General features: G+C 39.0%; 51 protein-coding genes (2 of these 51 running past the window's edge). 32 read left to right on the top strand and 19 right to left on the bottom strand.

All coding sequences use genetic code 11. From position 1 onward, the window contains the following. From ftsZ to AC07YT_RS08525, 5 genes are all read left to right on the top strand, one after another. Positions 1–1,049 carry the 3' portion of a cell division protein FtsZ gene (gene ftsZ / locus AC07YT_RS08545; RefSeq protein WP_086549237.1) on the top strand. The gene continues 583 nt to the left of window position 1, outside the view, so 1,049 of the gene's 1,632 nt are visible here — the last part of the coding sequence; its start codon lies off the left edge, out of view; its stop codon occupies positions 1,047–1,049. A 166-nt stretch (positions 1,050–1,215) separates the two neighbouring features. Next, complete coding sequence (locus tag AC07YT_RS08540) at positions 1,216–2,457, top strand: aminotransferase class I/II-fold pyridoxal phosphate-dependent enzyme (RefSeq protein WP_086545008.1); 1,242 nt, start codon at positions 1,216–1,218, stop codon at positions 2,455–2,457. A gap of 262 nt (positions 2,458–2,719) precedes the next feature. Further along, positions 2,720–2,896: a BF3379 family histone-like protein gene (locus tag AC07YT_RS08535; protein ID WP_029278061.1), complete on the top strand. Its 177-nt coding sequence runs from the start codon at positions 2,720–2,722 to the stop codon at positions 2,894–2,896. Positions 2,897–3,205: 309 nt separating this feature from the next. Next, positions 3,206–4,189 (top strand): helix-turn-helix domain-containing protein, encoded by a 984-nt coding sequence (locus AC07YT_RS08530; RefSeq protein ID WP_086545009.1) that lies wholly within the window; start codon positions 3,206–3,208, stop codon positions 4,187–4,189. 185 nt (positions 4,190–4,374) lie between these two features. Then, positions 4,375–4,857, top strand: a complete 483-nt coding sequence (locus AC07YT_RS08525; protein WP_086545010.1) for a GNAT family N-acetyltransferase — start codon at positions 4,375–4,377, stop codon at positions 4,855–4,857. A 122-nt stretch (positions 4,858–4,979) separates the two neighbouring features. On the opposite strand, the gene AC07YT_RS08520 is transcribed toward AC07YT_RS08525, so the two are convergent. The 5 genes from AC07YT_RS08520 to AC07YT_RS08500 all read right to left on the bottom strand — a co-directional run bounded on the left by AC07YT_RS08520 (position 4,980) and on the right by AC07YT_RS08500 (position 10,777). Continuing rightward, on the bottom strand, positions 4,980–5,270 hold the full coding sequence (locus AC07YT_RS08520) for a hypothetical protein (protein ID WP_086545011.1): 291 nt from the start codon (positions 5,268–5,270) through the stop codon (positions 4,980–4,982). Positions 5,271–5,490: 220 nt separating this feature from the next. Beyond that, positions 5,491–6,378, bottom strand: coding sequence for a 4-hydroxy-tetrahydrodipicolinate synthase (dapA, locus tag AC07YT_RS08515; protein WP_086545012.1), 888 nt, complete (start codon positions 6,376–6,378; stop codon positions 5,491–5,493). Positions 6,379–6,516: 138 nt separating this feature from the next. After that, on the bottom strand, positions 6,517–8,532 hold the full coding sequence (gene ligA / locus AC07YT_RS08510) for an NAD-dependent DNA ligase LigA (RefSeq protein WP_086545013.1): 2,016 nt from the start codon (positions 8,530–8,532) through the stop codon (positions 6,517–6,519). Positions 8,533–8,562: 30 nt separating this feature from the next. After that, the gene (locus AC07YT_RS08505; RefSeq protein WP_086545014.1) at positions 8,563–10,065 is read right to left on the bottom strand and encodes a hypothetical protein; all 1,503 of its coding nucleotides are present in this window, start codon (positions 10,063–10,065) and stop codon (positions 8,563–8,565) included. A gap of 37 nt (positions 10,066–10,102) precedes the next feature. Then, the gene (locus tag AC07YT_RS08500) at positions 10,103–10,777 is read right to left on the bottom strand and encodes an ACP phosphodiesterase (RefSeq protein WP_086545015.1); all 675 of its coding nucleotides are present in this window, start codon (positions 10,775–10,777) and stop codon (positions 10,103–10,105) included. A 170-nt stretch (positions 10,778–10,947) separates the two neighbouring features. Between AC07YT_RS08500 and tyrS the strand changes: the two genes are divergently transcribed. Further along, positions 10,948–12,234 (top strand): tyrosine--tRNA ligase, encoded by a 1,287-nt coding sequence (tyrS, locus tag AC07YT_RS08495; RefSeq protein ID WP_086545016.1) that lies wholly within the window; start codon positions 10,948–10,950, stop codon positions 12,232–12,234. Positions 12,235–12,708: 474 nt separating this feature from the next. On the opposite strand, the gene AC07YT_RS08490 is transcribed toward tyrS, so the two are convergent. After that, positions 12,709–13,506: a Fic family protein gene (locus AC07YT_RS08490; protein WP_086545017.1), complete on the bottom strand. Its 798-nt coding sequence runs from the start codon at positions 13,504–13,506 to the stop codon at positions 12,709–12,711. A 1,183-nt stretch (positions 13,507–14,689) separates the two neighbouring features. Here AC07YT_RS08490 and AC07YT_RS08485 point away from each other — a divergent pair. Genes AC07YT_RS08485 through AC07YT_RS08450 form a run of 8 tightly spaced genes read left to right on the top strand, consistent with a single transcriptional unit; the run spans position 14,690 to position 18,890 of the window. After that, on the top strand, positions 14,690–15,079 hold the full coding sequence (locus AC07YT_RS08485) for a MerC domain-containing protein (protein ID WP_086545019.1): 390 nt from the start codon (positions 14,690–14,692) through the stop codon (positions 15,077–15,079). A gap of 12 nt (positions 15,080–15,091) precedes the next feature. Further along, positions 15,092–15,250 carry a hypothetical protein gene (locus AC07YT_RS08480; RefSeq protein WP_494945274.1) on the top strand — a complete coding sequence of 53 codons (159 nt, stop codon included), beginning with the start codon at positions 15,092–15,094 and terminating at the stop codon, positions 15,248–15,250. After that, the gene (locus AC07YT_RS08475) at positions 15,243–15,869 is read left to right on the top strand and encodes an ABC transporter ATP-binding protein (protein ID WP_086545020.1); all 627 of its coding nucleotides are present in this window, start codon (positions 15,243–15,245) and stop codon (positions 15,867–15,869) included. Before AC07YT_RS08480 ends, AC07YT_RS08475 begins: the two co-directional genes overlap by 8 nt. Further along, the gene (locus tag AC07YT_RS08470) at positions 15,869–17,083 is read left to right on the top strand and encodes an ABC transporter permease (protein WP_086545021.1); all 1,215 of its coding nucleotides are present in this window, start codon (positions 15,869–15,871) and stop codon (positions 17,081–17,083) included. The genes AC07YT_RS08475 and AC07YT_RS08470 overlap by 1 nt, the downstream gene beginning before the upstream one ends. An 18-nt stretch (positions 17,084–17,101) precedes the next feature. Further along, the gene (locus tag AC07YT_RS08465) at positions 17,102–17,539 is read left to right on the top strand and encodes a hypothetical protein (protein WP_086545022.1); all 438 of its coding nucleotides are present in this window, start codon (positions 17,102–17,104) and stop codon (positions 17,537–17,539) included. Positions 17,540–17,551: 12 nt separating this feature from the next. Beyond that, positions 17,552–17,986: a hypothetical protein gene (locus AC07YT_RS08460; RefSeq protein WP_086545023.1), complete on the top strand. Its 435-nt coding sequence runs from the start codon at positions 17,552–17,554 to the stop codon at positions 17,984–17,986. Next, positions 17,983–18,432 carry a hypothetical protein gene (locus AC07YT_RS08455; RefSeq protein WP_086545024.1) on the top strand — a complete coding sequence of 150 codons (450 nt, stop codon included), beginning with the start codon at positions 17,983–17,985 and terminating at the stop codon, positions 18,430–18,432. Before AC07YT_RS08460 ends, AC07YT_RS08455 begins: the two co-directional genes overlap by 4 nt. A 20-nt stretch (positions 18,433–18,452) precedes the next feature. Beyond that, positions 18,453–18,890, top strand: coding sequence for a Fur family transcriptional regulator (locus AC07YT_RS08450; RefSeq protein ID WP_086549238.1), 438 nt, complete (start codon positions 18,453–18,455; stop codon positions 18,888–18,890). 3 nt (positions 18,891–18,893) lie between these two features. Here the strand turns inward: AC07YT_RS08450 and AC07YT_RS08445 are convergent, their stop codons facing one another. Genes AC07YT_RS08445 through AC07YT_RS08435 form a run of 3 tightly spaced genes read right to left on the bottom strand, consistent with a single transcriptional unit; the run spans position 18,894 to position 22,692 of the window. After that, complete coding sequence (locus tag AC07YT_RS08445; RefSeq protein ID WP_494945273.1) at positions 18,894–19,877, bottom strand: LuxE/PaaK family acyltransferase; 984 nt, start codon at positions 19,875–19,877, stop codon at positions 18,894–18,896. A 19-nt stretch (positions 19,878–19,896) separates the two neighbouring features. Then, on the bottom strand, positions 19,897–20,256 hold the full coding sequence (locus AC07YT_RS08440) for a hypothetical protein (RefSeq protein ID WP_086545026.1): 360 nt from the start codon (positions 20,254–20,256) through the stop codon (positions 19,897–19,899). A 6-nt stretch (positions 20,257–20,262) separates the two neighbouring features. Then, entirely contained in the window at positions 20,263–22,692 is a 2,430-nt protein-coding gene (locus AC07YT_RS08435) for a penicillin acylase family protein (RefSeq protein WP_086545027.1), read from the bottom strand. Positions 22,693–22,888: 196 nt separating this feature from the next. On the opposite strand from AC07YT_RS08435, the gene AC07YT_RS08430 reads away from it, so the two are divergent. From AC07YT_RS08430 to AC07YT_RS08385, 10 genes are all read left to right on the top strand, one after another. Further along, positions 22,889–25,780 carry a TonB-dependent receptor gene (locus AC07YT_RS08430; protein ID WP_086545028.1) on the top strand — a complete coding sequence of 964 codons (2,892 nt, stop codon included), beginning with the start codon at positions 22,889–22,891 and terminating at the stop codon, positions 25,778–25,780. 442 nt (positions 25,781–26,222) lie between these two features. Further along, on the top strand, positions 26,223–28,685 hold the full coding sequence (locus AC07YT_RS08425) for a glycoside hydrolase family 31 protein (RefSeq protein WP_086545029.1): 2,463 nt from the start codon (positions 26,223–26,225) through the stop codon (positions 28,683–28,685). Positions 28,686–28,744: 59 nt separating this feature from the next. After that, on the top strand, positions 28,745–30,709 hold the full coding sequence (glgB, locus tag AC07YT_RS08420) for a 1,4-alpha-glucan branching protein GlgB (RefSeq protein WP_086545030.1): 1,965 nt from the start codon (positions 28,745–28,747) through the stop codon (positions 30,707–30,709). 757 nt (positions 30,710–31,466) lie between these two features. Beyond that, complete coding sequence (locus tag AC07YT_RS08415; protein WP_086545031.1) at positions 31,467–33,626, top strand: Ig-like domain-containing protein; 2,160 nt, start codon at positions 31,467–31,469, stop codon at positions 33,624–33,626. A 38-nt stretch (positions 33,627–33,664) separates the two neighbouring features. Further along, a complete protein-coding gene (locus tag AC07YT_RS08410) occupies positions 33,665–34,384 on the top strand; it encodes a hypothetical protein (protein WP_145954197.1) in 720 nt (239 codons plus the stop codon). Positions 34,385–34,445: 61 nt separating this feature from the next. After that, entirely contained in the window at positions 34,446–35,348 is a 903-nt protein-coding gene (locus AC07YT_RS08405; RefSeq protein ID WP_494945272.1) for a T9SS type B sorting domain-containing protein, read from the top strand. Positions 35,349–35,388: 40 nt separating this feature from the next. After that, positions 35,389–36,360 carry a PorP/SprF family type IX secretion system membrane protein gene (locus AC07YT_RS08400; RefSeq protein WP_086545034.1) on the top strand — a complete coding sequence of 324 codons (972 nt, stop codon included), beginning with the start codon at positions 35,389–35,391 and terminating at the stop codon, positions 36,358–36,360. 265 nt (positions 36,361–36,625) lie between these two features. Beyond that, complete coding sequence (locus AC07YT_RS08395; RefSeq protein WP_086545035.1) at positions 36,626–36,946, top strand: hypothetical protein; 321 nt, start codon at positions 36,626–36,628, stop codon at positions 36,944–36,946. 100 nt (positions 36,947–37,046) lie between these two features. Then, positions 37,047–37,655 (top strand): Crp/Fnr family transcriptional regulator, encoded by a 609-nt coding sequence (locus tag AC07YT_RS08390; protein WP_086545036.1) that lies wholly within the window; start codon positions 37,047–37,049, stop codon positions 37,653–37,655. A gap of 778 nt (positions 37,656–38,433) precedes the next feature. Further along, positions 38,434–39,354 carry a YEATS-associated helix-containing protein gene (locus tag AC07YT_RS08385; RefSeq protein WP_145954198.1) on the top strand — a complete coding sequence of 307 codons (921 nt, stop codon included), beginning with the start codon at positions 38,434–38,436 and terminating at the stop codon, positions 39,352–39,354. Positions 39,355–40,588: 1,234 nt separating this feature from the next. On the opposite strand, the gene gap is transcribed toward AC07YT_RS08385, so the two are convergent. From gap to pfkA, 3 genes are read right to left on the bottom strand one after another with little or no spacing between them, the layout of a single operon-like run. After that, positions 40,589–41,587: a type I glyceraldehyde-3-phosphate dehydrogenase gene (gap, locus tag AC07YT_RS08380; RefSeq protein ID WP_029280245.1), complete on the bottom strand. Its 999-nt coding sequence runs from the start codon at positions 41,585–41,587 to the stop codon at positions 40,589–40,591. An 8-nt stretch (positions 41,588–41,595) separates the two neighbouring features. After that, positions 41,596–42,438, bottom strand: coding sequence for a hypothetical protein (locus AC07YT_RS08375; RefSeq protein WP_086545038.1), 843 nt, complete (start codon positions 42,436–42,438; stop codon positions 41,596–41,598). Between the two features lies 1 nt (position 42,439). Then, on the bottom strand, positions 42,440–43,426 hold the full coding sequence (pfkA, locus tag AC07YT_RS08370) for a 6-phosphofructokinase (RefSeq protein WP_086545039.1): 987 nt from the start codon (positions 43,424–43,426) through the stop codon (positions 42,440–42,442). A gap of 111 nt (positions 43,427–43,537) precedes the next feature. On the opposite strand from pfkA, the gene AC07YT_RS08365 reads away from it, so the two are divergent. After that, entirely contained in the window at positions 43,538–44,227 is a 690-nt protein-coding gene (locus AC07YT_RS08365; protein WP_086545040.1) for an NUDIX hydrolase, read from the top strand. Between the two features lie 218 nt (positions 44,228–44,445). On the opposite strand, the gene AC07YT_RS08360 is transcribed toward AC07YT_RS08365, so the two are convergent. Continuing rightward, positions 44,446–45,306 (bottom strand): N-acetylglucosamine kinase, encoded by an 861-nt coding sequence (locus AC07YT_RS08360; protein ID WP_086545041.1) that lies wholly within the window; start codon positions 45,304–45,306, stop codon positions 44,446–44,448. A gap of 219 nt (positions 45,307–45,525) precedes the next feature. Between AC07YT_RS08360 and AC07YT_RS08355 the strand changes: the two genes are divergently transcribed. The 5 genes from AC07YT_RS08355 to AC07YT_RS08335 all read left to right on the top strand — a co-directional run bounded on the left by AC07YT_RS08355 (position 45,526) and on the right by AC07YT_RS08335 (position 52,298). Beyond that, the gene (locus tag AC07YT_RS08355) at positions 45,526–46,551 is read left to right on the top strand and encodes a threonine aldolase family protein (RefSeq protein ID WP_086545042.1); all 1,026 of its coding nucleotides are present in this window, start codon (positions 45,526–45,528) and stop codon (positions 46,549–46,551) included. Between the two features lie 63 nt (positions 46,552–46,614). Next, positions 46,615–48,126, top strand: coding sequence for an acetyl-CoA carboxylase biotin carboxylase subunit (accC, locus tag AC07YT_RS08350; RefSeq protein ID WP_086549239.1), 1,512 nt, complete (start codon positions 46,615–46,617; stop codon positions 48,124–48,126). Positions 48,127–48,259: 133 nt separating this feature from the next. Next, positions 48,260–48,844 (top strand): riboflavin synthase, encoded by a 585-nt coding sequence (locus tag AC07YT_RS08345; protein WP_086545043.1) that lies wholly within the window; start codon positions 48,260–48,262, stop codon positions 48,842–48,844. 168 nt (positions 48,845–49,012) lie between these two features. Further along, complete coding sequence (locus AC07YT_RS08340) at positions 49,013–51,661, top strand: glycoside hydrolase family 78 protein (RefSeq protein ID WP_086549240.1); 2,649 nt, start codon at positions 49,013–49,015, stop codon at positions 51,659–51,661. A 175-nt stretch (positions 51,662–51,836) separates the two neighbouring features. Continuing rightward, complete coding sequence (locus AC07YT_RS08335) at positions 51,837–52,298, top strand: DUF4268 domain-containing protein (RefSeq protein WP_086545044.1); 462 nt, start codon at positions 51,837–51,839, stop codon at positions 52,296–52,298. Here the strand turns inward: AC07YT_RS08335 and AC07YT_RS08330 are convergent. After that, positions 52,295–53,446, bottom strand: coding sequence for a tetratricopeptide repeat protein (locus AC07YT_RS08330; protein WP_086545045.1), 1,152 nt, complete (start codon positions 53,444–53,446; stop codon positions 52,295–52,297). The two genes, AC07YT_RS08335 and AC07YT_RS08330, sit on opposite strands and share 4 nt — an antisense overlap. A 132-nt stretch (positions 53,447–53,578) precedes the next feature. Between AC07YT_RS08330 and AC07YT_RS08325 the strand changes: the two genes are divergently transcribed. Further along, entirely contained in the window at positions 53,579–53,875 is a 297-nt protein-coding gene (locus tag AC07YT_RS08325) for a hypothetical protein (RefSeq protein WP_086545046.1), read from the top strand. A gap of 12 nt (positions 53,876–53,887) precedes the next feature. Continuing rightward, positions 53,888–54,478 (top strand): porin family protein, encoded by a 591-nt coding sequence (locus AC07YT_RS08320; RefSeq protein WP_086545047.1) that lies wholly within the window; start codon positions 53,888–53,890, stop codon positions 54,476–54,478. A gap of 151 nt (positions 54,479–54,629) precedes the next feature. On the opposite strand, the gene AC07YT_RS08315 is transcribed toward AC07YT_RS08320, so the two are convergent. The 5 genes from AC07YT_RS08315 to AC07YT_RS08295 all read right to left on the bottom strand — a co-directional run. Beyond that, a complete protein-coding gene (locus tag AC07YT_RS08315; RefSeq protein ID WP_086545048.1) occupies positions 54,630–55,553 on the bottom strand; it encodes a YihY/virulence factor BrkB family protein in 924 nt (307 codons plus the stop codon). A gap of 75 nt (positions 55,554–55,628) precedes the next feature. Continuing rightward, complete coding sequence (locus AC07YT_RS08310) at positions 55,629–56,027, bottom strand: META domain-containing protein (protein ID WP_494945271.1); 399 nt, start codon at positions 56,025–56,027, stop codon at positions 55,629–55,631. Positions 56,028–56,098: 71 nt separating this feature from the next. Beyond that, a complete protein-coding gene (locus AC07YT_RS08305) occupies positions 56,099–56,629 on the bottom strand; it encodes a GNAT family N-acetyltransferase (RefSeq protein ID WP_086545050.1) in 531 nt (176 codons plus the stop codon). Positions 56,630–56,675: 46 nt separating this feature from the next. Further along, positions 56,676–57,176 carry a DinB family protein gene (locus AC07YT_RS08300; RefSeq protein ID WP_086545051.1) on the bottom strand — a complete coding sequence of 167 codons (501 nt, stop codon included), beginning with the start codon at positions 57,174–57,176 and terminating at the stop codon, positions 56,676–56,678. Between the two features lie 102 nt (positions 57,177–57,278). Then, positions 57,279–57,671 carry the 3' portion of a DUF4199 domain-containing protein gene (locus AC07YT_RS08295; RefSeq protein ID WP_086545052.1) on the bottom strand. It continues 156 nt past the right edge of the window, so 393 of the gene's 549 nt are visible here — the last part of the coding sequence; its start codon lies off the right edge, out of view; its stop codon occupies positions 57,279–57,281.

Raw genomic sequence — 57,671 nt, 5'->3', positions numbered from 1 at the left:
GTATTGCAGAGATTATTACGGTGCCAGGTTATATCAACGTGGATTTTAAAGATGTGCGTACGGTAATGAAAGATAGTGGCGTAGCCATTATGGGTAGTTTTGCCGCTGAGGGCGAAGACCGTGCATTACAGGCTGTAGAGGGCGCTTTGGCTTCTCCATTATTAAAAGATAACGAAATCGAAGGTGCCCGTTACATTTTATTGAACATCAGCTCTGGTTTACGTGAAGTAACCATGGATGAGGTTTCGATCATTACGGATTACATTCAGGAGAAAGCCGGTTTGTCGGCTGATTTAATCTGGGGTAACTGTACCGACGAATCTTTAAGCGATAAACTTTCGGTAACCATTATTGCTACAGGTTTCCAAACATCAGAAGAACGCGTAAACGAAGAAAAAAATAAAAAGAAAATATCACTTTTAACACCTGAAGAAGCGCCGTTGGTTCGTCCCGTTGAACCAGTAAATTCTTTCATTCAGCCTAAAACAACGCCATCTTACGAGCCTGTTTTAAAAACGAAGGAAGAAGTTTCGCAGGCAGATCTTTTTGGTGGTATGTTCAATAAATCTGAGCCTCAAAAGGTTCAGGAGCCAGAAAATAACGTGGTTCGCCATACTTTGATGGAGGAAGAATCTCAGGTAGAAGAAGTACAGGAAACTGGTTTTGAGTTTGAAGTAAAATTAGCTGAAACTAATTTTGTATTCGAAACACCGGTTGCCCAAATGCCGCCAATGCCTGAGCCTGAACCAGAAATCGAAATGCCGGTTGTAGGTTTAGACGACGACAAAAGTGATGAATCGATGGAAGAGCAATTAAAAAAATCTAAAGAACGTATCTTACGTTTGAAAGATTTAAGTATGAAATTGCGTACCACCAATGGTTTACAGGAATTGGAAAACGAACCTGCTTACAAACGCAAACAAATGCAGTTGCAGCAAGTTCAGCATTCTTCAGAATCGCAGGTGAGCAGGTTTACTTTAAGCAACGATCAGGACGGTGGTACTGAGATCAGACCGAACAATTCTTTCTTGCACGATAACGTTGATTAAAACAAACCAAATATAATTTTAAAGCCCCGATGTAAAATCGGGGCTTTTTTGGCATAAAATTGGAGTGTTAAAAAATCTTAATTAACACCTAAAAGATCATTAGGTTGATTTTAAGACGAATAAAGCTTAAATTCGCAAAATTTTATTATAAAAAACACATAATACATTGGATATATTTGATAAGATAGCAAAGCACATGGGGCCACTTGGCCAACACCAGAAATGGTCTCATGGGTATTTCTCATTTCCAAAATTAGAGGGAGAAATTGCACCTCACATGCAGTTTCGTGGAAAAGAGCATTTGGTTTGGAGTTTAAATAACTACTTAGGCTTAGCCAATCACCCGGAAGTTAGAAAAGCAGATGAAGAAGCTGCTGCAAAATTTGGTATGGCTTACCCGATGGGTGCCCGTATGATGAGCGGTAACTCAAACTATCACGAACAGCTGGAGCAAGAACTTGCAGAATTTGTAGGCAAACCTGATGCATTTTTATTAAACTACGGATATCAGGGTATGGTATCTATCATCGATACCTTAGTTGATCGGAATGATGTGGTGGTATATGATGCAGAATCGCATGCCTGTATTGTAGATGGATTACGTTTACACATGGGTAAACGATTTGTTTACAAACATAATGATATTGAAAGTGCCCGTAAGCAATTAGAGCGTGCAACCAAACTGGTTGAAGAAACTGGTGGCGGTATTCTTTTAATTACGGAAGGTGTTTTCGGAATGAGCGGTGCCCAGGGTAAATTAAAGGAAATTGTTGACCTTAAAAAAGATTTCAACTTCCGTATCCTGGTTGATGATGCACATGGTTTTGGCACAATGGGTAAAACCGGTGCGGGTACACACGAAGCACAAGACTGTATTGAAGGAATTGATGTTTACTTTGGAACCTTCGCCAAATCAATGGCAGGTATTGGTGCTTTCGTTGCTTCAACAGAACAAATTACCAACTTCTTAAGGTATAACATGCGTTCTCAGACTTTTGCTAAGGCATTACCTATGCCAATGGTAATCGGTTTGTTAAAACGCTTAGAATTGCTAAAAAGCAAGCCTGAATTAAAAGATAAACTTTGGGAAATTGCAATGACCTTGCAAAAAGGATTACGCGAACGCGGATTCGATTTAGGGGTTACCGATTCAGTAGTTACGCCTGTTTTCTTAAAAGGTGAACTTTCTGATGCGACTGCAATTACTTACGACTTACGCGAGAACTACAGCATCTTTTGCTCAATCGTAGTTTATCCGGTAATTCCAAAAGGCATGATTGAACTGCGTTTAATTCCTACAGCTGTTCACACGCTGGAAGATGTACAACGTACTTTAGATGCTTTTAGCGAAGTTGCTGAAAAATTAGAAAACGGATATTATAAAGAGAATCTATTCGCTACCGTTTAAGATCAATGAAAATTTTACAAAGCCCTTTAAATGCGTTTAAAGGGCTTTTTTATGGAGTGGTTTTTTGTAAAAACCTGTATTACAGCTGTTTGAGCTGGTTATTTTTCAGGTAATATGTTTATAAATGCATAGAATGTGGAAAAAAACGGCGTAGAAGGCCGTTTTTTATTCTTCTAAAAATTTTTTTATTTCATCAAACCCTTTAAATTAGAGTAGATAATTAAAAACTAAAAACCTTAAAGAACCATAGGAGTAATTAAAAATGAAAAAATTCGAAGAAGTAAAAAGTTTAGTGGCAGCTTTAGAAGCTGATGCAGACAAATTTTATAACAAAGGTAACAGCGCTGCTGGAACCCGTATACGTAAAGGTATGCAGGATTTGAAAAACTTAGCTCAGGCCATTCGTTTAGAAGTTCAGGAAACCAAAAACAAAGCTTAAGCGACCAAAATATTATAATGAAGAGCCTCAGGATATTTCTGAGGCTTTTTTTGTACACTACATTTTCCTATTGCTATTTATCACTAAATATCATCTTTACTGTAAAATATATAAGACAAATTATCTTTCATTGCTTAACTTTCCTTAGCTTTCTATTTATTTGCTCCAGCCAGCCTTTTAGGTACAAACATTAAACGAAAATTTTGATTTTAGGGTATATGGAAAGCTTTGTGTTCAGTCAAAGTAGATAAAGCATACCAATTGCGTCATTCATTTGGTATGAAGTGCTAACATTATTAACGGTATAAGGTGTCAAAACATTTGCAATACAATAAAGCAGAAAGTAAGGATGTAGGGTATGTGTTGAATGTGCTGGGTAGCGTGCATCCTGTAGATACTAAATTGAAAGAAGAATTTGAGCAACACCTTTTAACGCTAAGTATTAAAAAAGACCAGATACTGTTCAATGAGAATGAAGTATGCGAGTACATCTATTTCATTGTTAAAGGCGCTGTAATGGGTTGCACCACCCATAATAAACAGAAAATAACAACCTATATCTCAGTCGAAAATGATTTTGTAAGTTCTATATCAGGTCTTCATGGATCGGGTTATTCGGAAGAATATGTGGTAGCTGTTGAAGATACAGATCTGTTGGCCATCCACAATAATGAACTCAATCGGCTTTTTGCACATCACTTCGAGCTCAATTATATCTTTAGGGTTGTTTTAGAAAAATATTACAAAGATGCCCAGCACAGAGCACATATTATACGTGTGGGGAATGCAAAAGAAAGGTATCTGTATTTTGCCAAAACTAATCCGGGTTATTTAGACCGTCTGCCTTTGGAACTGGTGGCTTCTTTGCTGAATGTTAAGGCCTCTACACTTTTATCCATCAAGAAAAATTTTTCAAAACCTAAAGAGCGTAGCAGAGACCTGGAAGAATGTGGGCGAAAATTGGAACTCTACGTGAACAAACATCAATTGTTCAGGCAAAAAGATATCAGGCTCCATTCTCTCGCTCAGAAAATAGGGATAAGCAGTCATCAACTTTCTGTTGTATTAAACAGCTATTTCAATAAAAGCTTTATTGATTATATTAACCAGTATCGGGTAACCTGGATCAAGGATAGCATCCGCAATCCGGAGATTATGCAAAATTTCACGCTGGAGGCATTGGCTTACAGTGCAGGTTTTTCTTCCAGGAGTGCTTTCTATAACGCTTTTAAAAAAGTAGTGGGAATGAGCCCTGTTGAGTATTCAAAGAACATCGGGAAAGAAAAACGTTAGCTTAACGTTTTTGTTACAGAAACGTCGCTTTAAGCTGCTTTTTGCCGGCTAGTTGTACTGATTTATAATATAGGACAAACTTGGTCCGGTTATCTTCGCCAGAAGTGGCCTGAATAGCTAATTTCGTTCAATAAACGTTAACGATATAGCTTTCACTGGCTTTTTAGCCACAATTGATTAAAACTATGATAAGAATAATGCGTGCTGCAGACTGGAGTGAGGTTAGTGCTATTTATCAGGAAGGAATCGATACAGGTACGGCGAGTTTTAGAACCCCTGATATTTCCTGGAAAGACTGGGATTCATCACACCTTAAAGCTTGCAGGTTTGTGGCCTGCAAAGGTAAAGAAATTATAGGCTGGAGCGCGCTTTTGCCGGTATCTGCAAATTACGATATTGGTAGGGTAGGCGAGATAGAAGTGTATGTTAAACATGGCTCCAAAGGCCAGGGGATAGGCTCCTTATTATTGGATGCCTTGGTTAAAGAAAGTGAAAATAAAGGCATTTGGATGCTTCAGGCAGGAATTTTTCTACAAAATTCAGCCATATTGAAAATCCACGAAAAAGCGGGCTTTAGGGTAGTAGGATACAGGGAAAAAATAGGCAAAGCCAAAGGCGTATGGCAGGATAACCTGCTGATGGAACGCCGGAATAAATTAATTGCTTAATATTTTTATAAGAGAGATTGTATTATAAATGCAATCTCTCTTCAAATGCTTTCATGTTGAGCTTGTCGAACATATTTCAACAGGCTCAGGATGACAAATCTTATAAAAATCTCCTTTTCTACTTAACGGATAAATTTATAATCGTCTAATCGGTCTGATTTTACAAAACGCGTAAGTTTTCCCTGATAAAAATAAAAGAATGTAAATGGTTCCGGTTTGGGAATAAACGATGTGGTGATAATGCGATAAATACTCGTTCCATCATCATTGGCCAGCATCAGTTCTGCAGAGCGGTTAGCACGTTTAAATTCATTTTCCGGCATACCGATCGTAATCGACGATTCCTGGTAGGATCTGCTCTTGCAGCCCATAGCCATTACCGCCACCAGGGCGATTAATACTAATTTTTTCATTGTGTGTTTAATTTGTGTGTATCGAAGCCAATTCAATAATGATGCCCTTAATATGCTTAAAACGCTTGTAGGATTGCAGTTTTTAGCGTTTGTTTTAAGGTGTTGATTGTCAGAATATTAATTTGCGTAATTTTTTATTTACACACAAAAAAACAGATTGTCTTCATTTACTTTTCAGCAAAATCAAACAATCTGTTCTAAAATATGATTATGGAGCAGTTTAAGCTACTTCACTCAGTTTTTCTATTTCTGCTATAATTGATTTTTCTAATGATGCAGAAGCTTTAACCAATGGTAATCTTACCGTATCGCCACAAACACCTAGATGTTTTAATGCCGCTTTTATTCCTGCCGGATTCCCCTCAGCAAAAGCCAAACGGGTGAATTCTATTAAGCCTAAATGAGCAGGCAAAGCAGCTTTATAATCGCCAGCTAAACATAGTTTTACCATATCAGAGAACTGTTTAGGTAAAGCGTTTCCGATTACTGAAATAATCCCTGCAGCACCTAACGCGATCATGGGCAAAGTAACCGGGTCATCACCAGAGATTAAAAGAAAATCTGCTGGTTTATCTCTCATTATCTGGTTAAACTGATCAAAACTACCTGAAGCTTCTTTGGTAGCAATAATGTTTTTAAAATCATGCGCCAGTCTGCAGGTCGTTTCCGGACTCATGTTGCTTCCTGTACGACCTGGTACATTATATAAAATCAAATCTAAAGGAGAAATTTCAGCTAAATATTTATAATGCTGATAAATTCCTTCCTGAGTAGGTTTATTGTAATAAGGACTAACCGATAAAATTGCGCTATAACCAGCAGCATCCAAAGATTTAATATCTTCAGCCACGGCTAATGTGTTATTGCCACCTATGCCGGCAACTAACGGTAATCTGTTGTTATTAATTTCAGCAGTATAGGCCCACACCTTCTTCTTCTCGTCCTTGGTCATTGTAGCGGTTTCGCCGGTTGTACCTAAAGAAACGAGGTAATCTATCCCTCCGTCTACCAAATGATTAATCAGGTTTTTTAAGCCGTTATAATCAACTGATCCATCTGTGTTGAAAGGTGTAACCAATGCCACACCAGTACCCTGAAATTTGTTCATTATATAATTTACTTTTTGTTTTTACCACGGAGCCACAAAGGGCACCAGGCTTTTATCTTTAGGTTATAAATAGCTATCTATAACTCTTTTTATTCCATCTTTTATTTTTGCCTCATTAAAATTAATGAGTAATGCATATTAACTTTTTAGCATTTCTAAAAGTTCTGCGTCGCTGATGATCGGAACGTTTAACTTATTGGCTTTTTCCAGCTTTGATGGGCCCATATTGTCGCCTGCAACCAGGTAGTTCAATTTGCCTGAAATACCGCTCAGCATCTTGCCTCCATTGGCTTCAATCATGTCTTTCAGTTCATCGCGGCTAAAGTTTTCAAAAACGCCCGAAATTACGAATGTTTTTCCAATAAGCCTATCACTATCAAGCGTAATTATCTTTTCTTCAATTTCAAACTGTAATCCTGCCGATTTTAATAATTCTACCTGCTGTAAATGCTCAGATTTTCCAAAATACTCAACAATACTCTCTGCAATCCGTTGCCCAATCTCATCAATTGCGATGAGTTCCTCTACTGTGGCATTAGCAAGTTTGTCGATATTCTTCACCCCAGCAGCAGTTTTTTTCGCAACCGTCTCACCAACATATCGGATGCCTAACCCAAAAAGTACTTTTTCAAAGGGCATTTCCTTCGATTTTTCAATCCCGGCAAGCATGTTTTCGATTGATCGTTCCCCGAAACGGTCTAAGGTTTTTAACTGATCAGATTTTTGATACAAGGTATATAAATCGCTGATATGGTTTACCAGGCCGTGTTTGTAAAATGTTTCGATGGTTTCATCACCGAGTCCATCGATATTCATCGCTTTGCGTGAAATGAAATGCTGAATTTTTCCCACAATCTGCGGCGGACAACCTTCATCATTGGGGCAGTAATGTACTGCTTCACCTTCTTTTCTGATCAGTTCGGTTCCGCACTCCGGGCAATGATGAAGGTAATGTACCTTGGTTGAGCCAGGTAAGCGTTTATCAAGATTTACCTTGATGATTTTTGGAATAATCTCACCCCCTTTTTCTACATAAACGGTATCACCTTCATGTAAATCTAAACGATCTATCTCATTGGCGTTGTGCAATGTGGCCCGTTTAACCGTAGTACCAGCCAATAACACAGGTTTTAAATTGGCAACCGGCGTAACGGCACCGGTTCTGCCGACCTGATAAGTTACTTTTTCTAAAACGGTTTCAACCTCGGCTGCTTTGTATTTATATGAGATGGCCCAACGTGGCGATTTGGAGGTAAAACCCAATTCTTGTTGTTGGGCATAACTGTTTACCTTGATTACAATGCCATCAATATCATAACTCAGTTTAAAACGTTCGTTTTCCCAATGGTGGATAAATTCCAGTACAGCATCAATGTTAGCAACCAGGCGATTGTGTTCGCAAACATGAAAACCCCAATCTTTTACAGCATTTAAACTTTCCCAATGGGTTTTGAATTCATTTTTATCGGTGTACAGGAAATAAATAAAACCATCTAAAGGTCGTTTAGCGACTTCTTTGCTATCCTGCATTTTTATGGTACCTGATGCAAAGTTGCGCGGATTGGCATAAGGGATTTCGCCCAGTTCTTCCCGCGCTGCATTTAAACGTAAAAATGCAGCTTTGTGCATAAAAATCTCCCCACGGATTTCGAAATGTTCAGGTGCAACGGTCGGCTTAATCTGATGCGGGATGGTGTGAATGGTTTTTACATTGTTGGTAACATCATCGCCTTTAGTGCCATCACCACGGGTAACCGCACGTAAAAGTTTACCATTTTCGTAGGTAAGGCTAATGGATAGGCCATCAAATTTTAATTCGCAAACGTATTCAAAATTATCACCAATTGCTTTACGGATCCGCTCGTCAAAATCGCGGAGATCCTGCTCGTTATAGGTATTCCCCAATGATAACATCGGGTATTTGTGATTTACCGTAATGAAGTTTTTAGTAATATCGCCACCCACACGCTGCGTAGGCGAATTGGGATCGGCAAAATCAGGATTCGCTTTTTCGAGCTCGGCGAGGTGCTTTAATTTTTTATCAAACTCATAATCGCCAATGGTGGGCATAGCCAGTACATAATAATTATAATTGTGCTGGTTTAATTCGGCCACCAGGGCATCCATTTCTTGTTTTATTGCAGTTTGCGACATAAGACAAATATAGAAAAAGGAGCAGAGTGATTAATATTTTAGTTGTAAAAGCTGTAAATCTACTTTCTTGCTAAAAATGCCCATACGCTCAATAAATGGAATAATAAAACTACCATTTAGCCAGCTGATGGACTCGGTATTGGCATAATAAGAATTTTTGATGTCGTCCTTAGATATCAGATTGATTTTGTTTATTGTACCCGATTCCAAGTTCATTTCAGCATATACGGTAGCAACTGAAGTAAGACCATCTTTTTGGTTAGCTAAGATTCGAAGGGTTTTCTCTGCCAGGTTGAACGAAACCTCTGATCCCTCTCCCGCGATACTACTTGTATAATCACGGGGCAAGAATTGATGATAAAGTGGTTTCATTTGAACATCATAGGCATTCATCAGAAGTGATCCCTCAGATGTAATAGAACCATGGCTGCTCGTAACAGAGAACCTTGGGGAAATAGTAACGAGAAGCGTATTGTTGTATTCTGCAATATGTCTGATATTCATGTATTTAATATCTGAGAAAGTCAGATCGTTGAATTTTTTGTTGACCGGTACAAAAGACTTTTGCAGTTCTTTAATATGGGTTTTATCAAAAACTTCCTTTGTAGAGGTATAGGTGCCGTTATTGAAATCGATTCTTGCAATTAACGTAGAGCGTTCCTTGTTCGTATTTTTGTAGAATATGCCAATGTAATTTACCAGGGGCTTTTTACTACTTGCAAAACTTATCGACGATATTTCATCCTGATTAAAAGCATCCAAAGGAATGCTAACGGTTTTAAGTGGGCTGGGGTTGCTGCTCAAATAAATTGCAACATTGCATTTTCCTTTCGAAGCATCTACCGTACTGATGATAAAACTGCCGTCATCTCCACAAGATGCTTTCCAGGTATCTCCATCTGGCATTTCAGGCTCCATTTTTTGAATCTGCTCCAGTTTATCATTAAAATCGATTACGGTGTAGCTTTGAGATTCATTAAAATCCTTATCCATTTTTAGTGCCGTGAAGAAGCCAACAACAGGTAATCCAATATGCACCTTGCGTTTTAGGCCGGTTAATCTGGTGGCCATCTTAAAATAAGAGCCATCTTTAGCCATAAAAAATTCTGGTGTTTCAACATAATCTTTGCTTCCTTCGTAAATTACTTTTTCGGAAAGTATTTTACCGGTTTTTTCTTCGAGAAGATAGGCTTTAAACTGGTTGGTGAAACTTTTGAAATAACTGCGGTCTGAAGCAGCAATAACCATGATATTGTTTTTGAACTTTCCAATGGCCATTGGAAAACCGACAAGTGTTGTCAGCCATTGCTGACTGAGCTTATCATCAACGGTAACCACTGCAAAGTCGGCTTTGGGAACGTCAACAATCATGGCGATGGCATTACCCGATAAATCTACCTTAGTGCCATAATTACTATCATAAGAAGCCCTGATGTTCCAAGTTGGTTTTTTAATGACATTAATCTGCTGTTGAGCGAAGGTATTGAACTGCAAAAAGATAAGCAATAGGGAGAGAATTAGTTTAATTTTCATTTAGTTATTTGGTTTTTGCCCAAATATATCAAAATAATCAAACCAGTTTTTTCTCAATTTCCTTAAAAATATCCATATAGTCTTTTTCTAAAACCACTTTGAAAAGGCCCAGCTGAAAAGTAAGCTCCTGCAACTGCTTTTCACTTAATGTTTCTGGCCATAAACGCATACAGATTCTGTTAAGGGCATAACTGATGTTTTCGAGTTTTTGATAGCTTAACAGGTATTTACTGCTGATGAATTTTGCTAAAAACCCAAAAAATACTTCAGGATCTTTTAGCTTGCAGTGCTCCAGAAAATCGCTTAATGATTCTTTTTTTACTGCTTCGAGTTTATCGTAAAAATGGTTTACCTGGATTAAGTTGTGTTCAACCAATAAATGATCCAATAAAAGTTCTAAGCCAATATGCGCGAGAAATGAGGGACGAACTGCTGTATTTTCAACTATAGGTTTAATGAGCTGCTTAAGTTCGGTGGTTTTTTCCAAAAAGAAATTAGAGGAATGAAAAAGCAGGTCGACAGCTAAATGTCTTTTCCAGCCAAAAAGCAGGTTTTCCTCATCAGGATTTCCTTTAAACAAGAATTCGTTTTTCTGTGGGTATAAATTTGCCTCTTTGGCAGCATTTTTAATCAGATCTGGCAAAACCGTTCCCATTACCACATTGGCATCATTATTTGTCCGGTCGAAATAATAATGGGATAAAAAGTTCATCTTGCAATGTAATGTTTTCTTGTATTGTTGTAAAGAACCAATAGTAAAATATTGGTAAGGATAGGAGGTGGAAAGATCAATTATGGTAACTCAATTACAATACCAACTAATTTGCTTTAAACTAAGCTAAAATTTTATCTTTGCACCCACATTATTAAAGTGTTTGTACAATGACGAATTTTGTTGAAGAGTTAAGATGGCGTGGCATGCTGCATGATATTATGCCGAATACGGAGGAAAAGTTAAACGAGGGTATGACTTCTGGTTATATCGGTTTCGACCCCACCGCAGATTCGTTGCACGTTGGTCACTTAACGCAGATCATGACACTGATTCATTTTCAAAATGCCGGGCACAAACCATTTGCTTTGGTTGGTGGTGCTACGGGTATGGTGGGCGATCCATCAGGCAAATCTGATGAACGTAATCTTCAGACCCCTGAAATGATTGAGCATAACCTGAAAGGGATGAAAAAGCAATTGGCTAAATTCTTAAAATTTGAAGAAGGTGGAAATGGCGCAGTAATGGTTAACAATGCCGATTGGTTTAAGGATATGAATCTTTTTACCTTTATCAGGGATGTAGGTAAACACATTACCGTAAATTACATGATGGCGAAAGACAGCGTTAAAAGACGTTTGGAGGGTGATTCTGGTCTGTCTTTTACCGAGTTCTGTTACCAGTTGATTCAGGGTTACGATTTCTATCATTTATGGAAAAACGAAAACTGCTTGGTACAGATGGGCGGATCTGATCAATGGGGTAATATTGTTACCGGTACAGAGCTGATCAGAAGAAAAGATGCCGGTACAGCTTATGCCATTACCACACAATTGATCAAAAAGGCAGATGGAACCAAATTCGGTAAAACCGAGAGTGGTGCAGTTTGGTTAGACCCAGAGAAAACTTCTCCATATAAATTTTACCAGTTCTGGTTGAATGCATCCGATGACGATGTGAAAAAATGGATCCGCATTTTTACCCTTAAAAATAAGGAAGAAATAGAAGCCTTAGAAAAAGAACATGATGCGGCACCACATTTGCGTATCCTGCAGAAAGCTTTAGCTGAAGATATCACCATCAAAACACACTCAGTGGAAGCGTTGGAAACGGCTATTAAAACTTCAGAATTCTTGTTCGGAAACGGATCTTTAGAATTTTTGAAAAGCTTGTCAGAAAATCAGGTGTTAGAAATGTTCGAAGGTATTCCGCAGTTTAATATTTCGAAATCTGAATTGGCTGATGGCATTGATGCGGCTACTTTATTTGCAGAAAAGGCTGCTGTTTTCTCCTCTAAAGGCGAAACCAAAAAACTGATCCAGGGTGGAGGTGTTTCTGTAAATAAAGAAAAAGTAGCAGATGCTACCCAGGTTTTCAATACCGCTCATTTGATCAACGATAAATTTATTGTGGTACAAAAAGGAAAGAAAAACTACTTCCTTTTAATCGCAGATTAATATTTTCGGGCCCAATGAAATTAAAGGTAAAAGATTTATTCATTGGGCTCGAATTTAAGATAGAACAGGAAGTTGATCTCCCAGCAGAAATTCTTTTAGCGCGTATCACTAAATAATTAAAAAAACAGGATTACCTGATTTTAGATCGATCAATTCAAAAAATCCTGTTTGAACAAAGATACCTTCATGAGAAGGTCACAATCTTTTATATTTGGGATAAAGTAAGAAATGGTAGTTTCGAAGTAGTTGAAAATGATAGCCATCAAATCTTAAAATTTCTGTTTTCGGTATCAATATCTGGGATAATTCTGTCCATCCTTACCCTAATTAGGATATGTTGGATGGTTGGCTATATGGTTCCCTCTTGCACTTATTTTTACAATACTCACGACTCAAAGAGTAATCGATATCAAAAACAAGACAAACGAAATTTTTAAAGAGATTACCCGACCAGAAGCAAATTAATCATCGTCGTTATAATAAATTGGCTTTTAAAAATTTTTCTTTGATCTTAAGACTTTCGATCAACCGGTCGGCCATAAAGGTGAGCATTGATCCAGGTGTGTGCTCTTCCGCTTCGAAAGTGTTCATGTAATCTGATTTGTTAATCAATTTAATGAATATAGGAGGATATTTAAACTTAAGGAGAATGATGTTCATGATGATTCTTGCAATTCTTCCATTTCCATCACCAAAAGGATGGATCGTATTTAAAAATTGAAAATGAAATTCTGTTACAATCTTCAAGATGTGGTCATCATTCGCATTTAATGTCAATGAGGATAAACGGTGGTTTGTCTTTTTTATTAAATCTGAGACAGCCACGGGTACATCATGAGGTTGTTTGTAGTAATGAATTTTACCAGATGAACGGGTAGTTACATTCTCAAGGATTTTGTACTTTCCAGGATCGTAGTGGATCGAATCAGACCATTGATCGGGGCTTTGCATCAGTACTTTATGAAGACGTTTAATATTTGCCTCAGTAATCTTGGTTGCCTGGTATTGCCCGAAAACCTCATCAAGTACCTGTTGGTGATTTAAGATATCCAGACAATCGCTGGTGGATGTATTTTTAGGAGCTACAAATTCTTTTAGTAATTGTATGGTCTGCCCGTAGGTCAGCGCATTACCTTCTATCTTGTTCGAGTTATACGTAAAGTCAATCTTGATCTTTTCAATAAAGTCATGGTCCCAATCTTTACCTACATTAAAGGCATCTATTTTTTTTTTTAGGCGATCAATCTTTTTTAACTTCGCTAAAATATCCATTAAAGAAACTTAATATCATAATCAAAACCCTTGGTTTTTATCTTAAAAAGCCAGTTTTTGTAAAGATTTCTTCCAATCACAGGTTTTCCATCTTTGAGGATTAGGGTTTCTCCAAAGATAAAATGCTGGAGATCCTGCCGGAATTCCTTCCGGATATCATCCAGAAAAATTGTTTCCTTTTTATTTGAGATCTCAGATAGCTGTTTTAACCGCTTTGATATTACATTCAGGCTTGGCATTTCTTTATTTTAAGATTATCCCCTGGATCAAAATTAACAAATATTTGCTGACTTTTTTCTATAAGGGATATGATTTACTTTCTTTCAGAAAAGATTTTTAAATATCCTAATGGCAGAATTCTTCATTAGATCTATGTAAGTAAATTTACTCATATTCTACTAGGCGGTCCTTTTCATCTTTTTTACGGTTAAAGCGGTAAACCAGTGTTGCGGTGGTTAATCTTCTAATGCCGCTAAACTCGATTCTAAATAATAAGTAGCTGAAAACCTCTTCGGAAACTTTATTCGCGAATTCACAGGGGTAACCAAATAGGGCGGGTTGCTTTTATACACTTGATCTTAAAAAGAAAAAAGCCACTAAAGTGGCTTAAATGAGATGCTAATTTCTAGATTTTTTAGTTAAATACGTAAAACTTATTAAAGCACTTATAACATTTGTATCTCTTAACTGAAATCCACGGCATAAGCGTTTTAAAGATAAAGCCCCTTGGTACCCTATAGGTTTCGAAGTTTTTGCACTTCGGGCAAGATAGGCGGGTTTTAACTAAAGTCAGTTCTTCTGAGGGTTCCATAATAAGCATAGTTTGGTTGGGTAAATCAAACTTACGCAAAATAAAACCTAAGAATATCATAGAAAAACTACCATTTTGTTCATTTCATCGACTATTATTCAGTCTCAACATAAAATATGCGCAAACAGGCGCTTAAAGCTGCTTTTTGTTTTGTAATTTTTTGTTTATGTATCAGTTAACAGACAATAATCGAGCGTTTTTTTTACTCATAAGTGGGGGCAACTGAGCTATTGTTTCACGTTCCAGTAAAAACTGCTTAATGCAGCAATGGGATTGTTTTTATCATTTTAATGCAATGATGTTGCAAATATATTTGGTAAACTTGTAAATGCAACTAAATTGCTTTTATATTTGTGAACTAAATTTATTTTGATGAAACTACGGAGTTACAGAATCAACCTCGACCGGATCGGGATTACCGCCTCAACACTTTGTGCCATACATTGCGCCGCACTGCCATTTTTAATTACGGTTTTACCCATGTGGGGAATGGGTTTCTTAGCGAATGAAGCGGTTGAAATTACCATGATCGCCGTTTCTTTAATCATTGGTATTTGGAGTTTAAGTACCGCTTACCGCAAACAACATCGCCGTATTATACCCATTATGGTACTTATTGCTGGATTTGCCTGTATAACATTGGGGCATTTTTCGGGTATTGAGCCATTGGAGCCAATCCTAATCCCGATTGGTGGATTTACCATTGCCGCGGCCCACTATATCAATTTACGAATGCTTAAGTCTTGCCCATTGGGTCATTAGTCAGTTATGTCAATGAATTCTAAAATCTTATTTATCCCTGCATTGTTGTTTATTGCGATGTTAAACCCTGCCTGTAAGCATGGCACAAATGATGGCGTAGAGCTTTACAGGCGTTATGCCATCAAAAATCTGGTCGTTAAAAAAGTGCAAAAGGTGATAGGTCATGATTAAGATCAGCGCATTAGCACATGTTTATGAGAAGGGAAGGAGGTTGAAATTTCCTTACTGGGAAATCGCCGATATGGAGCAATGGCTTTTACTAGGTGCATCTGGCAGTGGAAAGAGCACATTGCTTAATATTATTTCTGGGCTTTTGGAGCCAACTCAGGGCGAAGTTTTAGTTAACGGAACTGATTTATATACTTTACCTGCAAGAGGACGAGATCGGTTCAGGGGGCGGCATATCGGTATTATTTTTCAAAGGCCGCATCTTATTCGTTCTCTCGATGTGCTCGATAATCTGGAACTTGCGGCAGTAATGGCCGGGGTACCTGTAGACCATGAACGGAATCTTTCACTTTTACACGAGCTGGGGATTGCCGGGCTGGCTAAAAATTATCCTGACCAATTAAGTGAGGGGCAGTTGCAAAGGGTTTCGGTGGCGCGTGCATTGGTCAACAAACCCGATCTGTTAATTGCTGATGAGCCTACCTCTAGCTTGGATGATGAGAATGCCAGTTTGGTGATCCAGATGCTGACTACCCAGGCTAAAGATAATGGTGCTGCACTGATCATTGCTACACACGATAGGAGGGTGCAGGAATATATTACTAAAACCTATCTACTCTAATGAATATTTTTAAAATCAGCAGCAAAAACCTCGTTAGGAATAAGCTAACAACAATTTTGAATATTATTTTAGTTGCCTTTGGTATAGGCATTCTCTCTATTCTATTTTTGGCCGCCAACCAGATTGGAAATAAACTGGAAAAAAATGCCAGGGATATTGATTTAGTTGTTGGTGCAAAAGGAAGTCCTTTACAATTGATATTAAGCAGCATTTACCACATCGATTATCCTACTGGAAATATCCCTGCAAAAGATGCTTACAAATTAATGCAAAACTCTATGGTTAAGCGGGCTGTTCCCTTGGCATTGGGCGATAATTACAACGGTTACCGGATTGTCGGCACCGATAGTACTTTCTCTAATCTTTATGGTTTATCCCTAAAAAGTGGCAATTTTTGGCATAAAGATTTAGAAGTAACCCTGGGGAGCACGGTTGCTTTAACATCCAGGCTGAAGATTGGCGATTCTTTTTTTGGCGCACATGGTTTAACTGGCAACGGAGATATTCATAAACAACATGCTTACCTCGTAAAAGGAATCTTAAAACCACAGGGGAATATAACCGATAACCTGATCCTGACCAATATTGGCAGTGTGTATAAAATGCACGAAGAAAAGCATAATCAGGAGCATGGCCATGTTTCTGGAGCAGAAGCTAAAGAAATTAATGATAAACAAATCACCGCCTTACTGATCCAGTACAAATCGCCCATGTCGGTGATTGTTTTTCCACGGATGGTTAATCAAAGTACAAACATGCAGGCCGCCTCTCCGGCAATGGAAAGCGCGAGGCTATTTTCTTTGATCGGCGTTGGGATTGATACGCTGCAATGGTTTGCCGTATTTATTATGGCGATTGCCGCCTTAAGCATTTTTATCAGCCTCTATAACGCGATGAAAGAACGGAAATACGATCTGGCCATTATGCGCTGCCTCGGTGCATCAAAATCGAAACTGTTTTTCCTGGTCATGTTTGAAGGGGTTTTGGTTACGCTTATTGGTGCCTTATTAGGTTTATTGATCGGGCATGCTGCGCTTGAGGTAATCGGGGCCTATCAGGAATCTTCGCAGGCAAAATTAACGGGGTTTACTGCAGTTCCACAGGAAATATATTTAATCTGGATCGGGCTGTTTATTGGCACTTTAGCCTCGCTTATTCCTGCTATGCAGATTTACAAGGTTGATATTGCCGAAACTTTAACCAAAAACAGATAATCCGTTAAGGTTAATGCAATGAAGAAATTGGTTTTATTGGTTGTTTCATGTTTAGTTATCCACGTAGTAGCGGCGCAGGTTAAGGTACATACCGACTTGCGCACGCCTACCTGGAACCTGATCGGTTTGAGATACGATGCCGAAATTGCACCAAAGAAATGGGGAAGTGTTTTTCCGCCTGCATTAAGGGCATTACACCATAAAATCATAGAACTGCCCGGTTATATCATCCCCACAAAGGTAGGGTCGAAATTTAGCGAATTTATGTTTTCTATTGTGCCTATCGCTTCCTGTCCTTACTGTGGCTCGGGCGATATTCCATCAATGGTGCAGGTAAAAATGTTAAGGGCTATCCCCATTACAGAAAAAGCAATTAAGCTCAGGGGAATTTTCATGATTAACGACTCCGGGGATGACAGGAGCGAGTTTTTCCTGTTAAATGCAAAACTTTTATAGGCTCATTCGATCATGAAGAAATGCATTTTGGTCCTATTGGTTTTAATCTCCATTACAGCAACGGCTCAGGTATCTGTGCACACAGAGATGCGAACCGCCACATGGAATCTCATTGGTCTAAAGTACGATAAGCAGGTTAAACCCTTGGTTTGGCAGGCCGTTTTTCCACCGGCGCTAAAAGCAATCCATAATAAGATAATTGAACTCCCTGGGTATATTATTCCCACTAAAGTAGGCAATAGCTTCAGCGAGTTCATGTTTTCTATCGTGCCCATTGCCTCTTGCCCCTATTGTGGGACAGGCGATATTCCTTCAATGATCGAAGTAAAGACTTTGAAACCCATCAACTGGACAGAAGAAGCCATTGTCCTACGGGGAAAATTTATAATCAACGATTCTGGTGATAGCCGATCTGCTTTTTTTCTTTTAGACGCCGTAAAACGATGAGACATGTATATTTTATTTTTTTCCTGTTTTCGGTTTGTACGGTCAATGCACAAACGCAAAAGCACAGTCCGAAAGATCAGTTGCGATCTTTAAACTGGGACATCATCGGTTCTGTGAAATTTGAACTTACTGAAAAGAACGAACTTATGCCCTTGTTTACCGAATCAATTAAACGTTTTGAAGACAGGGAATTTGATTTGACAGGTTACCTGATTCCGATAAAAAGCGGATCGAAACAGCAGAAATTTCTCCTGGCTACCCTGCCCGTTAACCAGTGTTATTTTTGCGGACAAAATGGTATTCCGGTAATGATTATGATTGAAATGGAACGTGCGGTACCTTATAGCGAAAAACCGATCCGTATACGGGGGATTTTAAAATTGGAGCAAAAGGATGCGAGTTATGCGCCACCAATAAGCATCAAAAATGCCAAACTCATTAATTAATTGTTTATTTTTGTATGGTTATGGAAGATAATACTGCGCGTTTCGAAAAACTTTTGGTTAAAAATGGACTAAAAAGAACTGCCCCGCGTTTGCAGGTGCTGGAGATTTTGAGTGGAAGGGATTCTGCAACCTCTCAGCCTTATTTGGAGCAAGTGATGGGTAAAGATGCAGACCGTGTTACCTTGTATCGTGTTTTGCAGGCTTTTGAAGAAAAAGGGATTATCCATAAGGTTTTAGATCAACAGGGCACAGCCAATTATGCCATTTGTTCTGATGGTTGCAGCGCACATGACCACCATGATGAACATGTACACTTTAATTGCGATAACTGCCATAAAATTTACTGTTTGGATACCGTTAAGATTCCGGCATTAAAAGTTCCGGCAGGATTTAAAGTGGCACACCTTAATTTGATTGCTACTGGTTTATGTGCGAGCTGTTCGGATAAGGTAAATTAGCGTTTACTGCACCAATAGATTACATCCCCTTATATCGGCATTATCAAATCTGCCCAATACTTCAAAACTTTGATCGGGATTTATTCTGCCCAGATCTTGCGTGGCAATAAAGGAGCAGGAATTAAGATTGGCCAGATCGATGACATTAATGCCTCCAGTTCTGCCATTTTCGATTAAACTTAAAGGATCATTGGTGTCGCGGATTAAAACCTGCATCCAGTTAGGACAGTTGAAAATGCCTTCTCCTAAAGAATAAGCCTGAGAAAGTAGCTCCGTCATTCCATATTCGCTATGGATTGATTTTACACCAAATCCTTTGGTTAATTGTTCATGCAGCTCCTCGCGTACCATTTCTTTGCGTTTCCCTTTCATTCCTCCGGTTTCCATTACAATCAGCTCAGGGAAATCGATATCAAACTGTTCTATAAAATCGAGCAGGGCATAGGTCACGCCAATTAAAACGGTTTTCTGTTTTTTTGATTTAAGCTCGAGGAGGGTTTTCAGTAATTCATCGTGGTTATATAAAAAGTAACCGCTTTGTGGGTGTCTGCTTTTTTCGATCAGGTCGTTGACCATATAAATCAATGATGAGCCCGATCGCTGCTGGTAGGACGGGAGCAGCGCCAAAAAGCAATATTCGGTAATGTCTCCGTAAAATTGGGCAAAAGCTTGTAGATAGCTCTGCTCATATAATTTAACATTGCTTACATGATGGCTGCTTTGTACCATGCCTGTAGTGCCCGAACTGCTGAACGTAATTTCTATTGGATTGGTACTGCTCAGAACAGCATGGCTTTTAAAAAAACTGATGGGTAAAAAGGGAATCTGTGCAATTTCGCTCACCTCATCTGCATCAACACCTAAATGGAAGATATATTCGCGGTAAACATTACAGTTTTGCGCCTGTAACTTAAAAATGTTTAATGCCAGGGCGTTAAACGCATTGGTGCTTTTTACTGAAAATATATCCTTAGCTGTTAAATTCACAGGGCAAAAGTACAAAGCATTATGCTATTTTCTCGTCAGTTTTTTTTGCCAGCATCGCCATGCGGAACTGATAACCACAATAGCCACTTATTCCGGCAACCAGGCCACTCAAAATACCGGTAACCAAAAGCAGTGCCCACCACAGTTTGATACCCGTCATTACGGCTACACGCCCCGCCAGTACGTTGTCGTTAGGTAAACTTTTAAATAAAGCATAACCTATCCAAAGTAAAAAAATAGCAAGGAACGATTGCCAGAAGGCTATTTTTCCTGTTTTGCCAATAATACCGCAGGTAGCAAAAGAAATGACAATGATCATCCACCAGGGGGCGATCATTTGCAGTAGAAAACAGATTATTAATATAACAATGAAAACCATTTTAGCCTATTTAGAAATTTTTAAACGAGAAATAACTGTACCCGATTTATCATCAGGACTTTGCATATAAAACAGATCGTATAATTTACCATTTGCCCAGGTATCGATCATATTATCATAAAATTTGCTTCCAGGATTGCCTGATTGGCCACCAGGATAAACACCATGTCCTTTTGGCGTTTTACCCAATTCAATCACCATCCGCCACGAAGGTCCATTGGCTTCGCTTAATGCATTAATAGCTGTTTTCGCGCCACCAATTTGTAAAACTTTCGAACCGAACCCTGGTATTTTGGCCAGATGCGGTACGTTGGTCTGTTTCACATTCGCCCAGTCCCAATCTTTGTTTATCGGCCCAAAGCGTCTTTCTAAACTATCACAGCTATATTTAAAGGCTTCGTTAACCAGATCAGGTAATGTTTCTTTTTTGCTGGTATTAATGTTATCGTACCAAATAGCATTGGGTTCTTTCAAAATCAGCTCAACCGTGCGGTCTCTTGATGGGTAACGCATGGGGATTCCTTTCACTTCGAATTCATCCGCCCAGATATTATGTGATAGGCGTTTGGTCCATATCTCGAATACACTGGCTGCAATTTCATGGGCATCATAACGTTTGTTCCACTTGTTCAGGTAAGCCAATGCTTCTTTTTGCGTTGCATTTAACTGTTCGTTGTTTAGTAACGGTAACAATGCAGGAACCAGGTTTTGCGCCATAATGCTGTAATTGTCGGTTTGCATCAGGCGGATACTGTCTAAGGTCGCCTTATTCATAGCCGATAAACGGTCATTAATCCGCTTGCCCCGCTCGTAAGGTGCAAATTCCCAGTTAATGTAATAAGGATAAGTGGTATCGGTAGAAGACTGATTGGCCGAGCTTACAAAACCACGTGGCGGATTTTTAACCGTTGGGTTCTGTGCATTTGGGATCCATCCCTGCCAGTCGTATGCCGGGTCGGTACCATCCAGTATAAATTTGCCCTGATCTTTCCATTTTAGCGGAAATTTGCCATTTGGCGTGATGGCAATATCATTATCTACACTGGCAAAAACGAAGTTTTGTGCAGGTGCAGTGTAAAAAGTTAAAGCCTTGCGGTAATCGTTGTAATTTTTTCCACGGTTTAAATAATAGAAAGTCATCAACTCATTCGATTCATCGTGCGCAATCCACCTTAAAGCATCGCCAACGGGTACATTGTCGGCCCTGCCGTATTTTGGTTTCTGGAAATATACCACTGGCCCGTGATGGGTATAGTAAACCGTATCTACTTTGTCTTTTCCTCCACGTATTTTAATGGTTTCGAGTCGTTTGGTTGTGGCTTTCCATGTATTGTTATACCAATATTCATTGTGGGTCGAATCCTTAAATTTGATCTGATAAAAATCAAGCACATCGGCAGCAACATTCGTTACGCCCCAGGCTATTTTCTGGTTAAAACCAATAATTACACCAGGTGCACCGGGTAAAGAAACGCCATAGGTATTTACCCCAGGTGCATGTAGCTGAATCTGGTACCATATTGATGGAAGCGTTAAATCCAAATGCGGGTCGTTTGCCAGAATCGGATATCCTGATGCGGTTTTAGCACCAGATAAAGCCCAGTTATTACTGCCAATGCCTTCTATTTTTTCGGTTGTTTTTACCTCGCCGGTTTGAGCCTGGGTGAAGCTTTCCGGTGTTTTTGGTGTTGGCAGGGGTGAAAAATCCCATTTTGTGCCAACCGGGATAATCGGGTCTTCACGGAAAGGATAATCAGGGAAAAGATTTTTGGTCACCTCAGGTCCGAATTTTTTCAGGATGTTGGTCATGTAAAATTCGTCGGAACCCATGGCTAATACTGCCGACATCTGTTTTAGGAGCAAAGCACATTTTACCGGGGTCCAGTTTTCGGGCTTAAAATCGAGTATTTTGTATTCTAAGGGATAATTGGCTTTAGAAAGTGTTTTGATATAGGCATTAATTCCTTCGGTATAAGCCAAGATCATTTCTTTTGCTTTCGGGTCGGCCATCATGCCTTTTAATGAGTTTTCAGCCCCATAAACCATGCCCATCCGGCGCTGATAACGATCTACCTCAATGGCTTTATCACCCACCACTTCACTAATTCTTCCGGCTGCAAAACGGGTTTGAAAATCCATTTGCCAAAGGCGGTGCATGGCGGTTACATAACCTTGTGCCAGATACAGATCGTGATCATTCTGTGCGAAAATATGGGGGATCATGCGGTCGTCAAAAACGATTTCGATTTTATCTATTGCGCCTTTAATCTTCGCTTTATGGTTAAACATAAAATGATTGTTCTCTGCATTTTGCCAGAAACCCATAAAAGGATTTAGGAATTTTAACAAGGGAGGCGTACTGCCTAATTTGGTATTAAATAAAAAAGCTAATGCTATCGGAATGATGATGCAGAACAGGGCTTTAATTTTATTCATAATGGCTAGCTAACAAGTCTTTTGCTAAGATAGGGCAAAATGACGGTTTATGTTTAATGCAAAATACAACAAACTGTATATCAATCAAAATTATAATTTGAATTGAAATTATTATGCTAACATAATTTGTTTAATTCAAAAAAAGAATTTAAGTTTATATAACTAATAATACAAACAACCAAATTAACAATCGTTTATGAGCAGAATTTTTACACAGATCTTCTACGTGTTATTATTTGTGTTCGCGGGCAACCTCGCGGCACAGGCACAAAGTATTACGGTAAGCGGAACCGTAAAAGATAAGCAATCGAAAGAAGGACTAGCAGGGGTTAGTTTAACTATCAAAGGTCAGTCTGGCGGTACCGCCTCCACAAGTAATGGTAGTTTTACTTTTACCACATCAGCAAAGGTTCCCTTCACTCTAGTGGCATCTTATGTAGGTTACGGTACCGTAGAACAGCAGATTACCGGAAGCACTTCGGGTATTAACCTGGAACTGGAAACCGCGGTTGTATTGGGTGGTGATGTTGTAGTTTCGGCCTCACGTACACCCGAGCGTATATTAGAATCGCCGGTTTCTATTGAGCGCATGAGTGCCGCCTCTATCAGGGAAATCGCCGCGCCATCATTTTACGATGCCCTGAACAATATGAAGGGTGTAGAAAGCAGTATGCAGAGTTTAACTTTCAAGTCGATTAATACACGTGGTTTCAATTCGAATGGTAATACGCGTTTTAACCAATACATCGATGGAATGGATAACCAGGCACCGGGACTGAATTTCTCGGTAGGTAACATTGTGGGCATCACCGAACTGGATGTAGATAATGTAGAACTTTTACCGGGCGCTTCATCTGCCCTTTATGGTGCAGGTGGTATTAACGGTACCTTGTTAATGACATCTAAAGATCCCTTTAAATATCCTGGTGCAAGTTTTCAATATAAAACAGGGGTAAACCATGTGAACGATGACAATAGCAGCGTGCAGCCTTTCAATCAGTTAGATGTGCGCATGGCAAAATCATGGAACAATAGATTTGGCGTAAAAGCTGCATTTTCTTTCCTGCAGGCAAAAGATTGGTTTGGTAATAACTATTCTAATTTTGATAGGACTGCAAATTCGGTTAAACCCGGGGACAGAAGTTCTGATCCAAATTATGATGGAGTAAATGTTTATGGCGATGAGGTTAATGCAAACCTTCGTTTTGTAGCCGCCGGGATATCCGCTAATCCTCAGCTTGCGGCTGCATTTGCTGGCTTTAACGGGATTATGACAGCCGCACCTACTGCAAGTTATGGTAATCTTGTTACGTTAATTAATGCAAATCCAGCTTATGCAGCATTACGCCCTGCTTTGCCCTATCTTGGTGTGGCTTATGGACTTCGAAATGGTTTGATTTCTAACCAGTCTGTTTCACGTACAGGTTATAACGAGTCTGATCTTGTTGACTACGGTACAAAATCATTAAAATTCTCAGGTGGTTTATATTACAATATTACGCCAACAATTCAGTTAATAGGTCAGGCAAACTGGGGAACGGGAACTTCTGTTTATACAGGTTCAGATCGCTATTCGCTCCGAAACTTTAATATCGGACAATATAAAATTGAATTAAAAGGTCAGGACTTTTTTGTTAAAGCGTACACCACACAGGAACGTTCAGGAGATTCTTATATTTCTTCAATCTTAGGAAGTTATATTAATGAAAAAACCAGTCCTTCCAGGACCTCCTGGTTTCCGACTTATACAGTTGCCTATGCCACTGCAAAAGCACAAGGAGCCACTGATGCTATCGCAAATGCTGCAGCGAGATCCGCTGCCGATGCAAGCAGGGCCTTGCCAGGATCCCCAGCTTTTAATATCAATAAGGATGCTATAATGAATACCAATATCAGTGCAACGAATTTTGCAACCGGAGTATATGGAGCAAAATTTGATGATAAAACCAACCTTTATCATTACGAGGGCCAATACAATTTTACCAATCTATTTAATAATGTAATAGAGTTTCAGGTTGGTGCATCCTCAAGGTTGTATCAGTTAAGGTCAGGCGGGACGATTTTTGACGATTTGAATCGTGAAATTAACATCAATGAATATGGTGCATTTGCACAAGCTGGTAAAAAAATTTGGGAGTTCTTTAAATTAACCGTGGCAGGTCGTTATGATAAAAGTACAAATTTTGAGGGCCGTTTTACACCGCGTATCACAGGAGTTTTCACTGTAGCAAAAAATAACAACATCCGTTTATCTTACCAAACAGGTTACCGTAACCCAACCACACAAAATCAATACATCGACCTTTCTGTTGGTGGTGGATCGCAAAGGTTAATTGGTGGTATACCTGTAAGTTTAGCTAAGTATGGCTTGTTAACTGAAGCAACTAAAGGTTATACAGAAGCCAGCTACCGGGCTTATAATGCTGCACTTGTATCAGGTGCATCACCTGCCGGCATTTTACAAAAATATACTTTCGATCCGCGTGGTGTACGACCAGAAAGCGTACAAGCTTATGAAATTGGTTATAAAGGTTTGTTAAGTCCGAGATTATTGATTGACGCTTATGGTTATTATAACCGTTATAAAGATTTTATTACTGCGGTTAATGTTTATCAACAGGTTGGTACAAGTACTGATTATGTAAAATATGGTGTACCTGTAAATGCAGAAGGTACTGTTACTTCTTATGGGGGTGCCTTAGGCCTGGATTATTTGATGGGTAAATGGAATGTTAGTGGTAACGTATCATATAATCAGATTGGCGATTTACCGAGTAATTATATTAATGATTTCAATACCCCTAAAATCCGTTATAACCTTGGCTTAGGAAATAAAGAGATTGTTAAAAACTTTGGTTTCAATGTTTCTTACCGCTGGCAAGATCAGTTTTACTGGAACTCTTCTTTCTCAGCTGGCCAGGTACCCGCATACAGTACGTTAGATGCACAGGTGAGTTTAAGAATCCCTTCAGTACAATCAATTGTTAAACTGGGTGGCTCAAATATACTGAACAAATACTATTTCACTTCCTATGGCAATCCTGAGGCAGGTGCAATTTATTACTTAGCCATTAGTTTTAATCCATAATTAGTGAATTGAGTTTTAAGGGCCTTCTATGCTAATCGTATAGAGGGCTTTTTTGTAGACTTAAACATTTGGCCAGTCATTGCTGGGGCGATCAGCTACGTCATTTAAATCTTCTTGAATGAACGCCCATATTTTCCTTTTAAATATATTGAGTCAAAGTCATGATGGAAGGCCATATTTCCTGATTTGAAATAAAATAACTTGTTTATTTTCATTAATCTTGTTTGGAATTTACAATTCTAGTATTATCTTTAGTTCAAGAAAACAGTACTTAATAACGCATCAAAAATGCATAATTAGCATAAGTTAGTGTAAAACTTACACTATTAAAAACAACTTTTGCAAAAAAGCTACATCCCTTTTATAAAATATTTGTATTATAGTACTTTCTTAAGCACATCCCGGTTTAAGAACCATGAATTTAAAATTTGAATAAATAAGGATGGAAGCGCAAAACGACAAAACTAACGAGACAAGTGACCTGATCGAAAAGGAACAAGAAATACAACATTTAAACAATCCAGTAGATATATCGGTAAAGCCAATTGTTAAACAATACCTTGGTGCAGTTAAAAAAGTAAAAAAGGAGGGCAACCGTTTTTATTTTTCTGATGGCGATGCAAGAGTAGAAGTTCGCGTGGTAAGCGATGATATTATCCGGGTTCGCCTGGCTCCTCATGGCGTTTTTTTAGATGATTTTTCTTATGCCGTGCCTGAAGTGGATCAAAAAGTTTCTGTTTTTAAAATGCAGGAACACGATGATCATTTCACAATTTCTACCCATGCGGTAACCTGTAAAATAGAAAAAGCAAATTTCCATATTTCCTTCTCTGATAATATTACCAATGTAGTTATGGTTGATGAAGCCAATTCTATGCACTGGGAAGAAAATGTAGATTTTGGCGGTTATTATATCTACGCAACCAAAAAATGCCACCCTGAAGAAAATTTCTTCGGTTTAGGTGATAAATCTGGCAATTTTAACCTACGCGGCAGGCGGTTCGAAAACTGGAATACCGATGCTTACTCTTTCGGCTGGAACCAGGATCCACTTTACCGCACCATACCTTTTTATATTGGTTTGCATAATCAGGCGGCTTATGGTATCTTTTTCGATAATACCTTTAAATCATATTTCGATTTCGGTTCAGAAGATGTAAATAAAACCAGTTTCTGGGCCGATGGCGGAGAATTGCAATACTATTATATCCACGGGCCACATATTATGGACGTGGTTAAACGTTATGCAACTTTAACCGGAACGCACCCGATGCCTCCAAAATGGACTTTGGGTTATCAGCAGTGCCGTTGGAGTTATTACCCTGAGACAAAAGTTAAAGAAATAGCCAAACAGTTCAGGGAACGTAAAATCCCTTGCGATGCCATTTATCTGGATATCGATTACATGGATGGCTACCGCTGTTTTACCTGGAACAAAAAATACTTTCCAGATCCACGGAGAATGATTAAAGAACTTTCTGATGATGGCTTTAAAACCGTAGTTATGATCGATCCTGGAATTAAGGTAGATGACGATTACTGGGTTTTTAAAGAAGGTAAAGAGAAAAGATTTTTCTGTCGCCGTAGCGACGATTATTATATGGAAGGGCATGTTTGGCCTGGCCGCTGTCAGTTTCCCGATTTTACCAATCCAAAAGTACGGAGCTGGTGGGGTAATTTATACAAAGAATTGGTAGACATGGGCGTTGCAGGTTTCTGGAACGATATGAATGAGCCAGCCGTGTTTGGTTCAGGAACTTTCCCTAATGATGTCCGTCATAACTATGATGGTTACCGTGGCTCACACCGTAAAGCACATAATGTTTATGGCATGCAGATGGTGCGTTCTACCTACGAGGGATTAAAAAAATTAATGCGCAATAAACGTCCGTTTACCATTACCAGGGCTGGTTATTCGGGCATGCAACGTTATGCAAGTGTTTGGACCGGCGATAATATTGCCACCTGGGAACATTTAAAGATCGGAAATATCCAGTGCCAGCGTTTATCGGTTTCTGGCGTGCCTTTCTGTGGAACAGATATTGGCGGATTTAGTGGTGAGCCTGATGGGGAATTATTTACCCGTTGGATCCAGTTAGGTACTTTTTCTCCATTTATGCGTGCACACTCTGCAGGTGATACTGCTGAACGCGAACCCTGGAGCTTTGGCGAATTTTTCGAAGATATTAACCGTAAGTTTATCGAATTAAGGTATCGTTTAATGCCTTACCTGTATTCGGTATTCTGGGAGCATCACCGTTATGGTTTTCCTATTCTAAGGCCACTGGTGATGTTGGAGCAGGAAAATATCAGCAACAGTTTTCGTCAGGATGAATTTTGTTATGGGGATAAACTGTTAATTTGCCCGGTTTTAGAACAAGGTGCAATATCCAGAAAAGTTTATCTTCCAAAAGGAACCTGGTATAATTTCTGGACCAACGAAATCCTCGACGGCGGTAATGAATATACAGTTGATGCCAAGATCGACAGTATGCCAATGTTTGTAAGGGCAGGTACCGTTTTACCAGAATATCCGGTCATGCAATATGTGGATGAAAAATCGATTACTGAAGTTGTATTGAATATTTATCACAGCGATTACGAGGTAAATTCATACATGTACGAAGATCATGGTGATACGTTTGCCTACGAACAGGACATTTATCTGGAAAAGAAATTCACCGTAAAAGGCGATGCTCAGGCCATTAAAGTGAACCAACGTAACGAAGGATTGTATACCCCTAATTATGAATTTTATGTTTGCAACGTTATCGGCGTAAAATTCCAGGTGAAAAAGATCATTATCGATAATAAAGAGGTGAAAGATTTTTATACCGACGATCAGAATATCCTGCATTTCAAATGCAATAAAAACTTCTTAGAAATACAAATCTTGAGTTTGTAACATTGAACCCCAAATGCTGTTTAGTATTTGGGGTTTCACCCAGTCTAACCAAAATACCTATGCCGTCAGCAAAAAAAGTTCCTGTAAAGAAATCATCCCAACCAAAAATTGATAAACAGAAATCCGTTTGGATCCATAGTTTATTTACCGATTATGATATTGATCTTTTTCTTGTAGGAAAGCATTTTAGGCTTTACGAGAAAATGGGCTCGCATTTAATTACAGTTGATGGTGTCGCTGGAACTTATTTTTCAGTTTGGGCACCCAATGCGATTCGTGTAAGTGTAGTGGGTAATTTTAACGATTGGAACAACGCCTCGCATCCGCTGAGTGTCCGATGGGATAAATCGGGTATTTGGGAAGGTTTTATCCCAGGTATCGCAAAGGGAGAAGTTTATAAGTATTTTGTTAAAGGTTTCGATGAATCGGAGCATTTAAAAGGCGATCCTTATGCCAGGAGATGGGAACATCCTCCGCAAACAGCTTGTATTGTTTGGGATACCGATTACACCTGGAAAGACAAAGCCTGGCTGAATAAAAGGGCAAAGATAAATGCATTAGATCAGCCGATTTCGGTTTACGAAATCCACTTAGGATCATGGGAGCGCGATCCGGATAATCCAGAGCGCGTACTAAATTGCAGGGAGGTAGCCGGCAGGCTTGTTCCTTATGTAAAAGAAATGGGTTTTACCCATGTAGAACTGATGCCCGTAATGGAATTCCCATTTTTCCCCAGCTGGGGTTATCAGATTACAGGTTATTTTGGCGCAAGTTCACGTTATGGTTCTCCACAGGATTTAATGTACCTGATTGATGAGCTCCATAAAGCAGGAATTGCGGTGATATTGGATTGGGTTCCTTCTCATTTTCCAGGTGATAGACATGGTTTGTATGAGTTTGATGGAACCCATCTATACGAACATGCCGATATGCGGAAAGGCTTTCATCCCGACTGGAAATCATATATTTTCAATTATGACCGAAACGAGGTACGCTCTTTTCTGATTAGTAATGCTTTGTTTTGGATAGATCAATACCATGCCGATGGGCTAAGGGTAGATGCGGTAGCATCGATGTTGTATTTTAATTTTTCCAGAGAAGACGGAGATGCCGCGACGAACGAATATGGTGGAAGTGAAAACCTTGGCGCCATACAGTTTTTGCAGGACCTGAATGTTGCCGTTTATGGGAATTTTGAGGGCGTACAAACCATTGCCGAAGAAAGCAGCACTTATCCTGGCGTAACCCATCCGGTATATGCAGGCGGATTAGGATTTGGCATGAAATGGATGATGGGCTGGATGAATGATACCTTAAAGTATTTCAAAGTAGAAACCCTTGGCCGGAAACATCACCATCACCAGCTAAGCTTTAGCATGACTTATGCGTTTACCGAGAATTTCATGTTGCCTTTCTCTCATGATGAAGTGGTGCATGGTAAGTCACCCATGCTGTATAAAATGCCTGGTGATGACTGGCAGAAGTTTGCGAACTTAAGGGCGCTTTATGCTTACATGTTTACCCATCCTGGAGCAAAACTCCTGTTTATGGGAAATGAGTTTGGCGAAACCAACGAATGGAACTTTACACAATCGCTGGATTGGCATTTGTTGCAATACCCACCGCATAAAGGCATGCAGGAAACCGTTAAGGCCTTAAACTTCCTCTACAGGAAGGAACCAGCCTTATATCATTTCAATTTTAGTTACGAAGGTTTTCAGTGGCTCGATGCCGATAATGCAAACGAATCAGTATTCACATTTATGCGCAAAGGACCAAAAGCAAAAGATACTTTGGTTATCGCCATAAACCTAACACCTGTGGTACGTGAGAATTATAGAATTGGCGTTCCTTTTAAAACCAAATGGACAGAAATTTTTAATACCGATGATATTGTATATTATGGGGGCGGTATTAATAACAGGGGAGATATAGTTCCTGATCTGGAAAATTATAATGGACAGGAATATTCAATAATTGTTGATTTACCACCATTGGCCGTAACGGTTTTTAAGAGCAAATAAAAAAAAGGTGACATTATACGCACCAAAACTAAATTCTTAAATAGCTTAAATAAGAAAAGCCTTCCATTGCTGGGAGGCTTTCTTAAACCCTGGAGTGGAAGCTTCCAGAGAGGGTGCAAAGATACAATAACCATTGTTTCCTGCAAGTATTATTTTTTAAATAATTTTTAAGGTATAAACCTTTGTCTAATACATTATGATAAAGCGCTGCCTGTTAGCGTTTAAACTTGATGTTTGCATGGAAAGATCTTCTTTTGGTAGGCGCTCAAATACCACCATAGCCTGGCTAGCATCACACTTTGTAGCTGCTTTCTGCATTTAGTTTGAAGATATTGCCCGCCGGTAAAAAATAGTCTTCCAAACCCAATTAAAATTTCTTTCCTTTTTTATACCGCAACTACAGCCTTTTGCTATTTGAGCGGTTATCTTAATCGTTGCTGTTTTCTGTTTTGCTTATTTTGGTTTAATGGTATTTCATCATAAATATCATAGCTAGATTCGGGCCATCCCCTCGCGTAAGATAAGAGAGCATAGACCAAAGTTTTTCATTCTTTAAGTTTTGTTGATAAATATCAACAAAACAGGCTTTTAGCGCCTATTATCGAGGGTAATGAATAAAGTGAACGGATAATGTGATATAGCGCTACTGTACTTTTGTACCTATAAGCAAACAAACAAAATTTAATTTTCACGTCATCCCAAACTTACATTGAAAAGGCGCTCTTGTCTATCTTTCCTGGTGTTTGTGCTGTTTTTTATGCCTGCATATTTATATGCGCAGTGTGAAAATACCGCACGGACTTATGCAAACTTTCAAGGTTCTTACATTGATGGATTAGGTATTTTAGGCGCAAATTTATATGGAAGTATTTCAGACGCATCAAATGCTGTAAATGGACAGGTTAAAGATGCTTCAACATTATCTGTTCCGATAGGAATTCTTGGTCTTACCGGATCGGCCACCCAATTTCTCGAATTTACTACAGATGGTGCTAATGCAAATAAACGCACAATAGCCGCAAATACCCCTGTAACGGTGAAACTGGCACTTCCAAAAGAATTATTGGGGCTTTTGAGCAGCTTTGAAATCGGTAGTTTTACAGACCTTCATGAAGTTCCCGGAAACACGCCTTTAATTGGTTATGGATATGAGCCAGGCTATGATGCAACCCGAACTCCTATTTATACATCTGCAAATATTGCCGGTGTAATTGGTGGAGGGGGAGAGATTGAAATTACGGTAACGCCAACACAGGCTTTTAACGGAATCTATGTAAAGATTGCCGGTGCCGTGGTTTCTACAGCATTATCATTAAAGGTTTTTCATGCTTATATCATGGAGCTAAGCACAGGATCAATCAATTGCGATGAAGCAATAGACGTACTCTCTGGTGTAAAACCCACTGCCTTGGGTGGAATTGCAAATTTAACAGGTACGGTTACCAATCCCTTTAATGCCATTGATCCGGATCCAAATAGCTACGCCTTGATTGATGTTGGTGCGTCTGTTTTAAATCAGGTATATCTTAATACAATTTTTAATAAACCATCTCAACCAGCTGATTCTGTAACCGTTATCCTCGAAAATCCTGGAGGGGGTCTTTTAGATCTTAGCCTTTTAACTGGCTTTACTATACAGCCCTATTTAAATGGAGTTGAAGCTGGACCTGCGTTTGAAAACACAGGTACTTTTTTGAATCTGAAATTATTACCTGGATCAACCAGCAAATATTCTTTAACCTTTTTGGTAACTGATGTGTACGACCGTTTGGAGATTACAATGGGCGGGCTTACGGGTGCTTTCAGCCGTTTAAGGATTTACGACATTAAGCGCAAGCTGGCAAAACCACGCACACTGGTGGATCCATCTACTACTGACGAGAAAATTATTTGTCAAGGCGGGACCGCTTCATTTTCTGTTCAAAATGCTCAAGATTGCACAGAATATAAATGGTACGATGCCGAGACTGGGGGTAATTTAGTTCATACCGGTTTGACCTATACCCCTCCTTCTACTCTTGCCGCCGGAGAATATAATTATTATGTACAGGCAAGTAGAACATATTGCGTTACTGCTGTTTCTGAACGCTTAAGGGTAAAACTTAAGGTAAACCCTTTACCAACGCTCGTGGTGCCCGGTGCAACAATCTGCAGCGGATCTTCTACCATAATAGCGGTTACCGCGCCAGATGCTGGTTTTACCTACAATTGGTACGATTTGCCATCAGGAGGCGCACTAATTAAAACAGGTACAACATATACAACTCCTATTCTTACAAACACAACCAGTTATTACGTAGAAGCTGTTAATACCCTAACGGGATGTAAAAATGCCGGAGGTGCGCAGGTGGTAGAAGTTAAAGTAAAACAATATGCACCTGTCCCCGCAATTGCCGGCCTTTCAGCGATGTGTAGCGGAACAAGCACAACATTTACAAATACCTATGCAGGTGGAACATGGAGTACCAGCGATGCAACCATCGCAACGATAGATGTTACAGGAAAAGTTACAGCTGTTGCCGCTGGCGCTGCCATAATTAGTTACACGGTTGCTGATGATGCTACCTATTGCGGAAAGAAAGTGGATTTTAATTTAACTGTAAACCCGCTACCAAATTTAACCCTGGAATCTAATCCAGGTATTTGCGAAGGACTTAGTATAACCAAAATGGCTTACACTAATCCGGTTTTCAGTCCTATTACCTATAGCATCTCCTGGACTGGAAATTTACTTCCTGCTGTTTCAGATCAGGTTTTGCCAGCAAACGAAATTACAATCAATGTTCCGTCAAATACGCCGGTAGCCGTATATCAGGGGCTATTAACCATAAAAAATGCAAACGGCTGCGAACGGGCCATCCCTTTTAGTTTTAGGGTCAAGCTTGTACCACATAAACCAACAGTATCTATTAATTAAAAAGAAAATAAATCATTCCATCCAAACCAATTATCATCATGACAAAAAAATCTACAAAACGCAATCTAAGAATCTTTGTATTCTTAATGTTCTTACTGCCGCTGGGTGCCTTTGCGCAAACGCCAAATGTATACCTGTGCGGAACTGGTACGGTAAAATTGAATCCAACTTTCACTGGTTATGCCCCTGTAAATGGCGATAAAATTGTATGGACCGTTGACGGAACTGCAGAAGCTGCGGTAATATACAATGGTTCAAATGCCTTTTATCAGATCGCTGCAGGATTAGCAGCCGGAAACCATACTTATTCGGTTCAGGTAATACCAGCTGATGCAAATCTTTGCCCTAGTGATGCCTCTGATAATACCATTGTAGAAAAATTACCTACGCCTATTATTACCGTTGCAGCCCCGGGAAGTGTTTATTGTACCGATCAAACCGCAACTACTGTAATTACGGCGAGTAAGGATGCTTCGATAACCTTACCAACTGGGGTAAGCATGGCTTATACTTGGTCTGCAACATTAGGCGGTACAGCAGTAGCTGATATTGCAACTTTGGGTACAGCATCAGCTTCAGGAGATACTTTTACCCTTAAAGCCGGCGTGGCTCCAGGTGCTTATGTTTTTGCTGCTGTTGGAAGTTATGCCACTGGCGGTGTTCCGATTGTACCTGCAACAACTTGTACAGCAACGGCCAGCAAGGCTATTACAGTTACGGTTAAGCCAGGTAAAGCAACTATCTCTGTAGCACCTTAGGTGTTATTGTTCGTCCGGTTTAATGATGATGTTTAACAGATTTGGAATAATTGTGTTCGGCATGCTGCTGCTTTCTGCAGTGGCATGCTTTGCGCAATCTTCCAATCCGAATACGCTTAACCTTAAACCAGGTGTTACCGTTAAACTCAGGGCCAACGGTACTGGGGCTACCTCGTATCAATGGTTCAGGAATGGTGAGGCTATTTTGGGTGCTACTTCGCAAGATTACGTCGTAAATGCCGCCGGAAAATATACTGTTATTACTTTTAGCCTGGGCGGTTGTAGTTCCGATCTGTCTGAAGAAATGGAAGTAGTTATGGAAACGGCCATGTCTGCAGATGTTTCCATCGTTAAAAGATCTGAAAGCAGGCAGGTAATCAATACCGAGGTATTTAAATACAATTTGTTGGTGCGTAATAACGGGCTTGGCAATGCGACTAACATACAAGTAAAAGATGACCTTCCGGAAAACCTAACTTTTGTGAGTGTTGATCCTACAATTGTAGGTACTGCGAGTTATAACGAGCAAACCAAAACAGTTTCGTGGGCGATACCCACATTGGCCAACGGAAGTTTTGTAGAGCTTGTGGTTAACGTAAGGGCCATGAAGCCGGGTAATGTGGTAAACAGCGCCTCGGTTACCATCAACGAAGCAGATCCCGATCCATCGAACAATATATCAGTTGATACTAAAGAAATCACCGGGCTTAAAATACCGAATGTATTTACCCCAAATGGTGACGGAAAAAATGAAACCTTTTTTATTGAGCGATTAGACCGTTATAGCGAAAACCAGCTGACCGTTATTAACCGTTGGGGAAGTACCGTTTATGAGAAAGATAGCTATTTAAACGACTGGACAGCTAACGGCTTGGTAGATGGAACCTATTTCTATGTACTTAAAGTGAAAACAACAAGTGCACAATGGCAGGAGTTTAAAGGTTACGTTACCGTGATCAGGTAAGTGGATTTAAAATGTGAAGGAATGAAATTAGATTATACAGATGAAAAAGATTGTTGTAACGGCATTATTTAATTTAGCCTGCATTTGTTTGTTCGCTCAGCAGAATGCACAGTTTGGGCAATATATGTTCAATGGTTTATTCATCAATCCAGCTTATGCAGGTTACAAAGAAGAGTTGTATATGCAGGCCTTTGTCAGGGCCCAGTGGACTGGTATTCAGGGTGCTCCCCAAACACTTTCCGTATCAGTAGATGAAGCGGTTAAAGACGAAAGTTTAGGTTTGGGCTTATTGGTATCGAAAGATAAAATAGGCGCGCAGAATTCCTTAAACTTATCTGGTAATTTTGCTTACCGCATTAAATTAGACCGCACCGAAACCAATGTGCTTGCTTTTGGCGTTGGCATAGGCGTCATGCAGATGGGCCTTAACGGAAGTTTGCTGGATCCAAATGAAACTGGCGACAATAAAATTCCAACGGGATATGAAAGCCGGATTGTACCCGATATTAGGGCAGGCGTACATTATTCGAACGAAAAATTCTTCATCGGTTTCTCTGCCAATAACCTGCTTACACAATACCTTCCTGTTTTTAGGGATAATAATCTGCTGAGTATTGCTTCCAAACCGCATTTTTATTTAACGGCTGGAATGGTGTTTCAAATGAACAATGATTTTATGTTCAAACCTACGTTTTTAATCAAAGATGATTTGAACGGGCCAACCTCACTGGATCTGAATGCTTTTTTAATGATCAAAGAAAAACTTTGGTTGGGTGCTGCATACAGAACCTCCGTAAAATTTTATCCCAAACCAGCATTACAAAGCGATTTAAGGGCAAGGAGTGCCATTGGATTGATTGCCGAGTTCTTTGTCCGCGAAAATCTCCGCATTGGTTATGGTTACGATTACAGTTTAAATAAATTCGGTAGCTATGATTATGGCTCGCACGAAATATCTATTGGTTATTACCTGCAAACCGCAAAAAGCAGAAGGCCAAAATGTTACTTCTAATCATCAGGCATCTTCCGCCCGAAATTCCTTATCTATTTGCATTATACTAATTTCCGCTGCCTTGGCGTGTAGATTGTACCTGTTTGCGTTTTTATGCGAAAAATGAATGGAATGAATGTTGTAAAAAGACTTAGCCTAATTTGTTAGGATTTTTTAAAGCTTTTTCAGGTGGTGTAGCGCATACTCCATTCGGTTGTTTGATTTTTAGCCTGTTGCCTAAACAAACGGATATCCGGCGTGTTAAAGCAATACTATCAAATCATCCATGCAACCGCTATCCCAAAGGGTTATCCATCAAAAACAAAGTGCTGATCAGCAGGCTGGCTTATCTGGCGATGAGCTCTTTTTGATTGCATTGAAAACGCATGATCCTGCTACCTTTAAAGTTCTTTACAAAAGATATTCAGCAGCTCTTTATGGGAACATTATAAGGCGTGTAAGAGATGAAGAGAAAGCTAAATTAATTCTAGAGCAAACATTTTGCGAAGCCTGGCAGTCTTTTTCGCAATTTGATCAGACTAAATTCAGGATTTTTACCTGGATAAATCAGTTTGCACTTCAAAATATTAAAAAATCCACGTCATAAGGGGGTTTAAACAGTAAAAAGTTCGCTATAATCTACTTTATTTTGATTTTTCGTTCAAAATCGCTATTATTAAGCGTCTAAAGTCTATCCCTATTTGTGTATGCTCGAATCCCGCAAGGTGTTTTTAGTGAACGCCGTATTAAATTATTTCAGTAGTTTATGCCCTATCACCCCTGGTTTTATTCAGGAAATTGAAAAAAATGTAGAGCCCCTTCTCATCAGGAAGAATAAATACATTTTATCGCCTATTGATAATAATGATTATGTTTTTTTTGTCGTATCAGGTTTGGTAAGGGGTTTTATTAAAGATGGTAATAATGAAATTACCACCTGGATCAGTTTAGGGGATGAATTTATTGGGGCCATTCAGCATCCGGATGAAAATATTCAGCCCTCTATCGAATATTTGCAGGCATTGGAAAACTCCGAATTAGTTGCCATCCCGCACGTATTGATTGATAAGCTTTATGCCAGTTATCAGGAAACAAATGTTATTGGCAGAAAGATTTTGGCACTCCAGTATCATGCCGCTTCAGAACGGGCCATAATCGCACGAATTCCTTCCGCAGAAAGACGATACGAAAAATTCTTAGAACTAAATTCTTTTGACGTATCCAGGGTACCACTAAGGTGTATAGCCAGTTATTTAGGGATGCGTTTAGAAACACTCAGCCGCATACGCAGTAAATTAGTGAGAGAGTTGGTGTAATCAAGTAAAGACATCTGCTTCGCAGGAATGATCAGTATTATAATAGCTTAGGCCGATGTGCGTAATGAATACTCAAGTTAAACGCTATGTTTACATAACATTATACACTTTTTACATATTGATGTACAACATCAGATTATGCATACTAACCAATGCATTTGTGTTTAAATTTGGTTAAGTAAAAATTAAATCAACGGGACGATTTAGATTACACTTACACTGGTAAGCCTCTCTGTTAAGGGAGGCTTATTTTATTTCATAGCTGATCAGCCAAGCTTCCCAATAATGAAATGATTTTGTTAAAGTTTTTATTAAATGGTGTTATTTAAAGTAAAATCTTCATCAAATCTTAATCTTTGAGCCGTAATATTGCAGATATAAGGGGTGAGAGCCTTATATCAACTTCATAGTTGAGAGCGTTAATTTAGATAGAGGATGTAGCCAGTGGCTATATCCTTTTTTTTCCTGGCATTTTTAGAAAATGCTCCAGACAAACTCGTAATTTATATTTTGGGCAACTGCGAATATTATGATGGGATATAGTGCCATGTTCCTACTCCGGTAAGATAAAAAATAGTCCTATAGCATAGAATGATTACCTATTACTAAGTATTGTGTGGGATTCTAATAGTAATTAGATTTAAATAAAAATTGAGATAGTATTTGGCTATAAGAAATTTGATAATTGCGGTATTTTAAGTAATGTTTGTTATCGAGGTATTTAGTTAAATAAACCTAAACTACAATAAAAGAAATTAGATATTATTACTATATAGATATGCATTGTAAAGTTGATATACATTTATTAGTTATTATAGGCATTATGATTTGCAGCGGTGGGTTTGGTGGATACCTAAATTACTTGCATAATTTTGATACTTTAGACAAAGATAGTGGAGATAAAATTGGAAGGTTTAAATACATCCTATTGGGGATAGGTGCAGCGTTTTTGGTACCTGCTTTTCTAAAAATGATATCAAGTAATCTTTCAATAAGTGATGACAATAATGATTATTTGATATTCGCTGGTTTTTGCTTAATTGCAGCTATCTTTTCAAGGCGGTTTATTAATACAATAGGTGAGAAAATATTAGAAGCTGCAAAAAATGCTGAGAAATCAGCGCAAGAAAGCAAACGAAAAATTGAAAATACACAGTTTGAACTTTCAACGGCAAAGGAGAGGATCGAAGATGTGAAACTTGCTGTTGATTTAAAAAATGCACCCAAAGTTAATATCGAACGTGCTGATAACTCTCATAAAGAAAAATTGATAGAGTTGGCAAATAGTTATGTTACGAAGACAAGTGTTCCTGATTATGCGGAAAGATTACGGTTGAAGGCAGAGTTAGGAAGAAAAATGGGGGAGATCATTGTACGCAATAATCTTTCAACTGAAGAGCTACTAAATCATTCTTCGGAGGGAATGATATTGGCTTTGTCTTATTTGGTTCAACTAAAGCCAAGTGAAAAAGGATTAGATCTACTAAAAATTATTTCTAAATCTGCCTCGCAACTTTATACAAAATATTCAATTTTAGTCTCTTTTGATACATTAGCCAGAAATAGTTACATCAATAAAACACATGTTAAAGAAGTAGTTAATATTATTACAGCATTTCAGCAAAATGCCGACAATTCATTATTGAGAAAGATTCAGGATACGCTCACAATACTTAGTCTTATTGGTCCACTTGAGTAGATAGGAGTCTGTTTTATAATTCCGATTAAGTGATTTTGGCTTATTCCATCAATGAAAAACTATTGAGCTATCACCTGCTCAATAAAACTGTTTACTGCAAACTAAAAACTACCTTACTGCATTGATAAAGTAATCAACCTATTTGTTAGAATTGTTAACTGCAGCAGTAAAGTCGATAAATGAAAGTTTAATGCTGTGGACTGCAAGTTTAAAACTTCCGGTAGAAAATTTAAAGTTAAGTATTGCAAGTTCCAAACCTAAGAACTACAAGTATAAAGTTGTTGACAGATTATTTTAAAACTATTAATTGAAAGTTAAGAAAGCCCGACTAAGAGGTAATACTATCAACCACAAGTTCAGATCTTATTCATTGCAATTATAGTGTTGTTACTAAATGTGTAGACTTACCAATTGTAAAATATGGCGTTATTTTGAATTAATCTTTTTTATGAAAGACCAGCAAGTCTTTTGGTCAGTTGAGTCTATGGTTGTTTTTAAACTGTACAAAAAAAGAAAACTATCAAGGCTTTGTTCAAAATATATATTATCCAGTTATAGGTTAGTTATTTTTGCTGTTATTTAGTAAAAGAAATTTTCTGATAAAAGGTAGAAGGCGGTTAGTAGCTGGAAATTAAAATCTTATATAAAAGAAAAGAGACAATCTATCCAGACTTGTCTCTTTTTTCTAACCAAATATAAACCTGTTATGAGCCAGGCTTTGTCTTTAATCTTCTATCCGAACCGAAGTGCTTCAAGAAAATGATTTATCTTTTTTTATCGTGATAAACATCGTTCCGTTTATTACTCTACAAATATAGTAAAAAATTTGATAGTGTAAAAAATACACTAAGAAAAATTTAAGTATTTTTTTTGTCATTTTTTATTTCCTGTTCCTTTTCTGTAAGCTTTTAGGATTTAAAACGACTGTGTTGCAAATATAGCTCAAAAATATGTTAAGTAATTGTTAAATATTATCAATTTATGGTATTATTTAGTCAAACGTTTGTTTAGTTCTTGGGTAAATATGAATTTTTCTGAAATTTTAAGCCTATTTTTTGAGTTTTAGGTGTTGTTAAGTAAATTTTGGGTATAAAAATTAAATAAAAACTGATTTCGAATCGTTTTTGAGATGGAGTTTTATGGGTGAAAATTGTATTTAAAACAAAAAGGCAACATTAATTGAATAATGTTGCCTTTTATTATGGTTTAAAAAAGCGCTTAGCGCAATTTTTTGTTACAAACTTGCGTAATATTCTACGAATTTAGCTAATGCAGAAGAATATCCCCATTCGTTATCGTACCAAGATACCACTTTAACGAAATTATCGTTCAATGAGATACCCGCTTTAGCATCAAAAATCGAAGCGTGGTCATCGCCAATAAAGTCAGAAGAAACTACTTCATCTTCAGTATAAGCCAACACACCTTTTAATTCGCCTTCAGAAGCTGCCTTCATTGCTGCTTTAATTTGCTCATAAGTAGCTGGTTTTTCTAAACGTGCAGTTAAATCTACAACAGAAACGTCAGCAACCGGAACACGGAAAGACATACCGGTTAATTTACCTTTTAATTCAGGTAAAACCATACCAACAGCTTTAGCTGCACCAGTAGAAGAAGGGATGATGTTAGAGAAACCACCACGGCCACCTCTCCAGTCTTTAGCAGAAGGACCATCAACTGTTTTTTGAGTTGCTGTTACCGCGTGGATTGTGCTCATTAAACCTTCAACAATACCGAAGTTATCGTTTAAAACTTTAGCAATTGGTGCTAAACAGTTTGTGGTACAAGATGCATTAGAAACAATAGTTTGATCTGCAGTTAATTTATGGTGGTTAACGCCCATTACATAAGTAGGGATATCGCCATCTTTAGCAGGAGCAGAGAAAACTACTTTTTTAGCACCGGCAGCGATGTGTTTTTCAGCATCAGCGCGGGTTAAGAATAAACCTGTAGATTCGATTACTACTTCAACACCTACAGCATCCCATTTTAAATCAGCAGGATTTCTTTCTGCAGTTACACGGATTGTTTTGCCATTAACAACTAAATTACCATCAACAACTTCAATCGTACCATCAAATTTGCCATGTGTAGTATCATATTTTAACATGTATGCCATATAATCAGGCTCGATCAAATCGTTAATCGCTACAATATCCAATCCTCTTTTTAATGCGGCTCTGAAAACCAGTCTGCCAATACGGCCAAAGCCGTTTATTCCAATTTTGCTCATTGTTTTTGTTAATTAGTGTAATGTTTTAATAAATTTTGTATTGGTTCTTTAATGATGCTTTTAATTGTGATGTCGTATTTATTAGCCACCAGCTTTAACCGGTCTTCGAGCTCTGCAGCTACTTTACCTACAATATGTATATCCCGGTCGCTGTATTTTTCGGCCATTGGTAAAACATAAGTTTTAATATATTTTTCAAAGCCCTCGTCAATCAGCCTGCGAATATATTCGTGTTTGCTGTTTTGGGTAATGAAATCAAAAAAAGAAGTTAAAAATATATTGGCCTGTGGCTTATTATAAATACGTTCTAATATCTGAGGGCGGTCTAGATTGTAATTCAGCATGAATTTGGTTTCGATATCCTTAGGCATTTTAAGACTTAGGAATTCTTTAAGAAGTATTTTCCCAAAATAATTCGAAGAACCTTCATCACCCAGTATGTAACCTAATCCAAAGTTGTTACTGATTGGCTTTTTTCCATCGAAGTAGGCACAGTGTGCACCACTTCCCAGCATGCCAACAATACCGGGTTGATCATAACAGGCTGCTTTAGCGGCGCCAAATAAATCATTTTCTACTACAATTTTACTGTATTTGAAAAACGATGATAGGGTTTTGGCTAATTCCTCTTTTCTGTCTGCTGACGATGCACCAGCTGCAAAAAAATAAATTTTCTTTATATTTTCTGCGTTGTTAACCAAAGCAACTTTTTTGTTTAAAATCTGTAAGATCGTTTTTGGATCAACAAAGCAAGGGTTTAGGCCTGTAGTATTACAATGTGCTACTACCTGTCCATTTTGTGTTATTTTCCAAAATGCTGTTTTTGATCCGCTATAAACAACTGCTACCATATTATATTGAAAGTACCTCTGTCATTTCCATTAAATCGGGCTCGAGTTTAAAAGAATGAGCGGTTAAAGCCTCTCTTATGCTGGTTAATTTTATTTCGTTTCCTTTTAAACCTACCATTTGCTCCGTTTCGCCTGCAATTAACGCATTTACTGCGGCAAAACCTAAACGACTGCCTAAAATTCTGTCGAAACTGCTTGGGCTACCACCACGTTGAAGGTGGCCCAGTATCGTTACTTTGGTGTCGTAATGGTCAAAAGTTTCTTTTACTTTTTTTGCAATATCATAAGCACCGCCTTGTTTATGGCCTTCGGCCACGATAACGATACTTGATGATTTTTTTGTAGCTGCGCCTAAGGCCAGTTTTTCAATCAATTCAGTTACACTGGTTTCCTTTTCTGGTAACAAAACAGCTTCGGCACCGCTGGCAATTGAACTTCTTAGTGCAATACAGCCAGAGTCGCGGCCCATTACCTCTATAAAGAATAAACGGTCGTGTGCATCGGCAGTATCTCTGATTTTATCAATCGCTTCGATTACAGTATTAATAGCCGTATCGTAACCTAAGGTAAAATCTGATCCCACTAAGTCATTATCAATCGTGCCCGGTATCCCGATCACCTTAACGCCGAAAGTTTCTGAAAAGCGTTTCGCTCCGGTAAATGTTCCATCACCGCCGATTACCACTAGTCCATCAATGCCGTTTTTCTTTAAGTTATTGTAGGCAATCTGTTGACCTTCGTCTGTTTTAAACTCTAAACAGCGTGCAGTTTTTAATATGGTACCACCCAAGTGTAAAATATTACTTACAGAACGGGCGTCCATTGGTTTTATGTTGTCGGTAATTAAACCCTGGTAACCTTGCATTACACCAAACATGTTAATGCCATGGTAAATTCCGGTACGAACAACAGCTCTGATTGCAGCATTCATTCCAGGGGCGTCGCCTCCAGAAGTGAGTACAGCTATATTTTTTATATTTGGCTCCATCTTTATAACACGAATATAGTGTGTATTTTTTACACTAAGTAATTTATTTTATTTTTTTTACTTAATATTGAAAGTCATACCTTTATCTGCTTAAAATAACTAAATTTTACTTTGGAACAAATTTTACCTCATTTAGATTCTGTATTCTCGATAGATTGCGTTTTGTTTGGATTTGATGGTAAGGAATTAAAAATCCTGCTAATTGAAAGGAATGAAGAACCGTTTAAAGATTGGTGGGCATTGCCCGGTAACATTGTTGGCCCTGATGAAAGTTTAGATCAATCAGCCTCCCGGATTTTGTACGAACTTACTGGTTTGCGTGGTATTTACATGGAACAGTATTATGCTTTTGGCGATCCGCACAGGCACCCCCAGGGTAGGGTAATTACTTTGGCTTATTATGCCTTGATCCGTTTGGGTGGCGATAAAGAGCTGAGGCCGATTAGCAGCTATGCCAAGCGAGCCAACTGGCTGCCAATTACTGATCTGCCTAAACTGGCTTTCGATCACCAGAAAATTTATGACAAAGGATTAGAAAAAATAAAACGCCGGATTAAACACCAGCCCATTGCTTTCGAACTCTTGCCGGAAAAATTTACTTTAACGCAATTACAGCATGTTTATGAACTGGTGCTGGGTAAAAAACTCGATAAAAGGAACTTTAGAAAGAAAATTGTGAGTTTTGGCGTGCTAAAGGAGCTTGATGAAAAACAAAAAGGTGTTTCTTATCGTGCAGCTACTTTATACCGTTTTGATAAACGTAAATATGCCAAACTTTTTGGTAAGGAGATTTCGTTCTAGCGGAGAGCGATAAGCGGAAGGCGTTTGGCGTTGAGCGGAGGGCATAGCGCTAAAGTAAAAGCTAGATGTGATAACGGAGGACTTGAAGACTAAAGCGCTGAAAGACTAATACAACTGAATAACTTATAAAAAAAGAAAATCCCCGGTTTGAAATCGGGGATTTTTATTTTAATTCGTATTTGACTGCGGACTAAAGACTCCAGACTTAGGACTGAAAACTAAGCCTTAGGCGCTAGCTCCAGGTGGTAGTGAACCAAATCATCTATAGGTGAGCGGATAATTTTACCCACGCCCATTTCGTAACGGTCGGCTACAATACTTAAAATATCACGGAAACTGTAACCTACAGAACCTACACAGTTTAACTTGTGATCTTTGTAGTTTGGATAGTGAATAACCAAAGCTTCGAAAAATGCGGTAAATGCATAATCAATGGTTGCAAAGGCATAATCCTCGTAATTATCTTTAAAATCGTATAAGAATTTACTAAAGCTTGCGCAGAAACGGTTTGGCAATGGCTTGTTATAAATGTTATCGAAAATATCTTCGTTAGTTAAAGCGTAGTTATCATAAAAAGCTTCACGTAAGCCTTTCGGCATATAACCTTTCATGTAATCGCTTAAGATACGTTTACCAATGTACGAACCGCTGCCTTCATCACCCAGGAAATAACCTAATGAATCGATGTTCATGGTGATTTCAGATCCATCGTAAAGACATGAGTTAGTACCGGTACCTAAAATAGCAGCAAATCCTGGCTCGTTTCCAAGGAGTGCTCTAGATGAAGCAAGTAAATCATGGCCTACAAAAATGGTTGCATTAACAAAGATTTGTTGCATGGCATCAGCCACAATCTTAACATTTGCAGGTGTAGAACAGCCGGCACCGTAATAGTAAACTGCTGTTAATTTCTCTCTTTCCAAGTGGTCTGGAAGAGTCTCATTCAAAGACTTTACAATGTACTCTCCTTTTGAAAAATATGGATTGTAACCTTCGGTGTTAAAGTAAATTTTTCTGCCGGCCTCGTTAATCAAACACCAATTTGTTTTGGTAGATCCGCCGTCTGCAATTACTATCATTTTATTTATTTTTGGTTTTAGCACGATAAAAGTATAAAAAGTCTTATATTTTGTATCCTTTTTTTTAATAATTTTTTAACAATTTGTTGTTGTCGGAAATTAAGTGTGTAAAAAATACACTATATAGGGCGTTTAATCGCCGAAAAACCTTAAAATTATACCAGAAAAGGCATTGGTCTTTTTTTTAACGTCAACAATATTTTACAAGCAGATAGCGAAATGAACAACAGATTTTTAGATTTCAGGAGTGATACGGTAACCAAACCAACTGCCGGAATGTTGGATGCCATGATGAATGCAAAAGTGGGCGACGACGTTTTTGGTGAAGACGAAACGGTGCATGCATTGGAAACAAAACTGGCTTCGATCTTTAATATGGAAGCCGGATTATTTTGTCCATCCGGAACGATGACGAACCAGATTGCGATTAAGTGTTTTACCCAACCCATGGATGAGGTGATCTGCGATCAGACGGCACATGTATACCGTTACGAAATCGGGGGCATCGCGTATCATTCCGGTGCATCGGTCAGGTTGTTATATGGCGATCGCGGGATTTTGACACCAGAGCTGATTGAGCCTGAAATCAATGAAGATAATATCCACTATCCCAATTCCAGTTTGGTGGTTTTAGAAAATACCGTAAATAAAGGTGGCGGAAGCTGTTATACCTTATCGCAAATTGCACCTATCCATCACCTCTGTAACATAAAAGGATTAAAGCTGCACTTAGATGGTGCACGTATTTTTAATGCACTTGTGGCCACTGGCGATCAGGCAAGCGAATACGGCAAATATTTTGATGGTATTTCGGTTTGCCTGTCTAAAGGACTTGGAGCGCCTGTTGGTTCAGTGCTGCTGGGCAGCAAACAAATGATCCATAAAGCGCGGAAAATTAGAAAAGCTTTTGGTGGAGGCATGCGCCAGGCTGGTTTTTTAGCAGCGGCAGGTATTTATGCGCTCGATCATCACGTCACACGTTTGAAAGACGATCACGCCCATGCACAGGCTTTAGCTAATGCACTGGCCAGCACAAAATATGTAAAATCGGTCATGCCGGTTGAAACCAATATTGTTATTTTTGAAGTAGAAAAGGGATCAGCAGAGAAAATTGTACACCAGTTTAAAGAAAAAGGACTGCATTGCAATACCACCAGTGCCAGTACCATCCGTTTGGTAACACACCTGGATCTAAGTACTGAAATGATCGATCAGGCAATTGAAATAATATTACATTTGTCTTAGACAGGGTTTTAAGTCCTGAGTCTTTAGTCCTGAGTCAATATGTCTAATGAAATGCTAACCAAGATGCCCGAAAACTCCAAAGCCCAAACGCCAATCTCCAAACTCCTAGTCGCTAACCGTGGCGAAATTGCTTTGCGTATCATGCGCTCGGCGAAAGAAATGGGTATAAAAACGGTTGCCGTTTTTTCTGAAGCAGACCGTAATGCACTGCATGTACGTTATGCCGATGAGGCGGTTTGTATTGGGCCAGCACCATCTAACCAAAGTTATCTGGTAGGAGAGAAGATTATTGGTGCCTGTAAATTAACGGGAGCCGAAGCCATTCATCCCGGTTATGGATTTTTATCAGAAAATGCTGGTTTTGCACAAATGGTTGCCGATGCAGGCCTGATTTTGGTTGGTCCTTCGCCACAGGCCATGGAAACGATGGGCAATAAACTCTCGGCAAAGGCAGCAGCGCTAAAATATAACATCCCCATGGTGCCCGGAACAGAAGAAGCCATTCAGGATGTGAACGAGGCAAAACAGCGTGCCATCGAAGTCGGTTTCCCGATATTGATTAAAGCTGCTGCAGGTGGCGGAGGCAAGGGCATGCGTATTGTGGAGCGGGCTGAAGATTTTGAAGAACAAATGCAGCTTGCCGTAAGTGAAGCCACCTCAGCTTTTGGCGATGGGGCTGTTTTTATTGAACGTTATGTTACCTCACCAAGACACATCGAGATACAGGTTCTGGGCGATAACCATGGCAATATTGTTCATCTTTTTGAACGAGAATGTTCTGTGCAGCGCCGTCACCAGAAAGTGATAGAAGAGGCACCTTCGTCTGTTTTAACTGAAGAAATCAGGCAAAGGATGGGCAAGTGTGCCGTAGATGTAGCCCGTTCGGTGAATTATACCGGAGCTGGTACGGTGGAGTTTATTTTGGATGAGAACCTCGATTTCTTTTTTCTCGAAATGAATACCCGTTTGCAGGTAGAACATCCCGTAACCGAATTAATTACAGGTATAGATCTGGTAAAAGAACAGCTAAAAATTGCTTCCGGCGAAAAGCTGAGCTTTAGTCAGGAGGATTTAAAAATCAGTGGGCACGCCGTAGAACTTCGTGTTTATGCCGAAGATCCGGCCAATAATTTTTTACCTGATATTGGTACCCTGCAAACTTATAATACGCCAAAAGGCAACGGGGTAAGGGTTGATGATGGTTTTGAGCAGGGGATGGAAATCCCGATTTATTACGACCCTATGATCGCCAAACTGATTACTTATGGTAAAGACAGAGAAGAGGCCATTGAGCGCATGGTGAGGGCTATTGAAGAATATGATATTACGGGGATAGAAACTACCTTGGGTTTTGGTAAATTTGTCATGCAGCACGAGGCTTTTAAAACGGGTAATTTCGACACGCATTTTGTGGGTAAATACTTTAAGCCCGAAAGTTTAAAAGTACAGGACGAAACAGAAGCCTTAATTGCTGCTGTAATTGCTGCAAAACTATTTGATAAGAAAGAGGTGAAGTTGGGAGATGCAGCTATTAAAAATAGCTCCGACTGGAGAAAAAATAGATTGAAATATTAGAATAAATGAATCGTCATGGTGTGAGATCGTCATTACGACCGTAGTGGAGAAATCTATAAGTTAAAATAATATAGATTTCTCCATTTCGCTGCACTTCAGTCGAAATGACGACCTTATTGTAAATAAATATAAAATGTTCACTGGAATTATAGAAACACTTGGCGAGGTTACTGCCATTAAAAACGACCATACCAATATCCACTTTACCATCTCTTCTGCAATTAGCCATGAGCTGAAAATAGACCAAAGTGTAGCCCATAATGGCGTGTGCCTCACGGTCGTGGCTTTAAATGACGGAACACATACCGTTACCGCTATTGATGAAACCTTAAATAAAACCAATCTCGACGGCCTAAAGGTGGGGAGCAAAGTTAACCTCGAACGCTGTATGCAGATGAATGCCCGTTTAGATGGCCATATTGTACAAGGTCATGTAGACCAGACAGCTGTTTGTGTAAAAAGAGAAGAGCTGGATGGTAGCTGGGAATACCGTTTTAAATACGATGCTTCAGCCGGAAATGTAACTGTAGAAAAGGGTTCTGCCTGTGTAAATGGCATTAGCTTAACCGTCGTAAATTCTCAGGCCGATGAGTTTTCGGTATTTATTATCCCTTATACTTTCGAACATACCAATTTACAGGAAGTTGAAGTTGGCGATACTGTAAATTTAGAGTTCGATATCATTGGCAAATATGTTGCCCGATTAATGAACCGGTAAGCTTTATTTTTTCTAGTAGTTTATTGTTGTAAATGACTGTTAAATAGTATTTTATTTAATTATTGGCGTTGTGCTAACGCTTAATTTTTCATAACAGTGCAGGATGGTTGGTTAAATAATATTTCTGATTATCGTATAGTTAAGACTAAAAAATTAACGCTAACCAATATGAACAAGAATTTCCGTACCTCAGGCACAATAGCTGCTCTTGCCTTAATCTTTTTATTTACTACAAATGTTTTAGCACAGAAAATTTCGGTAAAAGATTTAACTGTTGAGCATTTGGTAAATCCTTTTAGTATCGATCAGCCAAAACCCAGATTTAGCTGGAAGATGGTTTCTGATCTAAAAAATACCAGGCAGAGTAATTACGAAATCAGATTGGGTACGTCAGCCAGTATTGATAAAGTTTTGTGGAAAGCAAACGTAAACAACGATCAATCGGTTCTCATCGCCTATGATGGTCCCGGGCTATCCTCGAAAACTAAATATTACTGGCAGGTTAGGGTAAAAGACAACCACGGAAATGCATCTGCATGGTCACCTGTTCAGTTTTTTCAAACCGGTTTAAAACCTGAAGATTGGACGGCAAAATGGATTTCGGTAGCAGGAAAAGATACTTCCCTGGCCAGTCCTTTTTTCAGGAAAGAAATTAACCTCAAGAAAGAAGTAAAGTCGGCAATGGCTTACATCACTGCAAAAGGTTTGTATGAAGCCCATATTAACGGCGGCCGTGTTAGTGATGCTTATTTTGCACCAGGCTGGACAAGTTATAAAGACCATATTCAATACCAGGTTTATGATGTGAAGCAAGTACTAAAAAAGGGCGCGAATGTAATTGGCGTTTCACTAGGCGATGGCTGGTACAAAGGCCGCATTGGATTTAGTAATCAAAAACACTTTTACGGCGATACCAGAGCATTATTGTTGCAACTGGAAGTAGAATACACTGATGGAACCCGAGAAACCATCACTACCGATAATAGCTGGAAAACAGCTTATGGACCAATACTGGCCTCCAATATTTACGATGGCGAAACCTACGATGCCCGCTTAGAGCTCCGCGGCTGGAATAATACCGGCTTTAGAGAAAATGCTGCCTGGAAACCAGTGCAGGAACTGGCCAAGGGTACGGAAAAACTGGTTGGCATGAGCGGACCCCAGGTAAGCAAACACGAAACATTTAAAGCCTTAAAAATATTTAAAACCCCGAAAGGTGAGACCGTTGTCGATTTTGGGCAGAATTTAGTGGGTTGGGTCATGTTAAAAGCTAAAGGTGCTGCTGGTACTAAAATTACCATCAGCCATGCAGAAGTATTAACCAAAGAAGGAAACTTTTACACCACAAACCTCAGAAGCGCCAAACAACAAAACAATTATATTTTAAAAGGTGAAACTGAACAGGTATTCGAGCCACATTTTTCTTTTCAGGGGTTTAGGTATGTCAAAATAGATGGCTATCCTGGTGAACTGAAACTGGAAAACCTCACTGCAGTAGCGGTCTATTCCGATATGAAAACCAGTGGGAAATTCACGACCTCAAATCCTTTGCTCAATCAATTGCAACATAATATTAGCTGGGGACAGAAGGGGAATTTTGTTGATGTACCTACCGATTGTCCGCAAAGAGATGAACGTTTAGGCTGGACCGGTGATGCACAGGCCTTTGCCACAACTGCGGCATACAACATGGACGTATCGGCCTTTTTTACCAAATGGTTAAAAGATGTTTCGGCAGATCAGCTCCCTAATGGTAGTGTTCCTTTTGTGGTACCCAATGTGTTGAACCAGAATGATGCAGGTTCGGCAGGCTGGGCCGATGTAGCCACCATTATTCCGTGGGATATGTATGTTTCGTACGGAGATAAAGGCCTATTGGAAACACAATATGGTAGCATGAAAAAGTGGGTCGATTATATTTCTTCTGTAGCAAAAAATAACCTTTGGAATACAGGTTTCCACTTCGGCGACTGGTTGTTCTATCGCCCCAACGATGATAATGATGGCCGTGCTGCAGTGACGGATAAGTACATGATTGCCCAAACATTTTATGCGCATTCTACTCAGTTGCTTATAAATGCCGCAAAAGTATTGGGTAAAACAGATGATGTAAGCAAGTACAGCAGACTATTGGAGCAGATTAAAGCGGCTTATATGAAAGAAAACATGACGCCAAATGGAAAGCTGATCTCCAACACCCAAACCGCATATGTATTGGCCTTGCAGTTTGATATGCTGCCTGAAAATTTACGCGCACAGGCTGCACAAAGATTGGTAGATAACGTAAAAGATTACGGAAATCACCTGACCACAGGTTTTTTGGGTACACCATACCTTTGCCATGTATTGAGCCGCTTTGGGCACGAGAATGTAGCTTACGATCTGTTATTGCAGGAAAGTTATCCATCATGGTTATATCCGGTTAAAATGGGTGCAACGACCATTTGGGAGCGCTGGGATGGTATTAAACAGGATGGCTCTTTTCAAACGGCTGATATGAATTCTTTTAATCACTACGCTTACGGCGCTATTGGCGATTGGATGTATAAAAATATTGCCGGCATTAATCCGGTATCAGCACAACCAGGTTACAAAAACATTTTAATTGCACCAAGACCAGGCGGAAAATTAACCAACGCATCTGCAGAACTGGAAACCGTGTACGGTACCGTTAAATCTTCATGGACGATTGCCGATGGAGTTTTTAAACTAGACGTAACTGTGCCAGCCAATGCAACCGCCACCGTGGTATTGCCAAAAATCGATAAAAAAGAAGAAATAGGCTCAGGTAGCTATCATTTTGAATATAAATATTAATCGCTTAATATTGCAGCCTCGTTAAAGAGATTATATCAATATGATAGATTTTTGAGGAGTCGTCATTCCCAACTTGATTGGGAATCTTAATGCATTTAGTTTTAAGATTCCCGCCTGCGCGGGAATGACGACTTATTTAAATTGATAAAGTCTCCATCAGTTATTAAAAAAATAAATGTACAATAAAGAAGAAGCAGCCCGCCTGCGCCAACAGTTTTGGATCAGTTTCGGACAATATATGAAACCCGTGCCTTCGGCCAGTGGTTCAACCGTAAACTGGACGAACTACAAAACGGGGGTGAAGAATATCTTCTTTAAAATGGATGTTGACGGTAAAAAAGCTTTTATCAGCATTCAGCTATCACATCCCGATCCCGATATCAGGCATCTCATTTTCGAACAGTTTGAAGAATTTAAACGCTTGTTTACCAATACCGTAAACGAAGAATGGGAATGGATTAAAGATGCCACCGATGATTTCGGCAAAACCGTATCACAAATTTCAATCAGTATTACCGGGGTAAGCATATTTAATCAGCAGCACTGGCCCGAGCTGATTTCTTTTTTTAAACCCAGAATTATTGCCCTCGACGAATTTTGGGACAATGTAAAACCCGTTTTCGAAGATCTGGTTTAGTCAGTCAGGTTTAGCTGCGCTATCCTGTCTTTCGAAAATTTAATTTCTTCTTTATCGTCCATCAAACTGGGCCTGCTTTTTAAATACAGGTTATAATATTTAAGTGCATTTTTACCCTGTTTTAGGCGTGTATCGTAAAATACAGCAAGACGGTAATACAAGGTAGGGGTGGCTTTAAACTGCAGGCCTTTTTTGTAAGCGGCATTTGCCAGTGTGAGCTGATTGTTTTCTTCATAAACCAGTCCCAGTAAAGAGTAATAACTGGAAGTATTAGGCGAAATAGCCTCATCGATGGTTTTTCTGGTATAAACAGCTGCCTGCGGATAATCTTTTAAAGCCCGGTAACTCAGTGATGTGTAATATAAGGTCGCTTCATTCTCCATTGCTGCTTCTTCCAACAGTTTAAAAAGATCGATCGCTTTTTGATATTTTTTAGTGTAATAATAGGCTTTTGCTACATCTTTTATTACCCCAGCATCGGCAGCATCTTTCAACAATTTCTCACCTGAAGTAATCACTTCACCATATTTTTTAAGCTGGTTGGCAATGGGAAGTTTCGCCCTTTGCAGCACCAGGTTATCACTGTCTCCCTTAATGGCTATATCGAGCACCTGATAAGCTTTTTCGTATTGCTGATAAGCGGAATGCTCTTCAGCCAGATCAGTAGCCACATCACCTTCTAAAGGGTTGATCTGATTGGCCTTTAACAAGTATTTGAGCTTTAAAGAATCTTTTGGCAAAGTGTAAAGGTTCGCCAGCAGTTTATATACATTAAAATTATTGCTGTCTATTTTTACAATTTGACCGTAATAGAGTTTGGCCCTTTCGGTATTTCCCCGTTTGGTATTAATACTACCCAGACTGAAAAGGGTAGGGAGGTGCTGTGGCTGTAGTGTATAGGCTTTGCTGTAAAATTTTTCGGCTTCTACATTATTGCCGGCCATTAAAAAACAATAGCCAATCTGGCTGAGGGTTTTAAAATCATTCACCTCTTCTCCATAAATACCTTTAAGATACTGAGCAGCATCGGCATAACGCTGAGTCTGATAAAAATCAAAAAGTTTTTCCTTATCAACAGTGGTTGCATTTTGCGCGTAACCTGCTAAACTTAAACCAAATAAAACCAATAGTGTAAGGCGCTTTTTCATAACAGCTAATTTTAAACTAATTTATTAGTTGTTTTTGTCAATTCCAAATCTCTTTGTTAAAATATCGGGGTAATAAAACAAAATAAAGGCTAAGGGGTTTATAAGGAATAGTTTAACTAAAAATAAGAACCTATGAATACTTTAAAGAAGTTTGAATTAATGGAAAAGATCGTGCGTGAATTGGAAGATTTGCAAAACTCTCAGCAGGCACTTATTCAGAAAATTGGTAAAATTGAAGTAGATAATATCGAATTGGGCGATAGCCGCCTGGAAAAAGATTTACCAGATATTCATCAAAATTTAGCCGATAACTTAGATACTATTTCGGGAATTTTAGATTACTTTGCAGGTAAAACACAAAACTTTGGTGATAAAAACAATGTTGAGGCTTTAAAAGAACAAGAAGCCATTAACAATGCCACCAGCTAAAATTAATCGCATATGAAATTTTTATCTTTAACCGTTGCCTTTTTGCTTGTTGGTTTATTTGCCAGCGCACAGGTACTGCCATCTTTCCAGCTAGGCATTAAAGCTGGTGCAAATTTTTCGAAATTTGATAGTGAAAACACTTTTAACAGTAATAACCGTGCAGGCTTTTATGGTGGTCTTTGGGCCAGGGTAGGTGCAGCAGGGGTTTACTTTCAGCCGGAGCTTTATGTGTCGGGGAAAAAAGCAGATTTAGTAAGTGAGTCAACGGGTGAGGTAAATAAAGTGCGTTTTACAAGTTTAGACGTGCCTTTATTGGTGGGTACCAAGTTTGGTGCTGCCGGCATTGGACTTCGTTTAAATACCGGACCGATGTTTTCGCTAATATTAGATGAAAACCAGAGTTTTGGTCAGGCTGCAGGAAGTGTTTTCAAAGCCGACTTTAAAAATCAAGCTATGGCCTGGCAGTTTGGTGCAGGTTTAGACCTTAAAAAATTAAGTTTTGATGCACGTTACGAACTGGGTTTATCAAAAATCAATAAATCAGGTTATCCTGGTACTAAGTTAAACATATTTACAGTGGGCTTAGGTTATAGGATTTTGTAATCTTAGTTGATTATTCCCAGGATACGTCACCCTGAATTCATTTCAGGGTCTTTAGATTAAAAAGATGCTGAACCAAGTTCAGCAAGACGATTATAATTAAGCGAACTCAATAAAGAAGAGGCAGATGAATTAAATTTATCTGCCTTTCTTTTTATTCCTCTTTTTCCAATTCAACCTCTGTGAGCTCGTAGGCAAACGATCCGTTTTTTGGTATAATAGGTGTGGCCCTGCCCACGCTCAATGCCTTAATAAATGAGGCGCCGAAATAAAATATCAATGAAGAGTAAAATACAAAAAGCATAATTACGATAATCGATCCGGCCGATCCGTAAATATTACTGATGTTACTCAATGGCAATAAAATCCTTAAAATATACTTTCCTGCGGTAAAAAGGCATCCGGTTAACAAACCTCCTGAAATTGCTGCCCGCCAGGTAGGCCGTCCATTGGTTAAATACCTGAAAAGGATGGTAAACCAGGTGGTTACAATCAGCACAAATACAAACTGATTAATGATGGAAGTTAACACCAGGCCGAAAGATGGTGCGCCATTTTTTAAATAGGCACCAATATAAGCCTGCACACTATCGGCCAGTAAACCGATAAAAAATAATATCCCCGCCAATAAGATGATGGTAACCGATATGGCTCTCGATTTAAGCGTATTGATGATTCCTTTTTTATCTTTTTGGCCTATATTCCAGATCTGCTCCAGCGAGTTTTTAATCACATTGAACAGGGTGGTGGCTACAAAAAGGAAAAAAATAAAACTAAACAAGGTAACGTACCAGGCCTGATCGATACCGCGAATGTTTCTTAAGGTCGTTCTGATCTGTAAAATACTCTCATTGTCGAGAATACTGGCCAAACGTTCGAAGAGGTGGGTAGCCAATAATCTTCGATCGGTAAACATCCCGAAAAGCCTGATCAGGATAATTAATATTGGGGGTAAGGCGAAATTGGTGAAAAAAGCAGTAGCACCGGCCAGACGTAAGGGATCATTCTGCTGAAATAAATTAAATGCTTTTCTTATGGTTGAGAAAAAAAACTTCAGATCTTCTGTTATCGATGGCATCACTCCTGCGTTAAACTCAAAAGGCCGAAAATAGTAAAAATACTTTATTCAGCCTTTTTTATGCGTGTAAAGATTCTAGTTTGTTTTGGTGAAAACCAGCAAGGTTTTATCGCCATTTAACAGATATAGCTTATTATCAGTTATTTTTGCGCTATTCACCTGATTAAGGGCATGTAAATAGGCGCGTTCTGCAGCATCAGTTTCCTGACAGAACATTTTTGTGCCGAAAACATTTTTAACGGTTATTTTATTATCTGCAATTTCTCCCTGTCCGCCATAGTTGTTACAGAACGATTTTCCGCTGATCCTCAAACTATCAGCAAAGTTTAGCGTTGCTTTTGCAGCTGTGGGCAAAGTTAAGCCAGGTAGTTCGCTTAACTCCCATTTGGTATTGGTAAAGCTTGCCGGATCTAATTTTTCTTTACAAGAACTCAATAATAAGATCAGCATTCCGCAGAAGATAAGGTGTTTCATAATACGAGGTTTAAATGATTTCCTTTGTAGCATCAAAAACTAAACCATAAAAAGAAAAAATTGCCTTTTGATTAAAGCGAAACTGATTTCTCCATCTTCATCCAATGGTGTTTTATGCCATCGTAATCGAAAAGATTGATCTTCTTTAAACCAACTTTTTCCAAAACATGGATAGAACCGAGGTTTCTGATATCTGCTATACCAAAAATCTCATAGAGATTGAGTTCATTAAAACCATAGTCTCTTGCCGCGATCGCAGTCTCTGTAGCATAACCTTTTCCCCAAAAACGTTTGCTAAACCGATAACCCAGATCGTAGTAATCAATATGGTTATTGGTAAATTCTTTAATCAATTTTAAGCCCGACCAACCCACAAAATTACCTGTTGCTTTTTCAATTACCGCCCATCTGCCAATGCCATTTTCTGTGTATTGTTTTCTGATAAATTCGATATCGGCTATACTCTGTGCGATAGATTTTAACGGTTTATTGCCCAGATAAAGATGCACCTCGGGGTCACCATCCATTTCAAACATACCTTCGGCATCTGCCGGTATTAATTCGCGCAAAATTAAACGTTCCGTTTCAGCAAAAATCTTCATGGCCAGTTTTGGTCTTATCCTTCAAAATTAGGATAATTTGCCAATTTTACTTTAGGCTATCTTCGTAAATTGGTCCATATATACTGGGCACTTTATTTCCGGTAGCACGTAAATAAACAATCATTTCACCACGGTGGTGGTAGATGTGGTTCATTAAAAAGCCCCGCACGACCTGAATCCTCGGCATGGGTTCGAGAACAGTTTTGCCTCCGGCGGTCATCTTCCAGTCTTCGAACATGCTTTCGTCGGTTGCCGATTCGATACTTTCTTTTGCCCGGCCAAAAGCACGTTCAAATTTGCCAATAATGTTGTCGATATTGCTGGTGTCGACTTCGTCGCGCTGGTAGGTATCCATATTAAACTCATTGCCATGGAAAGTACCCGGGTACCAATCGTAAATTTCGGCAATGTGCGTGGCCAGCTGGGCTGTAGTCCACGAGTGCGCAGAGGGTTTAAAATCTAAGGCACTGTTGGGTATTGCTTTTAAAAGTTTGCGGGTGCTTTCTACCTCATGAAGAAATTCACCTAAAAGAGATTTAACTATCATCGTTTTATTTTTCTAATGACCGCGAAACAAAATGTTACTTAGTAAATAAGCTAAAGCGTCTTTTGGTTTTAAAAAAACGCAGATCTACCTATTTTTCAACCTTTAAGATTGAAAAGGACTTGCCGCAAGTGGCGTGTTCGGTTTTCTTTTCAGAATGAATGCGGCGATTAATGAAACCAATATACCAACAGGTAAAATTTCCAGGTAGGTAAACAAAATAACCATTACCGGATTTTTATACAATTTTTGATTAACCGCAAGCTCTTTGGCTTTTTCAGCAAGTTTTGCTGCCGATGCACCACTGGCTTTAGCTTCTCTCATGGCCTGAGCAACATATCTATCCATAAAATCTGGCATAAATACATAATAATCAACCAGCCATACCAAAACGTAAATGGTGGAGGCGATCAGGCTGATGTATAATCCGATTTTAAAAGCTTTACCAAAAGTGATCAGGCCATCGTTATACTTATCACGGTAGTTTTTGATGCCCAC

It is taken from the genome of Pedobacter sp. GW460-11-11-14-TSB4 (assembly GCF_059423705.1).
This window is presented reverse-complemented; position numbering and strand designations above follow the sequence as displayed.

What these genes read in the sequence shown, in the direction of transcription:
- AC07YT_RS08535 (WP_029278061.1), top strand. Translation starts at nt 2,720, where the DNA reads ATGAAAAAATTCGAAGAAGTAAAAAGTTTAGTGGCAGCTTTAGAAGCT.
- AC07YT_RS08525 (WP_086545010.1), top strand. Translation starts at nt 4,375, where the DNA reads ATGATAAGAATAATGCGTGCTGCAGACTGGAGTGAGGTTAGTGCTATT.
- AC07YT_RS08520 (WP_086545011.1), bottom strand. Translation starts at nt 5,270, where the DNA reads ATGAAAAAATTAGTATTAATCGCCCTGGTGGCGGTAATGGCTATGGGC.
- dapA (WP_086545012.1), bottom strand. Translation starts at nt 6,378, where the DNA reads ATGAACAAATTTCAGGGTACTGGTGTGGCATTGGTTACACCTTTCAAC.
- ligA (WP_086545013.1), bottom strand. Translation starts at nt 8,532, where the DNA reads ATGTCGCAAACTGCAATAAAACAAGAAATGGATGCCCTGGTGGCCGAA.
- AC07YT_RS08505 (WP_086545014.1), bottom strand. Translation starts at nt 10,065, where the DNA reads ATGAAAATTAAACTAATTCTCTCCCTATTGCTTATCTTTTTGCAGTTC.
- AC07YT_RS08500 (WP_086545015.1), bottom strand. Translation starts at nt 10,777, where the DNA reads ATGAACTTTTTATCCCATTATTATTTCGACCGGACAAATAATGATGCC.
- tyrS (WP_086545016.1), top strand. Translation starts at nt 10,948, where the DNA reads ATGACGAATTTTGTTGAAGAGTTAAGATGGCGTGGCATGCTGCATGAT.
- AC07YT_RS08490 (WP_086545017.1), bottom strand. Translation starts at nt 13,506, where the DNA reads ATGGATATTTTAGCGAAGTTAAAAAAGATTGATCGCCTAAAAAAAAAA.
- AC07YT_RS08485 (WP_086545019.1), top strand. Translation starts at nt 14,690, where the DNA reads ATGAAACTACGGAGTTACAGAATCAACCTCGACCGGATCGGGATTACC.
- AC07YT_RS08480 (WP_494945274.1), top strand. Translation starts at nt 15,092, where the DNA reads ATGAATTCTAAAATCTTATTTATCCCTGCATTGTTGTTTATTGCGATG.
- AC07YT_RS08475 (WP_086545020.1), top strand. Translation starts at nt 15,243, where the DNA reads ATGATTAAGATCAGCGCATTAGCACATGTTTATGAGAAGGGAAGGAGG.
- AC07YT_RS08470 (WP_086545021.1), top strand. Translation starts at nt 15,869, where the DNA reads ATGAATATTTTTAAAATCAGCAGCAAAAACCTCGTTAGGAATAAGCTA.
- AC07YT_RS08465 (WP_086545022.1), top strand. Translation starts at nt 17,102, where the DNA reads ATGAAGAAATTGGTTTTATTGGTTGTTTCATGTTTAGTTATCCACGTA.
- AC07YT_RS08460 (WP_086545023.1), top strand. Translation starts at nt 17,552, where the DNA reads ATGAAGAAATGCATTTTGGTCCTATTGGTTTTAATCTCCATTACAGCA.
- AC07YT_RS08455 (WP_086545024.1), top strand. Translation starts at nt 17,983, where the DNA reads ATGAGACATGTATATTTTATTTTTTTCCTGTTTTCGGTTTGTACGGTC.
- AC07YT_RS08450 (WP_086549238.1), top strand. Translation starts at nt 18,453, where the DNA reads ATGGAAGATAATACTGCGCGTTTCGAAAAACTTTTGGTTAAAAATGGA.
- AC07YT_RS08440 (WP_086545026.1), bottom strand. Translation starts at nt 20,256, where the DNA reads ATGGTTTTCATTGTTATATTAATAATCTGTTTTCTACTGCAAATGATC.
- AC07YT_RS08435 (WP_086545027.1), bottom strand. Translation starts at nt 22,692, where the DNA reads ATGAATAAAATTAAAGCCCTGTTCTGCATCATCATTCCGATAGCATTA.
- AC07YT_RS08430 (WP_086545028.1), top strand. Translation starts at nt 22,889, where the DNA reads ATGAGCAGAATTTTTACACAGATCTTCTACGTGTTATTATTTGTGTTC.
- AC07YT_RS08425 (WP_086545029.1), top strand. Translation starts at nt 26,223, where the DNA reads ATGGAAGCGCAAAACGACAAAACTAACGAGACAAGTGACCTGATCGAA.
- glgB (WP_086545030.1), top strand. Translation starts at nt 28,745, where the DNA reads ATGCCGTCAGCAAAAAAAGTTCCTGTAAAGAAATCATCCCAACCAAAA.
- AC07YT_RS08415 (WP_086545031.1), top strand. Translation starts at nt 31,467, where the DNA reads ATGCCTGCATATTTATATGCGCAGTGTGAAAATACCGCACGGACTTAT.
- AC07YT_RS08410 (WP_145954197.1), top strand. Translation starts at nt 33,665, where the DNA reads ATGACAAAAAAATCTACAAAACGCAATCTAAGAATCTTTGTATTCTTA.
- AC07YT_RS08405 (WP_494945272.1), top strand. Translation starts at nt 34,446, where the DNA reads ATGCTGCTGCTTTCTGCAGTGGCATGCTTTGCGCAATCTTCCAATCCG.
- AC07YT_RS08400 (WP_086545034.1), top strand. Translation starts at nt 35,389, where the DNA reads ATGAAAAAGATTGTTGTAACGGCATTATTTAATTTAGCCTGCATTTGT.
- AC07YT_RS08395 (WP_086545035.1), top strand. Translation starts at nt 36,626, where the DNA reads ATGCAACCGCTATCCCAAAGGGTTATCCATCAAAAACAAAGTGCTGAT.
- AC07YT_RS08390 (WP_086545036.1), top strand. Translation starts at nt 37,047, where the DNA reads ATGCTCGAATCCCGCAAGGTGTTTTTAGTGAACGCCGTATTAAATTAT.
- AC07YT_RS08385 (WP_145954198.1), top strand. Translation starts at nt 38,434, where the DNA reads ATGCATTGTAAAGTTGATATACATTTATTAGTTATTATAGGCATTATG.
- gap (WP_029280245.1), bottom strand. Translation starts at nt 41,587, where the DNA reads ATGAGCAAAATTGGAATAAACGGCTTTGGCCGTATTGGCAGACTGGTT.
- AC07YT_RS08375 (WP_086545038.1), bottom strand. Translation starts at nt 42,438, where the DNA reads ATGGTAGCAGTTGTTTATAGCGGATCAAAAACAGCATTTTGGAAAATA.
- pfkA (WP_086545039.1), bottom strand. Translation starts at nt 43,426, where the DNA reads ATGGAGCCAAATATAAAAAATATAGCTGTACTCACTTCTGGAGGCGAC.
- AC07YT_RS08360 (WP_086545041.1), bottom strand. Translation starts at nt 45,306, where the DNA reads ATGATAGTAATTGCAGACGGCGGATCTACCAAAACAAATTGGTGTTTG.
- AC07YT_RS08355 (WP_086545042.1), top strand. Translation starts at nt 45,526, where the DNA reads ATGAACAACAGATTTTTAGATTTCAGGAGTGATACGGTAACCAAACCA.
- accC (WP_086549239.1), top strand. Translation starts at nt 46,615, where the DNA reads ATGCCCGAAAACTCCAAAGCCCAAACGCCAATCTCCAAACTCCTAGTC.
- AC07YT_RS08345 (WP_086545043.1), top strand. Translation starts at nt 48,260, where the DNA reads ATGTTCACTGGAATTATAGAAACACTTGGCGAGGTTACTGCCATTAAA.
- AC07YT_RS08340 (WP_086549240.1), top strand. Translation starts at nt 49,013, where the DNA reads ATGAACAAGAATTTCCGTACCTCAGGCACAATAGCTGCTCTTGCCTTA.
- AC07YT_RS08335 (WP_086545044.1), top strand. Translation starts at nt 51,837, where the DNA reads ATGTACAATAAAGAAGAAGCAGCCCGCCTGCGCCAACAGTTTTGGATC.
- AC07YT_RS08330 (WP_086545045.1), bottom strand. Translation starts at nt 53,446, where the DNA reads ATGAAAAAGCGCCTTACACTATTGGTTTTATTTGGTTTAAGTTTAGCA.
- AC07YT_RS08325 (WP_086545046.1), top strand. Translation starts at nt 53,579, where the DNA reads ATGAATACTTTAAAGAAGTTTGAATTAATGGAAAAGATCGTGCGTGAA.
- AC07YT_RS08320 (WP_086545047.1), top strand. Translation starts at nt 53,888, where the DNA reads ATGAAATTTTTATCTTTAACCGTTGCCTTTTTGCTTGTTGGTTTATTT.
- AC07YT_RS08315 (WP_086545048.1), bottom strand. Translation starts at nt 55,553, where the DNA reads ATGCCATCGATAACAGAAGATCTGAAGTTTTTTTTCTCAACCATAAGA.
- AC07YT_RS08310 (WP_494945271.1), bottom strand. Translation starts at nt 56,027, where the DNA reads ATGAAACACCTTATCTTCTGCGGAATGCTGATCTTATTATTGAGTTCT.
- AC07YT_RS08305 (WP_086545050.1), bottom strand. Translation starts at nt 56,629, where the DNA reads ATGAAGATTTTTGCTGAAACGGAACGTTTAATTTTGCGCGAATTAATA.
- AC07YT_RS08300 (WP_086545051.1), bottom strand. Translation starts at nt 57,176, where the DNA reads ATGATAGTTAAATCTCTTTTAGGTGAATTTCTTCATGAGGTAGAAAGC.